This window comes from Paenibacillus abyssi (assembly GCF_014640295.1).
GTDB lineage: Bacteria > Bacillota > Bacilli > Paenibacillales > Paenibacillaceae > Paenibacillus_D > Paenibacillus_D abyssi.
Window position 1 is genome coordinate 230,687 of the sequence record NZ_BMGR01000005.1, and the last position, 57,671, is coordinate 288,357.

Here is a 57,671-nt window from a genome sequence, read left to right on the forward strand (position 1 = left end):
AATAAACTACAATCTCAATCTTTCCAACCCTCTCCCCTCGAATTAAGGTACAGTTTATTGAACTGTATCTTGTCTTTCAAGTCTCACTGTAACCTCCACATGGGCCGTATGCGGGAACAGGATATCCCGGGATTATATGCAAGATTCCGCAAAATCCTTGATCTTAGACCCTTAGCGAGCCACGGAACCCCCTAGCAGCATAGTAGGATTCTGCCCCATTGTGGTATACAAAGACCGTGTCGTAGCGGCGGTCGCAAAAGAGAGCCCCGCCGAGCCTACGAATACGGGCAGGCGTTTGAACCCAACTTGATGTTTTCATATCGAAATTTCCAAGTTGCTGCAGTTCCCGGTATTGTTCTTCTTTTAATAGCTCAATCCCCATGTCAGCCGCCATATCAATTACATTATTATCCGGTTTATGTTGTTTCCTTGACTCCAACGCTTCACGGTCGTAACAAACGCTTCTGCGACCTTTAGGACTTTCCGCCGAACAATCATAGAAAATGTATTCGCCCGTTTTATTATCATAACCAACAACATCCGGTTCGCCGCCGGTTCTTTCCATTTCATTGAGCGACCACAGTTTTGCGATATTCGCTTCTAGCCTGGCTTGTAATTCGGCCCATTCAAGACCTTTGTGGCGGTTCAAGTTTTTCTCAAAGCGGGCTTTCAATGTTCGGAGCAGTTCTTCGCGTTGTTCAGATGACAATTCCTTTGACATGTTCGTTTCCCTCCATTCAATGATTTAAAAAGTTACATCAATCAAAAGGCTTTCTGGTGTCTCCTCCAAGTGATATACCTTATATCGATTATTAGCTGGTCGTCCAGTTTGTTCATATGTTATATCCGCCCGCCCTATACGGTTTAGAATTTGGTCTAGCCTAGATACTGTGTCCTCTACACGACCATCTTCTGAGCAGCAAACCAGATCAATGTCCGAATACTCATCTACACTTTTTGTTCCATCCGATCCTTCCAACCAAACAGCTAAGATATAATCTTCGCCTCTAAGGTCGGATACAATCGCCTCAAGGATTTCGTCTCAGCTGATTCAATTCGTTGGTTAAAACCTTCCCTCTTTGATTAAGGATTTACACTATTCTACTTAAAGATAATCCAAATTCTTAATGGGATTAAAGATCTACGTTAGCTTTGCTAAGATATCCCCAAAACATACCTACAGATTAATCTTATAGACATTTGCTTCACCAAGAAAATCTTTTCTTGTCAATCCTTTTTCTCCAAGCAATATTCGATAATTTGTTATTGTGCCATCATGTGAAATAATGAATACTTTTTTATAACTGTCCCTGATCCAATCCAATAATTTCTTGGCGTACCCTTCAAAAAGTTCCTGTTTAATCCTGTTAATTCCTTCACCCCAACAATCCAATCCGAAGTCGAGTATTTCTGCACCTTTATAAAGATTTGCAATCTCCGTCATAGAATAGATGTGGTCACAAACCAGAAAGGGAAGCTCTCGATTTTGAGGAAACATTCTCGGTCCAACAAGTGGTGTAATGATGAAATCCAAATCATCCTTCAACATAATTGCTGTTTCAATCGTCCGCTTGGTAGGGCTTACTAACACGAGATCATCTGTATCAAAAGATAATTGATCACGTAGCTGATTGACCTGAAATCTCCCGTATTCTGTCAGTCCAGGGTGTAATGTGTTCAAACGATTGGGGTAATCGTTAAGATGTTCTCCATGACCATGCCGAACAAAAATAATTTCCATTGCAACAACCCCTACAAAATAAAAAACCAACTTCCATATTGAGGTATTCGTTAGAAGTCTTAAACTTTCCTGCTCCGTTACTTCAATAAAGATTACTATTTGAATCTTGGGCAACTACTGTCACATCTCAGTCATTACGCACCATCTATTTCCAATTTTCTAACATTGTCTTTTGTAATAGTTTTCGTTATACTACTACTCCTTGAAGCTCTTGATTTAACGTATGGTTCATAATTCTTTAAAAAGTAATAAGCATATTTTGATTTATAACATTTTGCACGATCAATGATATTCGGGCGCCATTTACTTGGATATGCTTAGCAACTTAGAACGCGTGGGAGACCACTGTAAAAACATCGCCCAATATATTCTCTATGGCGAATAGGACGGGGCGCTGCGGGGAAAATATTATTAAAAAAACAAGGGGGTGGGCGCGTGGTAACCCTTCCTGATGGGATCTCTTTACCCAGAATCGGTCAAGGTACGTGGTATATGGGGGATGAGCCGTCCAAGAAAAATGAAGAGCTTCGCACGTTAAGACGCGGTGTGGAGCTTGGATTGAACCTGATCGATTCGGCTGAAATGTATGGCGACGGCAGATCCGAGTCCTTGGTTGGAGAAGCGATCGAAGGGATACGAGATCAAGTGTTTCTGGTATCCAAAGTGTACCCGCACAACGCGGGACTGAATCGCATCGCCGGCAGCTGCGAACAAAGCTTGAAGCGGTTAAAGACAGACCGCCTCGACCTTTATCTTCTTCACTGGAGAGGAAGTATTCCTCTAAGCGAAACGGTAGAAGCGATGGAGCGGCTGGTCGAAGCGGGGAAAATTTTGCGATGGGGCGTCTCGAACCTGGACACGGACGATATGAAAGAACTGTTCGACGCGGCGCGAGGGACACATTGCATGGTCGATCAGGTGCTGTATCATCTTGGTTCCCGCGGCATAGAATACGACCTGCTTCCTTGGTTGAGAGAGCGGAAAATCCCGACGATGGCCTACAGTCCGCTCGCCCAGGCGGGCACTTTACGAAGAGGGTTGGTTGAGCATCCAGCGGTTAAGGAGATTGCCGATCGACATGGCGTGAAGCCGCTTCAGATTCTCTTGGCTTGGTGCATTAGAAGCGGTGACGTGATTGCCATTCCTAAGGCGTCGACAGCAGCGCATGTCGAAGAGAATGCGGAGGCAGAACGGATTAAGCTTACCGAGGAAGACTTGGGGATGTTGGATGAGGCGTTCCCCAAACCGACTAGAAAGGTTCCGCTCGACATTATTTAAGAAAGCTTTCACATGAAAGTTCCCGCAGGTTAGACTTGTTTGATGGATTCCCGAATTTCAAACCGCTGCTTTTCCGTCAGTTTCACCAACTGTAACACATCTCTCCATGTTCTCTCTTGTAGTACATGCGGCAAGATGAGCGGAGGAGCAGTGGCTTTTCTTTATTCCAGGGATTATCGATATATCCTGGTTTATGTATGTACGGATTTTTCCTTCTGTTGAACGCCCCCGCGGGCAAGCTTGCCCATAGCGAATAATCCTCAAGGAACGATGCTTTCGCATGTTCGCTTGCCTCAAGATCGAACAAGGTATCTCTCACATCCATCATTCTGGAGCCGACATTTCGAGATCTTCCCTTCCCGTCGTTGACATCCTCAATATGCCTGAATTCCAAACTTTAAAAGCTTCTTAGGCAAAATATCAATCCATACGCCGCTGCGGGCGACCTGGCCGAACAATCCGCTCGCCGCCACAGCGATAACGCGCCTCCCCGCTTTCCATTCGACCGCTCCATTTGTCTATGCGATGTTTTTCATCCCATAGAAGCCTTTTCGGCGATTTTATGCGCTCTATGCGATGTTTTTCATCCCATGGAGCGCGCTTCTCTCTCACGCGTAAAGGGCCGCATATCGGCCCGATTCCCCGCCGATTGCTGCCCCTCGTCATTTCCCAATATTTCCTGCCCGACCAAATGGTCACGGTTCTCAGTCTCGATTAAAGCCAAACCTCAGGTCCGATTAAGGCTTAATAAACACCGTCTTAATCGAAGTGAAAAATTCAATCGCCGCCTGCCCTTGCTCGCGGGAATGGGAGCTCGACTGCTTCATCCCGCCAAACGGAGCCTGGAGCTCCACGCCGGCCGTCTCGGAATTGACCCGCACAAGACCCGCTTCCATATCCCGCACAAAAGAGAGAATATTCCCGATATTTTGCGAGAAAATCGAGGCGCTCAGGCCAAAGTCCGAATCGTTCGCGATACGGATGGCTTCCTCGATCGAATCCACTGCGATCAGGGCAAGCACAGGACCGAAAATCTCCTCCCGCGCGATCGCCATATCGGGCGTCACTTGATCAAACACAGTCGGCTTCACGAAGAATCCGTCCGCCAGTTCCGCCTCCTCCGGCTGCTCACCGCCGATGAGCAGCGCGGCCCCTTCCTCCTTGCCGATTCTGATGTAGTCAAGCACAGTTCTCAATTGGTTCTCATTGGCGCAAGGGCCAAGCCACGTCTGTGCATCCAATCCGCTGCCGACCTTTAACTGGCCGATCCTGTCCAGCAGCTTCTCCTTGAACGCATCGTACACTTCCCGCATAATAATCACACGGCTGGTCGCAGTGCATTTCTGCCCTGTTGAACGAATGCCGCCACTGATCGTCGCTTCAACCGCCAAATCCAGGTCAGCGTCATTCGCGATAATGATCGGATTTTTCCCGCCCATCTCCAATTGGTATTTCGCGCCCCGCTCAAGCGCCGCGTGGCCGACGCGTTTGCCGACGCTATTGGAGCCGGTGAAGGTGATACCATTCACGTCCGGATGCTCGGCCAATCCCTGTCCGATGACAGAGCCTTTCCCGGATAACAGATTCACCACGCCCGCCGGGAAGCCCGCTTCCGCCAGACATTGCATGACCTTCACCGCTGTAACCGTCGTCTCGTTCGCCGGTTTGAGCACGACGGTATTACCGTATATGAGCGCTGGAGCCATCTTCCAAACCGGAATGGCGACAGGAAAGTTCCATGGGGCAATGACACCGACGACGCCGAGCGGCACCCGGGTGGAGTACATCAGCGCTTCGCTATCGGTAGACGGAATAACATCCCCGATCTTGCGCATCCCCTCGCCGGCGTAATACCGGAGAATTGCGATACCGCGAGCCGTCTCCCCCTTGGCCTCGCCCAGTGTCTTGCCCATTTCGCGCGTCATTGTCTCCGCGACTTCATCCAGCCGCCGCTCCAGCGCATCGGCGGCTTTGAACAGCAGTTCCCCTCTGACCGCTCCGGTCAACGATCTCCAGCCGGGCTGCGCGCTCTTGGCGGAGGCTACCGCAAGATTCAGATCCTCCGGGCCGGATGACGGCACATAGCCGACGATCTCGTTCCTGTTCGCCGGATTAATGCTTTTCACCGTTTCCCCCGATCGGGCGGGCGTCCATTCTCCGTTAATAAAGTTGAAATAGGTTGGTACATTCGTTTGAGTCATCGCTCCCATTATCATACAGCCTCCTTATCGGTATTCTTTTGGCGTGCGGCGGGCAACACCGGTGCGGATAGCCGCCTGGATTACCCGCTCCCGGGTCAATTCGACCACATTCTTATCGAATACACTGGGAATAATATAGTATTTGTTCCGCTTCTCATCCGTAATAACGGAAGCGACCGCCTCGGCGGCCGCAAGCTTCATGTCCTCATTGATTTCCCTTGCCCTGCAATCCAGCGCGCCCCTGAAGATACCTGGAAAACAAAGCACATTATTAATCTGGTTCGGATAATCGGAACGGCCTGTCGCCACGACAGCGGCGATGTCCTCGATGTCCTCCGGATGAATCTCCGGCGTCGGGTTGGCCAGCGCGAATACGATCGGATTAGGCGCCATCGCCAGCACATCGCTGCGCCTGAGCAATCCGCCCCGTGAGACGCCGATGAACACATCTGCGCCCGTCAGCGCGTCGTGCAAAGCGCCTCTGACTCTTCGCGGATTCGTGCGTGCCGCGAAGCTGCGCATCATCGAGCTGTCATACGCCTCGCCATCTGCAATGATCCCGTCCCGGTCGACGCCGATTAGTTCCTTCACACCCGCGGCAAGCAATATATTGCTGATCGCCATGCCGGCAGCTCCGATTCCGCAGACGACAACCTTCACCTCGCCGATCGGTTTGCCCGCCACCTTAAGAGCATTGGTCAATGCCGCCAGTGCGACGACGGCCGTCCCATGCTGATCATCATGAAATACCGGAATATCCAGCTCTTCTTTCAGGCGTCGTTCAATCTCGAAGCAGCGGGGCGAAGCGATATCCTCCAGATTAATGCCCCCGAAGGCCGGCGAAATCAGTTTCACAGTCTTGATGATCTCCTCCGTATCCTGGGAGTCCAGGCAGACCGGGAAGGCGTCGACCCCCGCAAATTGCTTAAACAGCATCGCCTTGCCTTCCATGACCGGCATAGCGGCACGGGAGCCGATGTTGCCCAAGCCCAGTACCGCCGAGCCATCCGAAATGACCGCCACCGTGTTGCGTTTGATCGTCAGCGAGAACGCTTTGTCCTCGTCCTCATGTATAGCGTTGCACACTCTGGCTACATCGGGCGTATATACCCGGGAGAGATCATCCCTGTTCTGGATCGTCACTTTGGGCACGATCTCGATCTTGCCGCCCAGATGCAGCAGGAAGGTCCGATCCGATATATTCACGATGGTCATCCCGGGAATCTGCCTGATCGCGTCGGTCATTCTGCCGATATCGCTTGCATCGATCACATTCACTGTCACGTCGCGTATGCTGATTTCATGGCTCATGTGAATCGTATCGATCGCGACAATATCGCCGCCCATCTCCGAGATGATCGCAGCCACCGCTCCGAATTTTACCTCGTTGCTGTTGAATTCCAGGCGGAGGATGACGCTCTTGCCTTCCAACCTCTTCGTTCCGGTCTCCTCCATAGAGCTGTTCCCTCCATCCGTTAGATATTTAACTTCATAATTACCGTCATATCGCCACCGTATTATCGCCGTTATCGCCATATTTGGTCTCCTGATGTCCTACCAGATGTGCTGAATCACATAAATCCAGAAGCTGACAGACACCACGCTGAATAAAGTGGATAAAAAAGCGGTCTGTGCCGTAAAGTCCGGCTCGCTCCCGAATTCCACCGCCAGCAGCACGCCCGCCAATGAAGCCGGAACCGTACAAGTCAAAAGCAGCGCCTGCGCCAGAATGCCTTCCATACCGAGAAGAAGCAGAATGATGAGGCCAAGCAGCGGAGCGGCGCACAGCTTCAGTACGATGGATACCGCTATATCGCGGTTGCCCAAGCTCCACTTGATCTGTCCCAGCTGCACTCCCAGTGTCAGCAGAGCAAACGCCAGGAACCCCTGCGCCATATACTGTATCGGAGTCAGCAGCGCCCCGGGAATCGCCGTATTCGAGGCATTCAGGACGAATCCGGTTGCCATACAGTACAGGGAAGGATAAGCAGCCATCGTCTTCACGAGACGGCTCCACTTCATCCGCCCCGATACATTGTATAAGCCGAATGTATTCAGGAGGAACGTCTGGGTCATCATCACGATCATTTGTACGGAAAGCGCGAAGGCATCCTGCATGAATACGAGCTGGTTCAGAGGAATGCCGTAGTTCCCGTTATTATCCAGCATAACGCTGTTGCGCACAGCCCCTGCCACAGTGAACCGCAGCCTTCTGACCCGCACGTACAGTTCCACGATCAGCAGCAGCGCGGCATAGAAAATAACAAGAAACAGCAGCACATCCAGGACGGTGGCGGCTGTTACGTTGGATTCATAGGCCAGTATGAAACAGATCGCCGGAAAAAAGATATAAAATAACAGCTTCGTCATTGTTCTGATATCCAGCGGAAACAGCTTGTTCAGCAGCATTCCTGCGATGACCAGAACAGCGATGGGCAGCACCTGATTGATTATGATCGGTATCGCAAGCCCTCCCATCCCTCGTCCAGCCGGCAAGGACGGCACTCCGGAACCGGATGTTTGCCCCCGATCCGAACGCCATCTTATTCCGTCTATTCATTGACCGTCTCCCGTCCCTGTTGTTCATAAGTGCTGAACATACGATAAGGCACGGACAGGTCCTGCAGCAGGTTCGATTTGTCTTCGATCGCAAGCTCTACGGTAATATAGCCCTGATAACCATGCCCCAGCAGCATGTCGATGAACCGGCGGTTATCCGTCACGCCCTGGCCGAACTTGACAAACACTTCCTCCCCTTTGCGGGCCGTTTCCTTCACATGAATATGATGGATCCGATTATGGAGTCTGGCGGCAACCTCATCCAGCCCCAACCCGGACGCTTCAAAATGACCGGTGTCCGCGCAAACGCCCAGATTGGGTGAATCCAGTTCGGAGAAGATGTGCTCATAATCCTCGATAAATTCCAGGTTGTTGCTTGCATGATTTTCCAGGCAGATCAGAACGCCCCGTTCCTCCGAATACGGAACAACCTGCCTGAGCGCTGTCAGAACAGCTTCCATGCCGCCCTGTTGTCCTCTTGCTCCCCCTGTCGCCACAATGCGGTGGCAGCCAAGCTCCCTGGCCGCGTCGATCATACGCAGCTTATGGCACACATCCTTGCTGATCTCATGATGATTCGAGCCGCCGAATGAGGAGCCGTATACCGCAATCGGCTTTAATCCCGCTTCCGCGCATCTGAGCTGCAGACGGCGGATATTCAGCGGCGTCAGATCGGAAGGATACCAGCAGTTCAATTCGATGTGCCTGTATCCGATCTGCGGCATCAGCCTCATGCTGCTTACGAAATGATGATCGCCGAAGCCGTCGCAGGACAGGCTGGCGCATGCCAGTCCGATCATACGCATCCCCCTTCCGTATTGAATTGCATCCGTTTTGGGAGACACTGTTATCGCGTCCCGGGATGCATGCCGATGGCGGAAAACTTGCGGATTTGAGCGGTAATTCCGGTCTCCGTCGGCAGCCGCTCCATACTGGAAGCGCCATAAAAGCCATGCAGTCCCTCCGCCTTCGACAGGACATATTCCGCATCCTCGGGCTCGGATATGGGTCCTCCATGGCACAGTGTGATCACATCCGGATTCTCCTGCGATGCCGCTGCGATAATCGCCCCCACCTGCTCCGCCGCCTCGTCCAGGCTCATCGTCGTCCGGGCGCCGATCGATCCTTTGGAGGTCAGTCCCATATGAGCGACGATGATATCTGCGCCCGCTGCGGCCATCTGCCTGGCCTCCTCCACATTGAACACATACGGTGTCGTCAGCAGCTCCAGCTTGCTCGCTTGGGCGATCATCTTCACCTCCAGCTCGTAGCTCATGCCGGTCTCCTCCAGATTTTGCCGGAACAACCCGTCGCATAAGCCGACCGTCGGAAAATTCTGCACACCGGCAAAACCGATCTCCTTGATCTGCTTCAGGAACCGGTCCATGTTCCGGAAAGGATCGGTGCCGCATACGCCTGCAAGAACAGGCGTATGCTCCACGATCGTCAGTACCTCCGCGGCCATCTCCATAACAATCGCATTGGCGTCCCCGTAAGGCATGAGACCAGCGAGCGACCCTCTGCCGGCCATCCGGAATCTTCCCGAATTGTAGATGACGATCAGGTCGATACCGCCAGCTTCCTCGCATTTGGCGGAAATGCCGGTCCCTGCGCCGCCGCCGATTATCGGACGGCCTTCCTGAATTTTTGTTCTCAGCCTGTCCAGAATATCCACTCTTATCGTACTCACGTGGCTCCCCCTCCCTTCATCAGCTCCATTAACTTGCCGACGGCCCGGTCGGCAAATTCGGGATCGTTAATGGCAGCGTCCACTTCTTCAACCGGGATTTCGTCCTTCACATAAGTCTTGATCGCGCTGAACATCGCCTGGTCCGCTTCCGGCCACCAGAATTCGTTATTTTCGGTGCCGAGGATCGATACGCCCCGCAGCGGCAGCAAGAAAGCGGTCGGACCGCCGGCGCGGTTGGCTTTCTCCGCGAAGATCCGGCCCATCCGCTCATTCTCTTCCGGTGTCGTCCGCATAAGCGTGACGCCAGGGTTCCAGATGTAAAGCTTCCGGTCTGCGAAGGTATCCGGTACGGTAGCCCGCGGACCGAAGTTAACCATATCGACGCAGCCTGGCACGATCAGATGCGGTATACCGGCTTTCCCTGCCGCCTCCAACCGGTCCGGTCCCGCCGCAAATACGCCGCCGCACAGCTCATCCGCCCATTCCGTCGTTGTAATATCGAGCACGGCCGAGATCAGTCCATCCTCCACCAGCTGCTCCATCGTCCGGCCGCCGGTGCCTGTGCAGTGAAACACAAGCACCTCATAACCCGAATTTTCCAGAATATTTCGACATCTGTTTACGCACTCTGTCGTATTGCCGAACATCGTCACCGCAACAACCGGGCGGGTGCTCGCCGTCTCCTCTCTTTCCATCTCCACCATGCCGCATATCGCTCCGACCGCTTCCCGGTAGATAACCCGGCTGATCCGGTTCACGCCCGCTACATCGACGACGGAAGGAATAAGCGTAATATCCCGGGTATCGAGCATCATGCGGGTATCGCCGCTGGCCGCGGTAGAAACAAGCACCTTGGGCACCCCCAGCGGTAGGCTGCGCATCGCAGCACTGATGACCGAGCTGCCGCCTGTGCCGCCCATGCCAAAAATGCCGTCGAATTTCCCTTCATCGTAGAGCAGCCGTACCAGACGGGCAGCCCCTTCGCTCATCGCGGACATTGCCTTCCCCCTGTCTCCCGCTTCCCTCAGAGCGGTCAGCGAGGAACCTGCAGCTTCGGCGACCCGCTCCGCGCCGATATCGACCGTCCCCGATTTCGGGCTTCCGATGACGCTGAAATCCATCTTCAGCGTGCGGTGGCCCCTTCCTTCGATACAAGCGGCAACATAATCGTACTCTTCACCTTTCATGTCGTAAGCGCCAAGCAGCAGGATGACTTTCGAATCCATGAAAATAGCCTCCCGTTTCTTGAAAAATCAAAATGTCGGACCGATCCGCCAGATGCCGAAATCATGCTGTTTCATAATTTCCGACTTTGTCATCTTGCCGTTGCACACCCGGACAACCTCATCCATCAGCCTTTCCGATACAGACGCCAGCGTTTCTGTGCCTTCAATGATCGTGCCGGCGTTAAAATCGATATTATCCGACATCCGTTCATAGATCCCGGTATTCGTCGCGATCTTGATCACCGGCGCGATCGGGGAGCCGGTCGGCGTCCCGCGGCCCGTCGTGAACAGGACGAGCTGCGAGCCGCCGGCGACCATGCCCGTCATCTGCTCGATATCCTGGCCAGGCGTATCCATCCAGACAAGCCCTTTGCGGGAAGGCGCTTGCGCATAATCGATCAGCTCCTGCAGCGCGCTCGAACCGGACTTTGCAGACGCGCCGAGCGATTTCTCCTCCAGCGAGCTCAGACCGCCCTTAATATTGCCAGGGCTCGGATTCCCGGTGCGGATATCGATCCCCATTCCGAAGGCGCGCTTCTCCATCGCCCCGATCACCTCATACACGCGCTTGCGCACATGCTCGTTCACCGCCCGCTCGGCCAGCAGATGCTCGGCGCCGATCAGCTCGGTCGTTTCGGCCAGTATGGCGGTTCCCCCTTCAGTGACCAGCATATCGCTGAACCGGCCGACAGCCGGATTGGCCGACAGCCCGGAGCAAGCGTCCGAGCCGCCGCATTCGGTGCCCACGATCAGATCGGATAATGAGCATTCCACTCTCATCTCCGCGGACGCCTCCTGCACCATGCGCGCGGCCAGGCGGGCCGCCTGCGCGATCGCGCTGAGCGTGCCGCCCTCGTCCTGTATGGAGACGAGCTCGACAGGCTTGCCCGTTTTCTTTAATTCCGAGTAGACGCTTCGCGCCTGATGGGTCTCGCATCCGAGTCCCATGACGACAACGCCGTACACATTCGGATTCGCGCCCATCCCGTAGTAGGTGCGGAACGTCTGATCGTAATCCACGCCCACCTGTGCGCAGCCGTGCTGATGAATGAACGATACGGCACCCTGAACCAGATCTGCAGCCTGCTTGGCGGCCTGCGTCGCACAGGTAATCGTCGGCAGAATCAGCACATGGTTGCGAATCCCGACACTGCCATCGGGCCGCCGGTAAGCCATTATTTTGTGGTCACTCGTTGTCATTGCGGTCACCTCTTCCACGTTTGCCTTCCAGATTATGAACATGCACATGCTCCCCAGCACGAATATCGCATACCGCCGCTCCGATAACCTGGCCGTATTTACAAATATCTTCTCCCTGCAAAATGGAGCGGACCGCGAATTTGTGCCCGAATTCGATCCGCTGAGCGAGCAGCACCTGCTCCTGCCTGCCGTCCGCCTGAACGGTCACCGTAGCGCCGGAAGCCAGCTCCTCAAGCGCAGTCGCCACATTGTCGGTTGTGTTTAACCATATCGTTTTGTAAGCAGTCATACCAGGTTCACCTCTCGCCGAAGTAATTGTGGAATCAGACGCCATCGTAAGCGCTGCGGATAATGGCGCGGATGTCCTCAGGCGTCGTGAGACGCGGATTGATCAGGACATTGCCGCTTCGCATCGAATCCTCGACCATCTTGTCGAGCGCCTGTATATCCACGCCCAGATCCCGAATGTTCGCCGGAATGCGGAGACGCCGGTTCAGGTCTACAACGGCCTCTACCGCCATTTCCGCCGCCCGCTCCCGGGAGACCCCTGCGGTATTACAGCCGAGTGCTTCGGCAATATCGGCCATTGCCTCCACACATGCAGGGAGATTGAAGCGCATGACATACGGCAGCAGTGCAGCGTTGGCAACGCCATGCGCGATATTGAAGATGCCGCCCATCGTGTGCGAGATCGCGTGCACATTGCCCAGCCGCGACTGGGCAAAAGCGGCTCCGGCCATCATCGAGGCAACGAGTATCTGTTCCCGGCTGCACACATCGGTTCCGGCATAGTAGGCCTTGTCGATGTTAGCGGCGATCATCCGGATCGCCGCCAGTGCAAACGCCTGGCTGACCGGGCTGGCCGCCTTGGACGTATACGATTCAATTGCATGTGTAAGCGCATCCATTCCAGTGGCGGCAGTAATGGATTGCGGCAGCTTCAACGTCAGCAGCGGATCGAGTATCGCAAGCCTGGGGAAAAGATAAGGACTGATAACAGCCGCTTTGAACGACGTCTGCTTATTCGTTACAATCGTTGCCGCGGTCACTTCGCTTCCCGTTCCGGCCGTCGTCGGAATAGCGACCAGCGGAACACCGGAATTCGCGATTTTTCCGACGCCTTCATAATCCAGAATGTTCCCGGGGTTGCCGGCCATGACAGAGATGCCTTTCGCCGTATCGATGCTGCTGCCGCCGCCAAAGGCAATTATACAATCGCAGCCGTGTCCGCGCAGGCTATCCAGTCCGCTCATGATGCTTTCAGCGCTCGGATTGGGCTCCACTTTGTCATAGATCGCATATTCAATGTCCGTGTTTTGCAGGGAGGCCAGCATGTCGCCCAGCATATTCGCTTTTACAATGCCCGCATCCGTCACGATCAGCGCTTTGCGGATACCGTATGAAGACAGGAACTTGCCGGTACGGCTTGTTAATCCGGCGCCGCATTCCACTCGGGTCGGCATATAATATTGGTAGTCCACGTTGTTGCCTCCTCGCTCTTTGGCATATACATTCTGTAATAGGTCTGCCTGAGCCCAATAAAATGATGCCATGAAGCCGCTTTTCTTTCTCTCATGGCACTTTTCTCATACGGGCGGCTCGGCCTCCAATTGCTCATCTTTCTGAATTTCGTTAATTAACCGGCTCGTGGCATCGCCCATATGCGCTTCCATCGCTTTGACCGCCTGAAGAGGATTCCCTTCAGAGACCGCTTTATAAATGTTGTAATGATCGACGTAGGAGAAGCTCGTTTCTCCGGCGGCATCGATCACGCATTTGATCCAGGTCCGAAGCAGCGACTGCAGACTGGTCAATACCCCTTTAAGCGCTGTGTTCTTGGCCATCTCCGCCAGCTTCAAATGAAACGCGATATCGTGCTCGACAAAATTGTCCAGCGTGGAATGCTTCAACCGCTCCAGAATCTCGCCAAGCTGCTGCACTTCCTCCGGCGTTCTTCGCTCGGCCGCATATTTGACGATTGAAATCTCGATTTCCTTCCTTGCTTCAATAATATCCATCATGTGCTTCTCGCCAAGCAGCAGTCCCCATTCGATCGATTGGGTGAGAAGAGCCGAATCCAGCTTCTTCAGATAGGTGCCGTCACCCTGTCTCACTTCGACGATGCCAAGCACAGTCAACGCTTTAAGCGCTTCACGGATGGCCGAGCGGCCTACCTGCATCGCTTCCTGAAGCTTGCGCTCCGTCGGCAGCTTATCGCCGGGACGAATGCTCCCGGAGAAGATATAATCCAGCAATCTCTTCGTCAGTTCGACGACCAGAGAGTTTTTGGGGACCGGCTCGAATTGGTATTCCTTATTATTCAACATGGGCTTCATTCCTCTTAGTCAATTGGTCAACCTATAGAGGAATTCTAGAGAAACATTGGCATTTCGTCAAGCTGCTCTACACGGCCAGCCCGCGCTGCAGGAACGCTCTGCTGAGCATGGCGCATTCCAAAGGCGTCCGGTCCAAGCTCAGTCCATCGTTACCGTTTTGCTCCACCAGGATCCAGCCCTGATAGCCTGTATCCCGAACCCATTGAAAGACAGCCTCGTAGTCGCAATATCCCTCCCCGAGCGGCGTATTCAGATCCGTCCGTTCATTCCAATCCTTGAACTCCATGAACTTGATCCGCTCCTTATATTTTCTCAGAAACGCAATCGCCCTCTCCTGTGGAGGAAGCTCGATAAAGTCCTTGGTCGCATGGCCCAGATCCAGCATCATGAATACGCGGGCGGGGTCGACCTCCGCATGCACGCGTTCCAGGTCGGTGAAGGTTTCCCCTATGCCTCTCGTATGATTATGGTAGAACGTCCTGACTCCGTATCCGAGACTCATCTCGCCGATCCGGTCCAGCCACTCCCCCAATTCACGGTAGGCCTTCGGGCCGCCCTTGGGGTCGATGTACGCCAGAATCTCGCAGCCGTTGACGGCCAGGCATTCGCATACCTTCTTGTAATAATCGAAGTCCGGCTGGAAGTGGACGTCCACACTTGCAAGCTTCAACCCGTTCCTGTCCAGCATCGCCTTCAGCTGATGCGGCCGGTCCATGAAGCTGGCCAGGCTGCTGCTTGCAAATCCGGTAATTCCGTCATACCCCGCTTCCTTGACTTCCATAAGCCAAGGCTCGAATTGTTCACCGGCTGGATTGTTCCAGTTCAGCCCCATTGCCGCCACTTGAATATCCGTTTTCATAGCACCCTCCTACCACGGTAATGGATTGCCTTCATGGTCCATATAAATGTCTTCATTAATCTCCGTCCGGCTTTCGATGAGCGCAACAATATTGCGGGCGGACTGAATCGACTCGAAGGGAGCGTCCTTCATCCGCCCGATGTCACCGAAGAGATGGGTCCGCATCCAACCGGGATGAATGGCGAGCACTTTAAGCCCCTGGTCTTTCAAGTGGTTATGAATAATTTTGGACTGCATGTTCAGGGCGGACTTGGACATCGTATAGCCGAACTGGTTCATCCGGGTAACCAGCGAGACACTGCCTGCAACCGAGGAGATATTGACAAGCGTCTTGCTCCGGGCGTTCAGCAGAAGCTCGATCACCGATTGCGTCACCCGCAAAGGGCCGAGCGTGTTAATATCGAACAATTGTAGAATATCCTCTTCATACTGAGCTTCCAGGATCGTTCCGGAGCGGTCGCTGGCCAGCCCGGCGTTGTTGATGAGCAGATTCAGCGAATCCGTATCGGCCTGGATCGTCTCCGCAGCTTCGTCGGCAGATGCGCGGCTTGTCACATCCAGCGGCACAATCACCAGGTTGTCCTTTCCCCCACATTCCCGCTGCAGGCCCCCAAGCTCCGGCCAATGCGGCAGAAAGCTGCCGGCATAAACCTTGTACCCTTTCTCCAGCAGCACACGAACCAGTCCGAGCCCAAGCCCTCTGTCGGCGCCTGTTACATAAGCGTTTGCCCGTTCCATTACAAGGTCACCATCCTGTTGTCCCTGTGCGATTGAAGGATCGCCCGACTGACCCGGAGCACCGCCAATCCGTCTTCGGCCGTCATCTGCGGCTTCCGGTCATGCAAAACGCAATCGACGAAATGAAGGTTTTCTACATAATAGGACTGTCCATCCAGAGGATCGGCGAATGTCTCGGTATATTCTTCTTCCATATTTTTGGTCCTGTAGGTCAATCGGTCGAAATTCCAGGTGCCGGGTCCGCTGATCATGACCGTCCCATCCCTTCCGGCGATTCCCCTGCTGTTAAACTCCAGATAAGAAGACCAGCTCGCTTGAATGAACGCCGCCTGACCGTTCCTGAGCTTCAGCACGGCAAGGGTATTGTCGTCGTATCCGGGAAGATCGAGCCGGGAATTGGCCACATTGCCATAGACGCACTCCACCTCGCTCCCCGACAGCCAGCGGAAAATATCGATGTCGTGGGAGAGGGACTCGATCGTAAAGCCGCTCATCTGCTGCCGGTTCGTCCGCCATGTCCCGCCTTGACTCCCCATCCCCATCCGCTGGCTCCAGTAGTTCAGCACGTCGCCCAGCCGACCGGAATCCAGTACAGCCTTCAGTTTCCCATATGCTGTCCGATGTCTCATATTGAAGCCGACCATCGCCTTGCGGCCAAGCCGATGCGAAGCCTCGACGATCTGCTCGGCGTCTTCCTCGGCAATGGCAATCGGCTTCTCGATCATGACATGCTTGCCTTCCTCCATCGCTTCGATCGCGATATCCTTATGAAAGGAAGGCGGGGTCAATATATAGACCAGGTCCGCTTCCTTGATACCGGCTCTCCAGTCCGTGCACGCCACAGCCCCGCAGGAAGCCGCAAGCTCCGCAGCCCGCTGGTTATCCACATCGCAGGTGGAGATCACCTGCGCATCTCCGATGCGTTTCAGGCTTTCGACATGATGACGGGAAATCCCTCCACTTCCGATGATCGAGATCTTAACCATTGCACACGCCTCCCGTCAATTCTCAATCTCCCCAATGGACCGGTTCCAGCTTGCCGGAAGCAACGGAACGCATCAGGGCGTCCGTGACGATGTAGTTGGCGACCGAGTCCTTCACCGGAAAATGTGGGGCAGCGCCTTCTGTAATGCAGCAGTACAGATTGTCAAGCTGCAGCCCGTAGCTGCTCATGACATCGAACGAAAAGGTCTCGGAACGCATCGGTCTCGATTCATAAGCGCCGTCCATCTCCAGCACGATTTCCCGCTTCTGCGTCTTGGTGACGATAAGATGGGGAATAAGCAGCGTCCCCTTCGTGCCGCATACTTTGATTTCCTCCCTCCATACGGAGCGGTGATTGGTTTCGAACTGGGCGGTCACCCCGTTCTCATACAGAATCGTTCCCGTTTCGCCGACCTCCACATTGATATCCGGATTCGTCGATTCAATACAGAAGGCTGCCTTTGCTCTCGAACCGGAGAACAGATTGCATGCGTCCACGAGATAACAACCTTTGGCGGTCATGGAACCGCCGCCCTGACTGCGATTATTACGCCAGTTGCCCGGGTTGTCGCTGGCATAATCGCTGAATTGCGCATGAATGTAGCGGATATCGCCGATCGCGCCGGATGCCAGAAGCGCCTTGGCCCTGGCAATCTGCGGATGGCTGCGGTACATCAATCCCTCCACGACCAGCGTGCCGCTTGATTCCGCAAGCTCCATAATCTGCCTGGCTTGCTCCGAGTTCAGTGCTAGCGGCTTCTCGCAAAGAATATGCCGGATCCCATACTCGATGGCTTCCCGGATCAGCACCGGATGAACGGTCGGAAAGGCGACGATGATCAACAAATCCAGCTTATGGCCGGTGGCCATATCCTTCAAAGAGCCATAGCTGTTTGCAATGCCATATGTGCGGGCGAACTGCTCCGCTCTGACCGGATCAATGTCCGCACAGGCTGCCAGGACAGCGAACGAACTGTCCCGAATTGTGGCGGCATGTGTATTCGCATGACCTCCGCATCCAACGATGCCTACTGTAATCATTTTTCTAATCACCGCCTGTTTTCTATTCGAAACGTCACTTGTGTGCTTAACCTTTCAAGCCGGTTGTGGATACGCCTTCGATAATAAGCCGCTGGAAGAAGGTAAAGAAAACCAGGATCGGAATCAGTGACACGATGGACATAGCGAACATTGCTCCCCATTCCGACGCTCCCTGGTTATCGAGGAACATCCGCAGTCCCAACGCTACGGTAAATAGCTTCGGATTACTGATATAGATCAGCTGACTGAAGAAATCGTTCCACGTCCAGATGAAGGTGAAGATAGCGGCGGTCACAAGCGCTGGCTGCAGCAGCGGAAGAATAATGCGTACGAACGTCTGAATCGGATTGCAGCCGTCCATGATCGCCGCCTGATCCAACTCATGCGGAATGCCGCGGATGAATTGAACCATCAGGAAGATGAAGAAGGCATCGGTAGCCAGGAACTTGGGCACGATCAGCGGATAATACGTATTGATCCAATCGATGCTGTTAAAGATAATGTACTGCGGGATCAGGGTTACATGATAAGGCAGCATAATCGTCACCATCATGGCGGCGAAGAAGACCCGCTTGAATGTGAAATCCATCCGTGCGAACGCGAAGGCCGTCATCGAACAAGTGATGATATTGCCCAGAATAGCGAAGCCGACGACAATGAACGTATTCACATAAAAGGTGGAAAAGCTGATTCCCGACAGGCCGACCCATCCTTTGGCATAGTTGGATAACGTAAATCCGGTCGGCCAAAGCCCCAGCTTCTGAAAGATAATGGCATTGGGCTTGAAGGAGCTGCTCAACATCCATAACAGCGGATACATCAGGGCGGCCCCCATGAGTATGATCACCGATATGCGTAACCACTTCGTCACCGATGGTTGTATATTCACACGGGCTCCCTCCTAATTTTCATAATATACCCATTTCCTGGAGGTCCAGAATAAGAGCGCGGTAACAGCCGAGATCAGCAGAAGTAGCAGCCAGGCCATCGCGGACGCATAACCCATCTCAAAATGCTGGAACGCCTTCATATACAGATAAAGCGTATAGAACAGAATCGAATCCAGCGCCCCTCCTGATCCTCCCCCTATTACATAAGCGGGAGTAAACGCCTGGAAGGCGGCAATCATTTGCATCACGACATTAAAGAAGATAACGGGCGTAAGGAGCGGAAGGGTAATCTTGAACAAAATCTGCGCCTTGTTGGCACCGTCGATGGCAGAAGCCTCGTACAATTCCTTCGGGATTTGCCTCAGACCTGCGAGAAAAATGACCATGGGCGAACCGAATTGCCACAGCTTTAGAGCAATCAGTGTAAACAGCGCATATTGCGGATCCGAGATCCAGCTCTTGCCTACAATGCCGAACAGCTCGAGAAATTCATTGAACAGGCCGTCCCGGCCGAATACTTGACGCCATAATATCGCGATCGCGACGCTTCCCCCGAGCAGGGAAGGGATATAATAAACAGCACGATAGAGGGACAGGCCGCGGATGCCTTGATTCAGTATCATCGCAAACGACAGCGAGACGAGCAGTTGAAGCGGTACACCGACCGCCACGTACGTCAGTGTCACCTTGACCGCTTGAATGTACCTGGTATCTTCAAAAAGATTAGTGTAATTTGCCGCTGCCACCCATCCCGGAGAATCAAACATGTTATAGTCGGTGAAGGACAAGTACAAAGAGGCGATCATCGGAATCAGACCAAGCCCCGTAATACCGACGAACCATGGCAAAATGAACAGCCACGCGAATTTGTTTTTCTCCCAGAACATTTTAATTATAGATGGTCGCTTCATGTTGGTTTCCAATACGATTTGAGCCACATGACCAACTCCATTGCAGGTGATTGAAGGAAACAGAAGGATTATGACGAGCTCTCCCTCTGTTTTCTGTTTTAGTAAAACTTATTTGTTCATGATCCGCTCCGCTTCGGCGAAGAAATCATCCACGGCAGCCTCGGCGCTCTTGACGCCAAAATTAACTTCCTCATACGATTTACCGAGCTGTTCGAAAATTCCGGCAACGCCGGGAAGTCTCGAACTTTGAGGTTCTGTTGAGGCAATAACCGCCTGCATATTTTTCGTTGTTATTTCATCATACGGATTCATTTCCAGTTGTTTCAGAATTTCCGTATTTTGAACGATGCCGTGCTCGTTCATGTACAGCTGATTGAATTCCAGATCATTGAGCCACGTGTTGATCAGCTTGGCTACTGCTTCGGGATGTTCGCTTTGTGCGGAAATACCGAGAAATGCGCCTGTCAGCACTTCACCGAACGTTCCGTTGCCGCCTGGCAAACGAATAATCGTCAACTCGTCTTCCATGTAATTTTTGATCGTTTTCAGATGATTACCCGGTCTGCCGGACATGATGACGCGGTGGGTGGCGAGCATATCCTGCTCCCACTGCAAAGCGCCTTCTTCCGCTGTGATTTGGGCAGGAGGGACCAGCCCTTCATTCTTCATGCTTTGCCACAGTTCAAACCATTCGATCAGATCTTCTTTAGCAAATCCGAGGCCGCTGCCGTCTTCTGCAAACATGTTCTTGCCTTTAAGCCTCAGGAAGCTCTCCAGTAACAGATCGTCCTGGGCATCATCCTCGATCGGGAAAATTTCTCCTCCGTTTTCATTCTTGCCAAGCAGCGGCTTGATCTCTTTCATATAAGCAATGAATTCATCCCAGGTGGCATACTCCTCTTTCGGAAGCGGTGCGCCTTTCTCTTTCAACAGACCGATGTTCGTCGTTAAGGATATAGCCGCCAGGCCCTTCGTAATCATATACGTCTTACCTTTGTACTTCCCGAGCTCGATAATATTCGGCGGAACCTTGCTCACATCGATCGTACCGTCCGCGATATAATCGTCGAGCGCGAGCACCGCGCCCTTGTCCGCATACTCTGGCATTTGACCGACTGTCGTATACATCAGCACATCTGGCGCATTATTACCGGCGGTTTGCGTCGGGATTTTGCTCCAGTAATCATCCCATGAACCGGGTTCGCGGATCACCTTGATCCCCGGGTTTTTCTCTTCGAACATATCCATCATCTGATTATACTTTTCGTGGCGGGCTACACTGCCCCACCAGGGAAACCGAATTTCCACTATCTTACCGTTATCGGAACCCACAGATGTGTTGCCCGTACTGTTTTCACCGCCGGAACCGTTGCTTCCCGTTCCATTGTTCCCATTGTTACCGCTTACACAAGCCGACATGACAAGTGATAAGATAAGAATCAAAGCAACAAGTGATAATCTCCTCTTTTTCATTTGATCGACCCTCCTTGTAATTGGTTATACAAACCCCGGTTTCCCTACTGGGGAAACCGGGGGCGATGCACAGGCTAATCATGATTAGGCGAACCGGTTCAGCGTGTAATCCGGCTCCATGCCGAGCACCTTATACTTGGCTGCGCGCGCTTTCTGGTCGGCTTCCAGGATAGCGATGGCAAACTCGACAACCTCCTCGGCGCGATCACGCGGAATGACCAGCACTCCATCGTCATCCGCACAGATCACATCGCCTGGATTGACGGTCACACCGGCGCACTCCACAGGAACATTGATACCGCCGTTGGACATGCGGAAGGACACGTGGTGGAATGTACGCTTCGTGCAAAATACGTCGACTTCCTCCAGGTTGCATTCATAGGAGTCGCGGCATCCGCCGTCGACGACTGCGCCGGCCATGCCTTTTGCTTTGTAATGAAGCATATTATCGGAGCCGAGCACGCCGCCCGGATAACCGCCCATATCGATCACAAGCACCCGATCCGTCACATCCTCCTTATCGATCTGCCGACTGAAGGAATAGGCATCAGAACACCATTCACCATTTGCTTCGAAATACTCTTCGACAGTTTTACAAGGCTGGCCTTTACGCTGCGAAGGGACCAGCTTAGCGGTAAAAGCGAATCCTGCAAATGCGATGCCAGGTCGAAGCGGACGCATTTCCGTCGACATCGAGCCGACATTTACAAGACCGAGCGCATCCATTCCGTCGGAAAGATCTGCAAGTCTCAACTTCCGGATTTTAGCCAATAGTTCCTTGTCTGTCATTGTCGTAGCCATTTTCAATTACCTCCCAATAGTGTTTGTGAATTGTGATGCTATATAAGATGGGTGAAACCGTTGTCAAAGCGGTGCGCCTACTTTTCAGTCAGATAGACCACACCGTGTTCATTCTTGACCCGATGGATGTTCAGGCCGGGAATTTCCGCCAAAATAATTTCCGCCAGGAACAGCACCTCGGTGCCTTCTTCAAGATGACCGACATAATTGCCGTTTTTGTCCTGGGCTACAATATGCATATGGGGATCGCCATCGATCACATTGCCGGACAAGGAGCCCAGCTCTATGGGACCGCTGCCCTCCACAGTGATGAACCGGTCGTTGGATGTCGGTCCCATACTGGTCGGCAGATGGTAGACCAGCTTCTGCAGGGAACCTACAGCCCCGAATAGAACGGCATTGCGAATGCCTTCGGCCTTCAACCGGTCGCGAATACTTTCCAGCAAGAGATCCCCTCTGCCCAAATTAATAACGATGATTCTACCGGTGCCTTCACCATAAAATAATCCCTTCATATCCTTAGCCTCCCATTATAAAGTAATATTTTCTCCCGTTATCTCACTCATTCTTATCCCAACAACCAAGGTCTTTTCAGTAATTCTTGTAATTCGTTGATTCTGCTTTTGCTTAAACTTATACTTCATGATGAGTGCCTCTTTTCGTTTGTGGGTTTTGTTCTTTGCGGAAACGTTACCCAGTATACAAGAGGCGCTTTTTTTACTCAAAGCCTAAATTACTTCATTACAGGAATTGCTCCTCGTATATTTTGATTCCCGCTGATTCTAGCTCGAGCTCAGACTCCATCCGCCATCTACGACGATCGTCTGGCCGGTCATGAAGTTTCCGTCGCGGATAATCGCGATCGTCATATCCGCCACATCCTCCGGATAGGCAGGCCTCCCCAGAGGCGTTTTGTCGCTATATTTCTGGATATGCTCCTCTTGTCCGTCCACCCAGCGGGTAATAACGATGCCAGGCGCTATCGCATTGACCCGGACATCGGGAGCAAGAACGCGCGCGAACGACTTGGTAATGCTGATGCCTGCAGCCTTGGAGGCGGCATAAGCGATGGAACTCCCTGCTCCGTTAAACCCGGCAATCGAGGTGATATTGATAATACAGCCTTTATTCTTCCTGAGCTCGTCGGCACAAGCGCGGCTCGTATGAAACATGCCCTTGACGTTCACACCCAGCGCCCTGTCCCAGTAAGCATCAAGCAGTCCGTCGAGATCTTCAAGGGGAACAAAATCGGTTGTACCCGCATTGTTGACCAAAATGTCGATCCTGCCAAACCGTCCCAGACTTGCTTGAACCATACGCACAACCTGATCGTTATCGCTGACGTCGGCTTGTGCGATCCATCCGCTCCCGCCGCAATTCTCAACCTCTGCCAAGGTCGCTTCCGCTTCTTCCCTCGACCGGGAATAATTGATCACGACATTGGCTCCTTCTCTGGCAAGCCCGAGCGCAATCGCTTTCCCGATTCCGGTCGCAGATCCGGTAATTAACGCTGTCTTTGATCGGATTTGCATACGGTCCCTCCTTTACCGTGAAGTATAATGGCTTGTGTAAACGGGGTTAACGCTAACTTCCGTCGAGCATCAATCAACTTATCAATTTATTTATTTATCAATTGGTCAACCAATTTATCCGAATTATAGCGCCTAAATTAAAGCGCTGTCAATACTTTTTTTTTGAAAATACTGTTGACTTATTTTTGCATTAATTTAATCGCATTTGATACTCGGATGGACTCATCCCCGTAATATTTTTGAAGATTCGGCTGAAGTAGGCGGGATCGGAGTATCCGACCATCGATGCGACCTCTCTTACCATCAAATATTGAGAAGATTGCATAATTTTCTTGGCTATGTTCACCCGATATTGAATCAGATAATTGGCAAAGGTCTCCCCTGTATCGCGATTGAAGAGATAACTTAAATAAGGTCGGCTTAAATGCATGTCTTTGGCCAGCTGCGAAAAGGAAATCTCTTCATGATAATGCTCGTCCACATACTTCTGAATATAGCTTACATAAGAGGATTGATTTTTCTTGGCGGGACCGGATTCCGCCCGCTGTTCCATAAGTCTGCGTACATAGGCGATCAGCTCACGCTTGGTCTGATAATTCTGAGCCTCCAACAGCGCGGAGAAATCCTTCTCCCTCCTGCCCCCGGAAACGATCAGAGCGCTTATAAGACTGGCACAGAGCATTCTGACAAAATCGAAGGAAACCGCCTCTTCCCTTGCGGTGATAAAGGACGCGATATCCTCCCACACTCCCTTGGCTTCCTTCCACTCCTTGCGGCTGACGGCTTCGATCAGCACCTGCATATCCTTTAACGGATATTCCGTCACCCCCGAATAAGCCGTTTCCTGAATATCCTCGATGAAGTCGATACGCTTATACCCTTCGAATTCACTAAATTTCAGCACCTCTATCGACTCTTTGAACGAGCGCGAATACTCGGAAGGATGCGGATACCATCTGCCGATCGCCGCGTTCACTTCAATCTCCAGATAAGCATAGATCTGATGAATAATCTCGCTTGTAGCGCTGCGTGCGGCCTCCAGCAATTGCCCCGCATCCGGGCCGACGAATATGACCGTCATCCGGTCGTCATGAAAGGGCAGATGATAGCTTGGCTGCCAGCCGCTCAGCACCTCATGCACGATGTTTTTGACTGCAAACCGGTAGATTTTCCAATGCTTCTCGCATGTTATTTTCCCGTTATTCGACCGGAAAGCCTGCAGCGTCATGACGATACCGCCCTCGAGGAAGCCAGGGGGCACGCCGTAATAATCCAGATCCTTTACGAAGTAATCGTCAAAGCGCATAGGCAGCGTCAACACATCATATAAAAATTTTTCTTTTAGCGCTTCCATATTAGTGCGGATTTGTTGGCGGCTGCGAAGCTCAAATTCCTGCAGCATCTTCTTGGCCTTCAGCTCTTTGACGACCTCACCGACCATCGCCTCGATATCCGCATAGACGATCGGTTTTAAAATATAACGGGTGACGCCAAGATCCACCGCTTCCTTTGCGTATGAAAACAGATCGTACGCGCTGAGGACAAGAATCGGCAGTGACTCATCCCGCTTGCGGATTTGTCTGATCATATCAAGGCCGCTTATTCCGGACATCATAATATCCGTAATGATAATATCGGGCACATGGTCCACGAATACTTGATAGCCCGATTCACCGCTGTCCGCTGTCAGCAATTCTTCAATGCCCAACTGCTCCCAAGGCAGGAATTCGCGGAGCCCCTCAATGATTCGCTGCTCATCATCAACAATCAAGATTTTCATCAGCTCTCACCTGCGCTTTACTTGGTAGTCATATTCTCTCTTATTTTCGTTCCTATGTTAATGTAATAAGGTAAGGAAAGCATGGATTAAAGTAAGGCATTAGTCCGGTTGATGGTGACCTGTGTACTCCTCCACTTTCTTTATATCGTCAATTTTCGGAAGCTTGACGGTCACTCTAACTCCTGCAGGCTTTAAGTCGCCGATCTCTACACTGTAATCCGGACCGAAGAACAGTTGAATTCTCTCCCTCACATTGCGGATGCCATATCCGCCGGGCGGTTTATGATCTTTGTCCGAATTGCCGGCCTCCCCAAGCGGATTGCCGTTGTCTTCTATGCAAATAAACAGATTGTCTCCTTCCAGCTTGGTTCGGATCCATATTTCCAATGGATGACCGGGGTGATGAATCGCTTTGTTGAACCCGTGAATAAAGGCATTCTCAATGAAGGGCTGCAGTATTAATCGCGGAACGAGAAAAATTTTGTGAACGGGGGAAACGTCGATTCCGATCCTTACATCGTTCTTGTACCGCTCGCTTTGCAATTCGCAGTAGAGTGCTCCGTGTTCAATTTCTTCTCCAAGCAAAATGAAGGGATGTCCCCTGCTCAAGCTGATCCGGAATAGCCTTGACAGCTTGGCGATCATGCTGACGACTTCCTCCTGTTTGTTTTGAACGACCATCCACTGGATCGTATCCAGCGTATTATACAGAAAATGAGGATTGATTTGCGTCAGCAGCGCATTCAGTTCCGCTTTGGTCTTCTGCTTGTGCTCGGACTCCAGCCGCTGCAGCAGCATATCCAGCCGCTTCGTCATCCTTTGCAGGCCGACATGCATCTGTTGAATTTCCAAGATGGAATAGTTCGTGCGTTTTAGATCGAAGCTCCCCGTCTCCACCTGCTTGAAGGATTCAAGCAATCCGGACACAACATTCGTCATTTTCTTCGATAAATAATAAGAGATGATAAAGGAGAGCAGTATGCCAATGAGGCAGATGACAATTAGAACCTGTTTGACCGAGCTAAGATGGCTGAACAATTGTTCATGGGCAACGATCTCCATCACCCTCCATCCGACATAATTCGGCTTGGAAGAAATAACAAGGAACGAATCGCCCCTGATCTCCAGATCGTCCAATCCGCCGAAGATATCGTTCATTATTCTCGAATCGAAATCCGCTTCCTGCTGAATCATCAATGGATCGCTGACCGGCGCAACCAGCCCGCCTGCGCTATCGATCAGAAAGTGGGATCTTATCCCCGCTTGATCCAGCACGTAGGAGAAAAGATAGGATGACTTTACATTGATTTTTAGATAACCGGCGAACTCGTTCCTCTGATCTTTCAGTACACGGACATAGGCTAGGACCTCCGTATTTTTATCTATTATCGTAGGATCCTGATGCGCTTTCATCCAGAATCCGTTCATATCCCCGGAGTTGACACCGCTCCATCTGAAGTCGGAGAGCGGGGCGAACGGCTCGTCGCTGGACAGGTTTCGTCCCGTGTTCAGCTTATCCGTATAAATCCGGATACTGCTGAAGTTCGTGCTTGTGAATATAAAATGATTGATCACATCGGAAATATTCCGCCTGGCCCGCAAGTTCTCGAGCGAGTTGTCCTTGGTATAGGAAAGCGCATTCAATAATACTTGATGGGAGGCGATGTTTATTCCGGTTTCTTCGACGCTTCGCATCGACAGGGTAATTTGCTTGTTGACTTCATTAAGCAATTGTCGCCGCGCATCGCTTTCTTCATCAGCGATGATTCGAGACATAGAGGAGTAGACGACGAAGACAATCGCCAGCAGATAGAACAGATTGATGGCCAGGAATAGCAGCAGCAAAAGCGGTCTGATACGGAGCGTTACCATGGCAGCCTCCATTTAACTATCTTTCTAAGCACATTCAAGTACGCAAGCTTCATTACTCGCACCGGCACCCGTTATTCTCACCATAGCACAAACCAGCATGAAGATGAAGCAGGATAATGATACCTTTGTATCGTTCTTTTGCTTTCTCTTTGAAGCATTCACTTTCTTGGAATGCCATCTGGTCAGTGTGTTCACTAGACTTAATAGTTACGGAATATGTTTTGCTCTTTGCTCCTTCTGTATAACATCCCTCTTTAAATGGGTGGCCTTGCATACATACATGCCGGCATCCTTATTGAACAGGAATTCGCCTTCTTTCTACCGACTGCCCTGCGTAATGAGCGGATTGAGTTTGGCTACAAGCTCAATTTTAATCGTTTTTTGCGTATGCGAGGTTAACTTTTTCGGAATAGGCAGTATCGCCCGATGACCGTTCTGACTTGCATTCCGGCCTCTAACCGCAGCTTGCGGAATTTCGTCAGGGAGCTCGGATCGATTCCTGTATCTTCCGGCGCCATGCCCAGAAAGCACTTAAACGACAGGTCATACCGAGAACGCTCGACATTTGTATTATGTAATCAAGGAAAAAGGCGAGATCTATAATGCCTTGAAGACCTTCTTCCGCAAGCGGGAGGCGGCGGGTTGAATGACAAAAGCGATCGTTCCCTGACGGGAGCGATCGCTTTTATGCAATGACTATCGTTTCCCGGCAGCAATTTCTTTAATCGACCAACATTCCATACAACAAAAGACGGACGATATCGTTTGCAAGACTTTCCGGATCTTTTAATCCGTTCAACAGTTTCGTGAACGTAAGCCGTTCGATAACTCCGACTATGCTTTCTGCCACGATATCCATATCCAGATGGTCATGAAAAAATCCGTCTTTTTGCTCGGATATCAGGTTTTCTTTAATCAAAGCGACTAGCTGCTTCTTGATCTCTTCCGCCTCTGGGGCGACAATAAATCCAATGCGTGTCAGGTTAGGCTCCTCTTGTAAGAAACGAAATACAGTCGTTATTCCCACCGCGATTCTTTGATGGATCGTCTCTATTTCAGTTCCCGGCGCAAGGCGGCTCTTATGTGTGAGATCAAAAAGTTTGGTGCGAAACCGCTCGACTAATTCTTGTAATATGACTTCTTTGCTTTGAAAATACAGATAAAAGGCAGGTTGAGTCAGCCCTGCCCGTGAGACGATTGTGCTCACTTTTGTTTCATAATAGCCCTGATGAGCGAATTCATCAGCAGCAATTTTGAGCAATAAGGTTCGGCTTTCTTCACCTATTGCTCCCTTTTTTCTTCCTCTTTGTCCCATAGAAGAACATCCCCAAAATTAGTATCAAGCTCGCTAAACTTACACATGAGTTATTATGTTTAAAAACACTTGCTAAGTCAATTGATAAACTTCAAATATTGCAGCATCCGCTTCAGCATGACGGCGCTTTGAGCGCGGGTTGCATACTCTTTGGGGGCGAATCTCGTGTCCGCCGTGCCATGAATGATGTGAACCGCCAGCAATTGAGATGATGCTTCCTTGGCCCAATCCGCTATGCTGAAAGCATCGGCGAACCGCTCAAGCGTGAGCGCTTCCACCTGCGGAACTTTCCCGACGAACTTCAGCGCCCGCGCGATTATCGAAACCATCTGCTCGCGGGTAATAGGGGTATTCGGCCGAAAAGTTCCGTCTTTATACCCGCTGATCAAACCCGCTTTTTGGGCTGTTTCTACAGCACCCGCAAACCAATCCCCTGTCTTTACATCTGTAAACGGGTTTCCTGCCTTATCTTCGGCGAGGCCAAGCGAACGCACAAGCAAAGCCGCAAATTGGGCGCGGGTAATCTCGGTGTCAGGCGCGAACGTGTCGGCCGTTGATCCGTATACAATGTGCTTGTTGGCCAGCAATTCAATATCCGCCTGCGCCCAATGTCCCTTCAAGTCCGCGAACGTTTTATCAGATCGGATCACCGTATACGTGCTGTTATGCGGAGAGTAAATTGTTGCCATCGTCAGCCCCCCGCTATTCGAAAACACGGACGGGATAAAATGCAGTTCGTTGTTCGCATCGGCCCAAACCGCCGTTGACTTATCCGGATCCAATGCGGAATCTAAAGATAACGTCCGAACGACGAAGGTTCCATTGAAATTCGTTATTTCCCTGCCGTTTGAGTATAACGAGAAGTCGAACGGGTGCTCCAGCAGCTGCGCCGATCCTTGCCTATGTATGGAAGCATTCAGGGCGGCGCTTGACGGGTTGGATACTTTGGCAATGGCGACGGTAATGACCGCTTCCTTCGGCGTATCGTTCAGCACGCTAACCGGCAGACTGTAGCTTGCCTCTGCCACCTTGATTTGAACCACGGCGTCCGGTTGTATGCTTAACGCATCCAAGAGGGGCTCCACGGGCAAATCCACCAGGACTACAGGATCACTATTGTTGACTTCAAGAATAATCTTCGGTTCGGCAAAGAACGCGGCAGCCAATTGATCCGGTTCCAGCGTGATACGTATAACGGATTGGCCGTCGTCTGACGTCTCTTTTGTCGTTTTGACCTTCACGTCTACGCTATTGATCTTGATTGTCTCCGTCGTCGGAGTGTCCGTATTTACAACCGATGGGGGCGGAGACCAATCGCCGAAATGATCGGTCTCGCTTGCACCGGCCACTGTTATCGTTCGTATCACTTCTGCGGCAGAAATATTCGCAGGGTTTTGAACGTTATAGTGCAGCGTATAGGTGCCTGGAATCTGTGTATTTACGGAGCCGGTTACCGTAATTGAATTCGAAATATCCCCGTAATAGGCATCCATAGCCTGGGCTCCGGGGTCGGCGAAAGTTTCGCCTACCTTAATGCTCATGGCGGATAGGCCTGACAACGTAATGACCGGCGGTTTTGTAACTTTCACGTATACAGAGCGAATGACGGTTGTTGCTGCATGATTCGCTTGATCAGAAACGTTATAAAACAGGCGATACTCTCCTAATGTGCGGCTATCAACGGTTCCTGTAACGATGATCGAGGACGAGAGGTCCCCGTCGTGAAGGTCTTGAGCCGTTGCGCCGGGATCCGTAAAGGTGCTGTTAACTTCTATTGTCATGGGATTAGGGCCATTCAAATAAATCGCAGGCGCTTCTCCGTCATATACATACACGCTTCGGGTAACGGAAGCGGTGTTCCCTGCGTGATCGCTCACTTGATAGGAAACCGGATATGTTCCCGCTCTAGAGGTATTCACATTACCTGTTATCACAATCGATGATGCCGATATATTCCCATCGGTCGTATCCGTCGCTATCGCACCCGGCTCCACATAAGCCTGACCTGCAGGGACATCCATTGGATTACTGCCGATTAAGACTAACGAAGGCGCTGTGTTGTCGAGAACGAAGGGACCCGAAACCTGGTCGACCGTATTTCCTGCCCGATCTGTTGCACGAGTATGCAAATACCAGTTGCCGTCTCCGCTTGTTTGCGTTAGCGTATCTCCGCTTGTGAAAGACGTCCATCCGCTGGCGGGCACGGCCGTGGATTGCGTCCACACATATTGAGTAGAAGCGGAATCAACACCGCTTTCCGTATCGGAGACCGTAACCAGGGTTGCCGCCGTTTGGGCCGGCGCAGCGTTACCGTTCTCGCTGAATTGCACATCGGGCGCCGTGGAATCTCTAAGAACCGTAATCGTATACGTTTTGCCCGGCAAAAAATAAGGTTCTACGCGAACAGAAATGACCGTCGATGGCCCTGTCACATCTATGGTCTTTTCGACACCGCTGGATTGCAGCTCATTGTTGATAAACATGGTTCCATGAGAGGGATCGGCGAGCGTCGCCGTTACATGCACACTGGAAACTGTTGGGCCGATATAGGAATAGACATAGTCCGAGACTGAAGAGTGAAAGGCCGGATAGAACGCGCCTTCCTGCAAGGATAAACCGCCCAGGCTGGCGCTGCCCGGCACAGTCGTTTGACCGCTACTATTATTTCCAAAAGCGACAACGGTGCCGTCCGATTTGAGCGCCAGCGAATATTCCAAACCCGCGGCGATCGCCACCACACCGTTCAGACCCCCCGGCACGGTCGTTTGACCATAATTATTTCGTCCCCAAGCAACGACAGTCCCATCCTGTTTCAACGCGAGCGAATGTTCCAAACCCGCGGTTATCGCCACCACCCCGTTCAGACCCACCGGCATGTTCGTTTGACCGTAATAATTATCTCCCCAAACGGCGGCGGTCCCGTCCGATTTCAGCGCGAGCGAATGGTACCCTCCCGCAGCGATCGCTGCCACACCGTTCAGACCCCCCGGCACGGTTGTTTGACCAAAACTATTGTCTCCCCAAGCGGCGACGGTCCCGTTCGATTTTAACGCGAGCGAATGTTCCAAACCTGCGGCGATCGCCACCACACCGTTCAGCCCCCCCGGCACGATCGTTTGACCATAGATATTTTTCCCCCAAGCAACGACTGTCCCATCCTGGTTCAATGCGAGTGAATGGTACCCCCCAGCGGCGATCCTGTCCCCCTTAACGGGTAAAGAAAAGCCTGCCGGCACGGTCGTTCGACCGGTACTGTTATTTCCCCAAGCCACGACGGTCCCGTCCGATTTTAATGCAAGTGAATGGTGATATCCCGCGGATATCGCCATTACCTCGTTCAAACCAGCCGGCACGGTCGTTTGACCGAATCTATTTTCTCCCCAGGCCACGACAGTCCCATCCGATTTGATCGCCAGCGAAAAATCTCCTGCCCCGGATATCGCCGTCACCCCGTTCAGACCCGCCGGCACGGTCGCTTGACTGGAACCATTAGATCCCCAGGCAACGACGGTCCCGTCCGATTTTAATGCAAGCGAATGGTTCCCTCCCGCGGATATCGCCACCACACCGTTCAGACCAGCAGCCATGGTCGTTAGATTGAAATCATTAGATCCCCAGGCAACCACGGTGCCGTCCGATTTTAACGCCATCGAATGATTCCAGCCCGCTGATATTGCCACCACACCGTTCAGCCCCGCCGGCACGGTCGCTTTACCAGACACATTATTTCCCCAGGCTGCGACGGTTCCGTCCGATTTGAGGGCCAGCGAATGGTCCCAGCCCGCTGATATCGCCACCACGCCGTTCAGCTCCGCCGGGATGTCCGTTTGACCTTCAATATCGAGTCCCCAGGCCACGACGGTCCCGTCCGATTTGAGCGCCAGCGAATGGCTCCAACCCGCTGATATCGCCACCACGCCGTTCAGCTCTGCCGGGACGTCCGTTTGACCGTAATCATTATTTCCCCAAGCAACGACGGTGCCGTCCGGTTTCAATGCGAGTGAATGAGACCCTCCCCCGTCGACTTTCACCTCTGTTCGGTTCCCATTTCCCGGATGCGCCGCATGCGCGAAATTAGAATCAATGGGAAGCAGAGTACTGATCAACATAATAAGGAGTAAAGCAACATAAATTGATTTTGGCATTTTCATCGATTGCATCCTATCTATTCCCCTCTCCCAAAACGTTTTTTGCGACATGTTTTGATTCCGTCCACTCATTTTTACTTGTCGTATCATCCATCTAAGTAATATTACTATAAAGTAATATTATTTGATAGTATTATTATGGAATTATTTAATTTCGTCAATCTTCGCGATGGCTGCCCTGAATGGAAAAAATCAAAAAACCTTCAGAGATAAATCCTCTTAAGGTCTTTGTGCTCGTAGATTACGTAACCGATCTAGCCTTGTCGAAAGTAATGAGCTCTTCCCGAGAATAATGATTTATCCAGCATTCAACTTAGACATAATTTGATCGTAGACTGTAACAAGAACTCCTAGTTAATTCGTCGTAGTTGGTTAAAAAATGGGTACGAATCCGAGACCTTTCCAACGTCTTCATCTCCCTACGTTGCAAAATGGTTACTATACAAATAGGCGATGACGACTTTTCTGAATAGCAAAAAGAGAGCCTATTGGCTCCCTATTTAATGATCTTCGATTTTAGCTAGTTTAATCCTTAAAAGAACTACGACACGATTCGAACTCCTTACTTTGCAAAGCATTCTCGTTTCGACATCAACAGCAGAATCCAATTCTGTTTGTTCGCTAGCGGGAACTTGTCGGTGAACGGCACAAGGGAGCTGCCTACCTTCATCAGTCCGTTCCCCGCATCGACGTATGTGATGTAAGACAGTTGCAAGTTCGAAATGTTCAATAGCTCCGCAAGCTTCATCCGGTCGGTGCTGACTTGATTCAGCATGACAATGAATTCGCTGTTCGCGAGCATTGTGCGGGCGGTGTGGCTCTGCAACAGATCGTCAACGTTCTGCGTAATGCCCGTACAAAAAGCGCCATACTTTCGGACGCGCTTCCAGAGCGTGAACAGAGAGTTGGCGCTATATTCGTGCTGGAACAGCAGATAAATTTCGACGATGAAGATGAATGTGTTTTTGCCCTTGGCGCGATTTTGCGTAATCCGATTCAAAATGTTATCCAGCACGACCAGCATTCCAATCGGCAGTAGTTGCTTGCCCAAGTCGAGAATGTCGTAACAGATAAGTCGGTTATAAACATTGACGTTGGTCGGCTGGGCGAATGTATTCAGACTGCCGGACGTGAAAAGTTCAATCGCCAGCGCGATATCCTGAGCTTCTGGCTCTGCCTGTTTGAGCAGTTCGGCGCGAAATCCTGCAAGCAGCAAACTTTAATTGCTCATCGGCAGACTTTAAGTGTTCAGCGGCGAACTATTTTTGCTGTCTACAACCATCCCACACCAACAAAGCCACACTTTCCACATGAACGGTATGCGGGAACATATTAACCTAGGATGTGCCTTGATTGACGTGCTTTTCACATGGAGGCGAGAGGAGTCGAACCTCACTTTCTTCAAAACACTATAATAGCAGTGTTTACAAGGGTTTTTAGCTAACATTAAAATTGTTTGTCCATGTTTTGACTACGTGACAAAAATTACATTACGGAGCAAAGTGTTTTCTTTAATAACATCACACAATTGATTCTGTGCATCAAACGATAAAAAATGATACTATGTATGTTGGGTAAAGGACTTTGCTATAGCTTATATCGTTTCATTTTTATATGTTGCAACAGGAGGAGATCATATCAGTAACGAACAAAATTTTTGGCTTGATTTACCAAAGCCGTTTTTTATATTAGCACCAATGGAAGATGTCACAGATGTTGTATTTCGTCACGTCATTAGTGAAGCTGCGAAACCTGACGTGTTTTTCACGGAATTCACAAATACAGAAAGTTATTGTCACCCTGTAGGAAAAGACAGTATACGTGGTCGATTAACGTTCACAGAAGATGAGCAACCGATTGTCGCTCATATTTGGGGCAATAAACCTGCATTCTTTGAACAGATGAGTATTGATATGAAAAAACTTGGTTTTCGCGGTATCGATATAAACATGGGATGCCCAGTACAAAACGTCGCATCCAATGGAAAAGGTGCTGGATTAATACAACATCCTGAAATTGCAGCAGAAATTATTCAAGCAGCAAAAGCAGGTAGATTGCCGGTTAGTGTTAAAACAAGATTGGGTTACTTTGATATTGACGAGTGGCGCGATTGGTTAGGACATATATTGAAACAAGATATTGCGAATCTTTCCATTCACCTTCGTACAAAAAAAGAGATGAGTAAAGTAGCTGCACACTGGGAACTAATCCCTGAAATAAAAAAATTACGCGATGAAATTGCTCCAAATACGTTGTTAACTATTAATGGAGATATTCCTGACCGCGCAACAGGATTAAAATTAGTAGAACAATACGGCGTTGATGGTGTTATGATTGGCCGCGGCATTTTCACCAATCCATTTGCTTTTGAAAAAGAACCTAAAGAACATAGCGCGAAGGAGTTTCTCAATTTACTACTTTTACAGTTGGATCTTCACGATAAATATTCAAAAGAAAACGAATCACGTCCATTTAAACCACTTCTTCGCTTTTTCAAAATCTACGTTCGTGGGTTTAGAGGCGCAGGCGAACTAAGAAACCAATTAATGGATACCACGTCAACAGATGAAGTACGTCGTTTAGTAAAACCTTTTTTAGATCAAGTATTAGATTGAAGCATAGCCACCTGTGCATGTTCCTATAACTTGATTATCGAAAATAATGAGAGACCTTCCAAAAGTTCAATGAACTCTTGTAAGGTCTTAAATTTACCCTAACATTGCGACGTAGGAGGAAATGAAAGATGACGACGGCACCAGATAAAAATATCATCGTAACGAACCAGCCAACTAGAGAACAGCTTGAAAAGATTTACGATATTTTAGATGAATGCTTTTCAGTAGGCCGAGTTTTTTTCCAAGAAAGATTAGACCTCGATAGCACATATGATCCAGATACAACATGGTTTGCGATGGTCGACGGTGAGATTGCTGCTAATGTACAAATTTTCCCTCTTTCTATTAGAGTCGGTCAAGCGATCTTGAAAACTGGTGCAATGGGCAGCGTCGGTACAGATCCAAATTATCGCGGAATGGGACTTGCGCACAAAATTCTTAATGCACAAACAGACTACATGAAAGATACCAATTATGATATAAGTTTACTTCTGGCTAGTAAGCATGCGTTCTATGAAAAGGTTGGCTGGAGACTGATTCCCGAGACTGCTTACACAATTGAAAAGCGAGCAAGCTTTGAGCAGCAAAGCCGTTACGAAATCATTCCTTTTGAACCTCGTTATCTTAATGATATCCGTTTCATATATGAACAGTTCAATCAGAATCGCACCTATACCGTAGTCCGTAATGAAACATACTGGAATGATCTAATAAGCTGGCCGGAATGGAAAAAAGCAGACTGTCTGCTGCTCCGCAGCAATGAAAAAATTGTAGCTTACGGCATGATTGAAAAGAAGGATACTGAACAAGTATTTATCAACGAGTTAATGTATTTGAACGAGGCAGTGGACGGTGTTGAACACTTATTTCATGCCTTATGTCAGCTGCGCCCAAATGCAAAACAAATATTAGCGATGCTGCCGGAGGATCATAAGCTATATTCCTATTATCAACAGCATCAAGCACAATCCATTCCAATTCATTCGGCGATGTGGAAAATGATCAACCTAAATTCTACATTCCAAAAGCTTCAGCCTGAATTGGAACATCGTCTTAACGGTAATGACTTGATGGCAGATCAAGAACTGTATATAGCGCTTCAATGCGGAGAGGAACATATATACCTTGATTACAAGCAGAAGCGGCTTTCCATTTCCGATGTTAGTCATGCTGAATCCTATGTTCCGATAGAAGTGGATGAACGTAATCTGATGACTTATTTGATGTTCGGCTATAATGCGGCAGGCGCAACAAAGGATCGTGTTGAACAGGCTATCATTTTGCAAGCCCTATTCCCGAAACAGCAAGCCGTGTTTTATTTGACCGACAAATTTTAAGCCATTTTCATTTCGACCGATGCTGCTTAATCGTTATTCATTTTTGATCTTCCTAGCAAAACAGCACCATAGGCTGCATCCTTAATCGGCAAGATCAGCTTTGTTTGCGGGTAGCTTTGTGCAAGCTTCCGCTCCAATGCATCTTTTACAAAACGAGATTTTTGCAGCACACTTCCTGCAATGGCAATCGGACTGTCATATAACTCTAGTCGCTCAATAACAGGCACCACAAGCTCAAATAGACTGGCTGCACATTGCTCCGCCAGCTCTAGCGCCTGCGCATCCCCCTTCTCGCAGGCTGTCGTCATAATCGGTGCGAGCTGCGCAATATCTTTTTTCGTTGTATTGTTATGATAAACAAAGCCAATAATCTCTTTCACAGTGCTTAGCCCTAGCTGCTCGTATACGAGCGCCGGAATGATCGTATTCGTTATTCTTCCGTCCTCTGCTTGAACTAACACGGACAAGAGATCACGCCCAATGCAATAGCCGCTTCCCTCGTCATCAATCAGATGGCCAAAGCCTCCTGTGCGATGCTGCTTTCCCTTTTCATTCACCCCGAAGCAAATCGACCCTGTACCGGCAATGAGAATAATGCCTTGCATCGCATTTTGTGCTCCGTATAAGGCTGTTTCTTGATCACCGGTAATCGTTAAGGGCCCTATGTAACCATTGTCTCTCACATGCTTCTCCAAAAAATGAACTACTGACGGATTACTTACTCCTGCCGCTCCTATACAGATATGAGTAACTTCCTCTATATTGCTGCAGTAGAGCTTTGTTCGGTTAAAAATTTCCTCAAAGGAGGCAGCAATAGCATCAGCATCACCACCGTTATAATTAATTGGCCCTACAGTAAAGGTTAATAAAGCATCTTCCTGGTCATGGGCAATTGTGACTGCTGTCTTGGTGCCGCCTCCATCAATTCCAACGATATATGCCATACTCATGTCCCCCTAAAGCTGAATCGTAATGTTGGCAGTTGGAGTAAGCTCACCATTCAGGATTGGAATAAGTGATTTGAATGCATCTAATGTATACTCAAATGCTGCAATTCCGCAGAACTCACCTTCGATTAATGTTAAATCATAGGGTCGGCCCAATGCAATTGCCGTTACTTTACAGTCCGCTGTCAACAGCTTCTGTACAAGCGCAAGCTGGCCTTTGTTTTCACGCGCATTGAACAAGCCGATTACAACATGCTTGTAGCCTTTAGCCTTTTGCAGCGCTGCGTTAATTTGCTCCTCGCTCGGATCAATGTTGATAATCTCATACGCTGCATGAAAATGCTCACCCATATATTGCGGGAAGCTAAGATCTTGATTCACGCTGCTGGATGCAAGATCGGTGCGATAGGAATAGGAGCCCATAAATAATACCTGCTCATCATATGTCTGAATTGGCACAATCTCACCGTTAATGCGGCAGATCGTTTCCGTACGCATCAGATCATTCGCACGGCGATGTACATCGCAGCCAACGATCTCGTAATCCAGCTCCTCCATAGCCGCATATTGGGCTTTATAAGCTAAAATTTTTGTAACAGCTGCATCAATAACCGCTTCATCCAAATCACCGGTTGCTACAGCTTCTTCTATCAAATGAATCGCTTCTTTAACCGTTTCAGGCGTATGACTAATGAATACCAAATCAATACCTGCTTTAACGGCTCCTAACGCTCCCTTTGCAGTACCATAATAGCGTTTAATCGCATCCATTTCCAAACAATCCGATACAACTAACCCTTTATATCCTAGTTTCTCTTTTAATATCTCTGTAATAATCGTATAAGACATCGTTCCCGGCACGCCGGACTTTTCGATTTGCGGGAATAAAATATGTGCGCTCATAATGGCTTGAGCGCCTTGCTCAATCGCAGCCTTAAACGGCAGCAGTTCAAGCTGCTCTAATTCCTCAAGCGTTTTATCAATCGTAGGCAAGCCAATATGCGAATCGACATTTGTATCGCCATGACCCGGAAAATGCTTAAGCGAGGACATTACGCCTCCATCCTGCAATCCCTTCATCATTTGAATCCCATACTCTGATACCTTCTGGGCAGAATCCCCGTAAGAGCGAACGTTGATAACTGGGTTCAAGGCATTATTGTTAACGTCCATCACGGGCGCAAGATTGAAATTAATACCTAATGCTTTCAATTCTCTGGCAGTCATTCTGCCTGCTGCATACGCATTTTCAGGTCGGCCTGAAGAAGCAATTGCCATTGCCCCAGCAACATTTGTCGCGTCCTTGGGCATTCGAGTAACTCGACCGCCCTCTTGGTCAATCGTAATAAAGCCCGGGATGCCTGTATGTGTCGTGAACCATTGCTGCAACTCCGTTACAAGCCCGCCTAATTGATATTTATTTTCGATATTGTGTGAAAATAAAATAATATTGCCGACTTTATACTGCTCGATGACTTCCTTCAGCTCAGGAGATATCTCAGTTGACGGGAAGCCTGTTACGAACATTTGCCCGATCTTCTCGCGCAAGCTCATTTGTTCTATTGTTTTCATCAATTGCTCACCATCCGCTAACGATATAAATGATATTGCTGTTTCATTTCTGCAAATTGCTTGCTTTCCTCTGCAAACTGTTCAAGCAGCTGCTTTGCTTGAATATTTTCCGTACGATACATGCTGTCTCCGCCCAGCAAATCGATAAATGGGCGTGAGCCCTCCTTCACAGGAGGCAGGAATGAAAATTGCTCATATAAATCTCTTATCGTGAATAATAAGGTTACGCCAACTTCTAACGGCTTCATCACTTGGATGTCTGTTATATATATTTGTACCCCGCCACATAGCTCGCCAGCATGCTTAGATGACGCCGGCTTGAAATGAACAGGACGGAAATGCACGCCTGGAATTCGTTTGGCGTTCATCTCATCTGCCAATTGCTGCGCTTGAATGAAGGGAGCGCCAATCATTTCAAATGGGAACGATGTACCGCGTCCTTCGGAGCAGTTGGTACCTTCAAATAAGCATGTACCTGTATATAATAACGCTGTTTCATATCGCGGTATCCCAAGTGAAGGATGAACCCAAGTTAATTGTGTATCCGGGAAGGACATGCTCCGTTCCCAGCCCTCCAAACGAACGACATGAAGCGATGCATTCCAATTCATTTGATCATTTGCCATCATTGCTACTTCACCTGCAGTTAGGCCGTAACGAACAGCTAGCTCGTAATTCCCAACAAATGATTTGAAGTTAGGCTTTAAAATATTCCCTTCCACGTGTACCCCGTTAAGCGGATTCACACGGTCAAGAACAACAAATTCTATGCCTGCCTTAGCACAGTCTTCAAGTGCATACAGCATCGTGTATATAAATGTGTAATACCGTACACCAACATCTTGAATATCGTACACAACGATATCTACTTCACCCAGCATTTCCTTTGTTAAACGCTTGGAGTCTTTACGGTATAAGCTATAGACCGGAACATTCGTAAGAGGATCCATATACGTCTCTACTAATGCCCCTGCTTCCAAATCTCCACGGACACCATGCTCAGGTGAAAACATCGCAGTAAGATTAAAGTTTTCATGTAAAATTGCAATCGTTGATTCAAAATCTTTTGTAAGCCCTGTCGGTGTTGTAATTAATCCTACTCGCTTACCTTCAAACAAATGACGATACTTCGTAATCGAATCGATCCCATTTAACACCATTTAAAGTTGCCTCCTAGCTGATCTCTTGCTTTATAGTTCCCTCGCATCATTCAAACCTCCTGTGAACGTCCAGGATAGGGCCAAGAAATTTTGCCCATTACTACTGGCTGAGAAGCTCCAGTTACTAGTTGAATATTGTTTGGTAATCGCTTCATCGTATAATACGCTAGTACAGCAAAAGCAACTGCTTCTTTAGCATCACTATTGCCACCGATATCCTCCTGCGTCAGCACCTGCACCTTATAGGGTACAAATAATTGCTGCAAATCACGCAATAACGTTTTGTTATAGCTGCCACCGCCACCAACTAACAATTGCTGGGCTTGATACTGTGGTGCAATATACCGTTCATAGCTATCGACGATGCTCCATGCTGTTAGGTGTGTAGCTGTAGCAATAACATCTTCAGCTTTCCAGTTATTAGCCTCCATCCATTCAATAATTTGTGCAACGTATTGTTGACCAAATCGTTCTCTGCCTGTCGATTTCGGTAAAGGCATCGTATAATATTCATCTTGCTGCATCCATTTCAATAGCTCATCAATCACTTGACCGCTCGCAGCAATTCCACCGCCATCATCCATTGTCATTGGCCCGTATAATTGCGCTACAAGCCCATCGATAATCATATTTCCAGGACCAGTATCAAAAGCAAATACCTGTTCCGGCGAGGCATTTGCAGGAAGAACAGTCACATTTCCTATTCCTCCAATGTTTTGCAGCAGAAGTGTTTTCTCCGGATGGTTAAACAATAAATATTCAGTAAATGGTACTAACGGCGCTCCTTGTCCACCCATTGCCATGTCAGCGACTCGAAAGTCTGATACGCAAGGAATTGCTGTGCGATTCGCGATAACTGCACCATCGCCAATTTGAACCGTACAATGCAGGTTATAGCCGTCCATAATATTTTCTTTCGGTGCATGATAGATCGTTTGGCCATGTGATCCTACTGCAAATATTTGTGATGGCTCCAGCCCGCATTTCCCTATAACGGACAATGTGGCTTGGGCGTATAGTTCACCAAGCCACATATTCATTGCGCCAACTTTATCAATCGTAGCGTTCGCCCGATCAAAAAGCTCAAATATTGAGTTTCTAACTTGCATCGGAAAAGGAGTGTTCTCAAAAGCCAGTAATTCAATCTCTACTCCATGCTCTTTTTCCGGCATTGGAGAAAGTTTAATTACCGCTGCATCAATACCATCTACTGATGTACCAGACATCAAGCCAACTAAGTATGTTACATCGACTTTTGATTGTTTGTCCATTAACCTTTCACCGCTCCAACCGTTACCCCTTCAAGGAAGTATTTTTGTAAACTGAAGAACAAAATAAACATTGGAACTGCTGAAATGGTTGCACCTGCCATCATTGGCGCAAAGTAAGTTGTATTCGCAAAGCGGAAGTTTTTCAAGCCGACCTGAATCGTTTGCATATCCATCGTATTCGTTACTAGGAATGGCCAGAAGAAGTCATTCCATGCTGCCATGAACGTTAGGATCGCCAGTACTGCCATAACTGTTTTTGATAGAGGCAAAATGATATGCCAGAAGATTTTAGGTTGAGAACAACCTTCGATTTTAGCAGCCTCAATAATTTCAACTGGAATGGAAGACATGAACTGCTTAACCAAGAAAATGTTATATACCGTTACTATGCTTGGCATAATCAACGCTGTATATGTATTTTGTAATTCAAAAATATTTACGATCAATATATATAGTGGAACCTGTGTTACTTGGCCAGGAATCATCATAGAGCCTAGCAAAATAGCGAACAAAATGTTTCTCCCTTTAAATCTCATTTTTGCAAAAGCATATCCTGCAAGTGTAGCAAAAAATACGTTAGATACCGTAATACACGCTGCCACAATAAATGAGTTTATTAACCAATCCCATGAATGTGGGCTGAAGTTAAAGAAAAATGTATAGGATTCAAATGAAATCTTCGACGGGACAATAGAATAGCTCATTGCACCAGCTTCTACCGGATCACCGAACGAGGAAATGATCATAAAGTATATCGGGAAAATGGTAGCTGCGGCAAATAGGATAAGGAACGTAATAATTAGACCATTACGGACGAACAGATACCCTTTGCTTCTTATGTTATTGTTGAACAAACCCATAGTATCCTGCCCCTTTCCTAGTATTCTATTTCTTTACCCAAAAATTTAAATTGAAGGTATGCAATAAATGCGATAATCGCTGCTAGAAGTAATGATTGTGCTGCTGCCTCACCAAACTCAAAATATGTGAACGCATTGTTAAAGATTAACAAACCTACCATTGTTGTTGCATGGTCTGGTCCACCGCCTGTCATAAGATAAGCGTTTTGGAATACTTGGAAGGAACCAATGACACCTGTAACAAGTAGGAATAGCGTTGTTGGCTTAAGGAAAGGAACGACGATAAACCAAAGCTTTTGCAAGAAAGTCGCGCCGTCAATTTCAGCTGCTTCATAATAGCTGTTATCAATACCGAGTAATGCAGCTAGATAGATAATAATGGCTGTACCATGACTGGATAGCCATGACATTAATACAAGTGAAAACATGGCAGTTGCGCTGGAACCAAGCCAGTTTTGATTATCAATTCCAAAAAAACCCACAACCTGATTGGCAATACCTGATTTTAACGGATCGAAGATCCACAGCCATACAACAGCAAGCGCTACACCAGATGCTACAGCTGGCAAGTAATATACAGCTTTAAAGATTGTTTGTGTTCTTTTCTTGAAAGGTATAATCAAAATTGCAATTAAAAAGGATAGAAAAATATTAAATGGAACAGTTAGTAACGTATATACTAACGTGTTTTTCAATGCTTTCCAGAAAAGTTCATCTGAAAATGTGTTAACGAAGTTTTCCAGGCCGACATAAGTGGACCCTAATGGACGATATTCTTGTAAGCTGATCATAAAAGCATTAATTACTGGATATGCGGTAAATAAAGAAAACGCAATAAGTGCTACTGCGATAAACGCGTATCCCCAACCTGAGTCACTTTCGAGTTTTAATTTTCTTCTTTTTGTCAACGTTTGATTCATTGGGTCGCACCTCTCTTCTTCAAAAAAGTAAAAACTCTAGACCAAATTCAGAAGGAAAGCTGTACGCTCTAGCTGCGTACAGCTTTCACATGCCAATCTATGACAGACTAGTCAACTACAATACCATCTTCACCGAAGGATTTAATTGCAGCTGCTTTAACTGCATCATACATTTCTTGTGGAGTAATCTCATTTGCAAGTAATGCTTGTAGTTTAGGAACGATTACTTCCGTTTCAATTTTAATTGCTTCAGCAGCTAGATCAGTTGGGATATCTGTACGAGCTGGAACCGCTTTAGACATCATAACTTGGTCTGCTTTAACGTTATCTTCATTACGAGGATATTCTTCAAGCACTGCAGCATTACGTGCAGATTCTGTAATTGGTGTTAAGAACAGTTCATTACTGTAATTAGCCGCAATGGATCCAGAAGATAGGAAATTAATGGCTAAACCAATATTCCTAACATGCTCTTCAGAAGGCTCTTTTTTGCCACGAAGCGCAATGTAACCATCAACAACAGCAGTTGGAATGTAACCAGCACCGTTAAATGTAGGAACAGGAAGCGCAATGTATTCAGCTTCGATTGAATCCGCTACTGCAGAACCATCATTTGCTTTAATTTTTTCATTGTTTAGACGAGCGGAGTTTTCAAAGCTCGCTAGACCTTTACCAGTGATCATGGTTTGACCAGTTAAGAACATGTTCCAACGCTTACCTGCATCGATAGAGCTTAGTTCTTTAGGCATTGAACCATCATCGATCATTTGACGGATACCTTCAAGCAGACCTAAAAAGTTTTTGCTTGTGTAAGAGTACTTAAGGCTTTCATCAAAGTAGTCTGGCAAACCAGCAGATTTAGCCATAATACTAAGATAGTCCTTAGATGTAACACCAGATGTTGCGAAAACGAAACCATACTGAGTTATTTCACCTTTATCGTTTTTAACGACACCTTTACTAATTGCATCGCGGAATTGTTCATATGTCCAACCGTTTTGTTGAACATTTTTCCAGTCGATACCAGCATCCTCTAAGAACTGTTTGTTACCGCCGATAGAATGAATGGCCAAGTAGGCTGGCAAACCATATTGGGAATCGCCCAATTGGAAGTATTTCATTGCAACTTCATCATAATCTGCTTTAACTTCATCTGAAAGTACAGCATTAAGATCAAGTAGAACGTCTAGTGCAACATATTTAGAAATTGCTGTAGAACCAACCCAAGCGATATCTGGAGGAGAACCCGCATTTACTTGAGTATCAAGTTTTTGTGTCATATCTTCCCAGCTAGCTGGTTCGATTTTCAAAGTCAGGTGGGGATACAATTCATTAAATTCTTTTTCCATATCTGCAAAACGTGCCTGGTAGTTAGCCGATACTGGAGGCAATAATGCAGTAATCGTATCTTTTTGCAGTTCAGAACCACTGTTGCTGCTGCCTTGGTTTCCGGAATTTGTAGAATCTGGTGCGTTATTTCCGTTTCCTCCACAAGCGGATAATAGTGATAACATCATGATTACTGACAAAAATAGAGTTAATACACTTGATCTTTTTTTCATCGATAGTAGCCTCCTCAATTTTTAAAAGCATCAATCCAGTTATTCCATTTCTTTTCCACTTAAGCCAATGATGAGATTGCTTGTTTCAAGCGTCCTCCATTTGCGTTAAGTGTTTGTTCTGCTTCCTTTGCATCTAGCCCCGTCTTAATCATCATTATTGCCAGCTTACAATTCATAGATGCTTTTTCAAGTGTTGCTGCGGCGGTTGATGTATCTACACCAGTCGTATTCATAATAATACGGACTGAGCGATCTACCAGCTTAAAATTACTAGCTTTTAGATCAACCATTAAGTTGTTATACGTTTTTCCTAACTTGACCATTGTGCATGTTGTCAGCATATTAAGCACCAGCTTTTGAGCAGTCCCTGCCTTTAATCGAGTCGAGCCGCTAATGACCTCCGGCCCTACAACAGGTGAAATACAAACATCTACAATGGGTTCAAACTTTGAGCCTTTGTTGTTACAAACACCGATAGTGGCTGCCCCAAGCTCCTTTGCTTTCGTTAAAGCTGCAATAACATAGTTTGCACTGCCGCTTGCCGAAATCCCAATAAGTACATCTTTGTTTGTTACACCGATGCTTTCGATTAATGCGATCCCTTCATCAGCATCGTCTTCACAGCCTTCAACCGCACTACGCAAAGCAATATCACCACCAGCGATATAGCCCTGTACTAAGGAAGGATCTGTACCAAAAGTAGGAGGACATTCGGAAGCATCCAAAACGCCTAATCTTCCTGATGTGCCAGCTCCTATATAAAACATTCTTCCACCATTAGACAACCTATGGTATAGAACATCTACCGCCTTTGCAATCTGCGGAATTTCCTCAGCTATGGCTGCGGACACCAGAGCATCTTGTTGATTCATTAGCTGGACCATTTGTTCCGTCGTGCATTCATCTATCATTAATGTGTCTGGATTCACAGCCTCTGTTGTTAATCCCGCAAGGTAGTCATTCATAGCCGCCCTCCTTCTTGTTAGCTGAATTTCACATATAATTTACGATATGTGTTAGATTAATTAACATTAACTATTTTTATACTAATATATTGCCCTCGATTCGTCAATAGATTTTGAAATAAAATTTCATAACAGAATATTATTTTGTTTTTTTATTTCAATTCCTATACACTCTGTTATGTCACATTTATAAATCGCTTACAAGGAACTTTTTGATTTTTATTAAACGCTTACAGTACTATCGGTACAGCATTCCTGAAAAAAGAAATCGTTGTCTTATATGCTGATTTCCGATCCAACTGAAGCATGAAATTACACAATCACTAGATCCCATTGTTTGAGAGAATAGGATGTTAAGTATAAAAATAAGTGTATTAAACACAAAAAGAAAGCATTGATCTATGATCAATACTTTCTTCCAAACTCATTCCATCAGAGCCTAATATCTGAGTTTTTTCTTCAATATATTATGTGTTTTTGTTAAGTAAGTCTTTACTTCCTCATATTCTGCACTTGCGACACCAGCAAATAATATGTCGATGATCGTAAGCATAGCAATACGTGAGCCCATAGCACCACTGCGAATTGTTATTTCAGGTGTAGATATACTAAGAACAATATCCGCTCCCACTGCTAGCTCACTTTTATTGTACTTCGTAATCGCAATACATTTCGCTTTGTTCTTTTGAGCAATTATCAGTGCATCAATAATATCACTAGTTGCTCCAGAGTTAGAAATGAAAATGGCAACATCATCTTTCTCAAGTAAAGTTGCTGCTGTGAGCTGACTATGACCATCCGTATAGGCATGGCACATCTTATTAATTCGTGAGAACTTCTGTACCCCGTCCATACAAACTATTCCTGAGGCACCAATTCCAAAGAAAGCAATTCGCTTACTATGACATAGTAATTCTACAGCTCTTGCAATTTCTTTTCGGTCAATGACACTAAGCGTGTCCTCAATGGACTTGCAATTATTCAATGAAATATTTGAAATAATTGTCGAGAGATCATCGCCCGGCTGAATATCTGTATATTGAGCCTTCGGATCCTCATCACGAGAACCCAAAGAAGCTGATATACTCACAATAAAATTGCGGTATCCGCTGTAACCCATCGTCTTACAGAAACGAAGGACAGATGCATCACTTGTTTTACTCGATTGAGCCAATTCCTTAATCGATAAATGAGGGATTTCTTCCTTATTTTCTAAAATGTAATCTCCAACCAATCGTTCAACTGGAGTAAAACTTTCTCTCATTTCACGAATCTTAATTAATATGTTGTCATTTAGACTCATAATCTACCTACTCAAGATTTAATTAACACCTCGATAATATCATAAACAATTTAGACAACCTAATTCAATAGCAAAATACATTTTGGCAAACTTAAAATTAATATTCCAAGCTTCATTTGAAGCAGACAGCCTGGATTACTCGTTAGCATATAGCTTGCTTGCGTGTTGTTCGCATGCTCCATTTTATGCTCAAGGATGGAACCCGCCATCTCAGGCTGTACGACATTGTATATGCCGGCAGAGCCGCAGCAGCGATCAGATTCGACCATTTCAACATATTCAGCGTTAACTATTTGATTCATTAATATACGTGGTGCGCTTGAGCTTTTCATTACATTGCGCAGATGACACGAGTCCTGATACGTCACTTTAATTTTCTCAACTTGTAGAGAACTTTCTTTTTGTGCAAATTTCGGTATACGTCCCTTTTCTACAACCTATAATTACTGCACTTATTTCATCTAACGTCTTTGTATTCACGAACCCTCACTGGCTTAAGGGTGCCAGCCCGGGTCCGACGGACTTAGCCAGTGCAGGGTTGTCCGGCTGCTTCCACTTCCCTGAAATTCCTCTGCTGGACCAAGGGCCGAATGGCCCGATGCGTGAATATAGTGTTAGCAGAAGTTCTAATATTACCTATAGTTGGTGACTTGAATTGTCTCTAATCCTTCTGCTGACAGAATTCTATTAATCATCGTTCTGAATTGATCAACTGTCAATATTATTGCTTTATTCAATACATCATATATTGGTACTTCTTTTAAATTCTTTATTGTTGTAGAAAACAACAACATTTTCATGCAACCCATAAATTTATGTTCTGGAAACAATATTATCGGAATCTTCGACAAGCTAATTGCATTTAAGAAGTCTCCCATTAGATGCTTTGGATTCTGTTGATTCTCAATTTCTATTCCGAATAAATGCATTGGACGCATATTTATGTATTCAACGGTTTCTGGAGGTTCTATATTATGATCTCTTACATTCATATTGGAAATTTCCCGCAATCCAGTTTCAAGTTCTCTTATAAAATCAAGACTATGAATTAGTTGAAACAGTTCAATATCGTTCGCAAGTCTAAATACACCCAAACTAATTATCCTAGAACGATTCTTAATAACTGTTGGTGTTATTGCAATATCAATCCTTGGTGAATATATTGAGATTGCATTATCTTCAGTTCGATACGTCAAATCAGCTAAGTTATACTCCGTGATTGGTTCACTTAAGCAAGATAGCCAGTTTTTATTGAAATCAATAGCATCGTAGTTCAGATTATTATCTTCTGTGTATTTCTTATAACTGACAATTGACGTTCATATTCTGACTTGATTCTCAAATATGCTCCTGGATCATTTCGATGAAGATTTATTATCTTTCTTTCAAAATATCTATTCAGTTTAATAGAGACATCTCTTTGAAAATCATCTGTCAGTGTCATCAAAAACCAACTCTCTAATATTAGAATTTTTTCTAACGTCTTCCACTTCACTGAAATCCCTCTGATGCTTGAATATGGTGTTATCCAAAGTACTCGACTTCTCGATTAGTCTATAGAATTTCACTTTTTGTTAGCTCTAATAACTAACAGAGCTTCCCTCAAATAATCTGCAACATCTCTTCTATTAAGCAATTCATAACTATCTCTATCTAAAAGCAACTCATAATCTAATGCGCCACAAAGCATGTTAATTCGCCCATAGCCAGGTGCCATTGGAATAGCATTACTCTTGCCCGGTGCCGCGTGTTTAGCCATATTCATTCTAAATAATTCAACCAACCGGTAAACAGGTTCTAATTGACTCCAACAATATTCAACTTCATCCCTAAAAGACTGGTCATCTCGATATTTCTCCAACTGTTTCCTTCGAGCATCTAAAGTTATATTCATATCATCTTCATTATCAGCAAGTGATTTTAGTTTTAAATCAATTCCACCATTTTTAAAAAGTTTAGAAAAATCAAACTTTCTGTCTCGCCATAAACGTAGAACTTCATATAATGCGAAAATCCACATTTGAGAGAATGCTCCTACAGTCATTGCTTCAAAAGATGGAGTTCTCTCCTTCTCAATATACGTTTCTAATAATTCATACTCGAATTGAGTCATGTTGGGGTCAATAATACCTATATTCATTGCCTGCATTCCAAGAAATAAATCATCTCTATAAAATGGGAGAGATCTTAGATCATTGGCTATTATTGAAAAATCAATATCTTTAATTGGAAAATAATCTCCACCATGCCTTATAATCACTTCTTTCATTAATTAACCTCCTATTAAATTTATGCTTTAGCTTGTCAATTGTAGATTTCTCGAGTATTTCGAATAACGTCTTTGTATTCACGAACCCTCACTGGCTTAAGACGCGCCAGCGGCGGGTCGTCAGACTTAGCCAGTGCAGGGTTGTCCGGCTGCAAAAAAAAGCCGCCAGTGAATGGCGTGCTTCATATTTGTTGTTTGGCGGGGCCTTGGAGGATTGCACACGATGTAATTATAAAAATGGTAGAGAACTCAAAATAAAGTTCGATAAAACCCTGCTTAATCAAATTAACATTTGGAAATTTCATAAGTAGTTAACCTTTTTTATATAAGCAATGATTTTATCTAAACCTTTGGTAAGATCATCTATCATTGTAGAATTGGGCTGCGGGATAATACTTTGCTTTAATAAATGTTTAACTTCAAAGTTATTATAAATGTATCTAGCAAGTTCATCCTTGTGCTTTATAGTACCACTTTCTGCTGCTACTCCATTAAGTCCTCTATTTTCTAGTATGCGTCCAGCCCCTTCAGAATTCGAGTACACATCCCAATCTGTTACAAAAGAAGAACCTGTTATCTTAGATGCAGGATGCTTCTCTCTTTGTGAGTAAAAGTTTTTCATAAGTTCAGGATGAGTATAATTCTCCAGTTCTCTCCCTGCTAAAATCCAAATATTTGGAATTATATCAAGTTCATGTTCAATGTTCATTTCATTGTCAACAACCGAATCCTTTAGTAGGTAGTGCGTTTTATTCTGTCTATTCAACTCTTTTGCAATTCTAATAAATCGCTTGTACTTCTGAGAGCCTATATTTGTACGATCAGAATCGATCATGACAAAAGGATTCGGGTTTACTTTGAGCACTTTTAACAATGTATCTTCTTCAATATCGGTAATTGAAATTATATCTTCTTCAAATGAGTAATGAGAGATTGTACTACCGCCTGTCATTAGTAGTGAGTAATGAAGACCCTCCAGTAAATATGAGTTCAGCTTACCCTGACTAACAAGATATTCACTATAAGTTTTAATCCAAGTTCGTAGCCAAAAAACTTCAGACGGCCCCTCCACCCAAATAACACAATTACTTAACAAAACATCACCTGGAATAACTCCTAATTCATTGCAAATCTCCCGGGCAATTCTAGCCCCTGAAGGATCCGAACCTACATGTTTAAAAAAACCACTATATGAACATACTCCATCAGTTTTTTGAGCGCGATACAAATAATCTTCTTCAGTCGCTGTTTCTATCGCAATGGGTGAATGGGTGGAAATAATAAACTGAGCATTTCCTATTTGTTTTATAACCTTCATCACTTCTCTTACGAGACCAGGTTGTAGATGACTTTCAATTTCATCAATGATTATTAGTAACTTTCTGTTACGAACAAGTTCCATTAACAAGATATACAACATCGTATACCCTGTCCCGACTTCTCTAGAGGACAATTCCATATTTCCACTAAACGTGAAGATAAGTTCTTTTTGATTAACATTTGATGATACCGCAACTGGTGAATCCAGATGAAGCTGCTTTTCAATATACTGCTTAACTTTATCTTTTGCTGTTCTTTTCTCAGAAAGGTGTTCTGTCTCATTCAGCCAGTTTACAAGTTCATACCCACTAACAGTCAGACTGTCATCACCAGCTCGATCAAAAGCCCGAATAGGATCAAACACAAGTATACTTCCTTGCAATATGCTATATAAAGCATTGCATATCTTTTCAACTTCTTCATCGTTAATCCCGAAGTTGCTTAAAAATTCTGGATTGAACGTTATATCAAGAGATTGATTTGTTGTATTTGTCACTTCATGAGATCGGATTCCATCTATACCCACACAAATATTTCCTAAATACAACTTGCCGCTTTTATGAATTTGAATGATCATTTCTGTTTCTTTAAACTTTACCAATTTATTCAATTTAGGGTCTTGATACTGTGTCAGTGCTGTATTTTCAATAGTAAACCCTATAACGATAGGCTTGTTCGTATCTAAGTTATAATAATCATTATCTGTTATCTTCTCCGCAGCAAATCTCATTGTATTTTTGACCTGTCCATCCAAACCGTATTGAAAAATGCGAACAATCCTTCCCAATAGTGACTTTCCCGAATTATTAGGTCCAACAATAAAGGTTGCGTGATTTTGCTCTGCTAATAAAAGAACTTGTTTATTCTTTAATCCTCTATAATGTTCAATGGTAATTTTCTTGATAAAATACGACATTATTCAACATCCCACCAACGATGAATTGTGTCATGCACATTATATTCTTCAAGCTTTCTTTTCCATACCGAACTAAACTCAACATCACTTGAATTAGGCTCAGGATGAGGAGGAGTGATAATAACCTTCGTAGGTATAGTGACACATTCACCAGCAACCAAACACTCCCCATTCTGGAAAAATGGAATCATGCCAGACAGTGTGTTTAAATGATCAGGGAGTACTTGATTTATAAAAGATTGATCATTAGGATTAGTCACCCGTAAAACAAAAAAATTTGAACACTGGGATACAATCGTCTCACAAAGATCAGATGGTCTCTGACTAATTATAAGCTGATTTATTCCATATTTCCGTCCTTCTTTTGCAATTCTACCCAAATACTTTTTCGGGAGTCGTGTCGTAGCGTTTGATTCTTTGGGTATGTAATTATGAGCCTCTTCGAATACAAGATATAATGGTAGTCTCTTTGGGCTAGGATCCCATAACTTATACTCAAAGCATATACGAGATATGACCCCGATAATGATTGGCATAACTTCTGAAGGTAGTGTCGATAAATCAAATATAGTTAGTTGCGTTGTCTCTCCTCTAGATGGGACGGACAATAAACTCTCCATAAATGCATAGAATGCGGTAGATACGTCATAGTTCTCTGAGAACAAAAATTGATATCGTCGATCAGAATATACACTTTGTAATTTTTCAATTACTTGATCAAGTTCTCCGTAATAGTTTTTATCTTGATGAACCTTGTCGTTCTTACCGTCCCTAAGAACATTAGTATTGCCTGAACTAGGTAAAAATTCACCAGTTTCTATGTCAATAGCAGGCTCATTATCTGAACTCCAAATAGTTTTCTTATTTAACTTTAGCAAAGTGGGTAATAATTCATCTATAAAAGAGTAATATAGCGGAGCATTAATGTTAACTTTTTTAATCTCTCCAACTGTCAAATTCACCTTATTATGTTCTTGCTCTTTTAAAGATACTATGACTTCCTTTAGGATACGGATACCATTGCTATTCTTGTTTGGATCCACTTCACCTAGAAAAACAGATTGAAATTCATCGAAATTTAACAGCCAATACGGAATGTAAAGATTCTTAGACTCTATCTTATTTACTTTAAAGCCGCCAACATTATTTGGAAAAGCATTGCCGTACTCATCATGCGGGTCAAAAAACACAACATGACTATATGGATGATTTTTTAGAATATTTTGCATGATACTTGCTACAGTTGATGATTTCCCTGACCCTGTTGAGCCCAATATCACAGAATGTTTCCCTAGAAACTTATCTATATGAATAGATACTTCCTCTTCTTGTACTCCAGAAGCTTTTCCAATAGTTATTCCTGCACCTTCATCTAATGCAAAAAGCTGCATCTTCTCCTCAGGAGATAACAAATGACACTTTGCATTAAACTTTGGATAATGTCCCGCTCCACGCATAAACTTTAATTTGTTTTTTTCACTTAAAGCTTGATAACCAATTACTTTTGCAACTGCAAGAGCTTTGTTTCTTGGTTCAAAACTCATTTGGATACTATTCGGATCTTGCTCAAATGATGAAACCAACTTAATTTCTTCAAATATGCCAAAATGTATTACATTATGAGTTGACGGTCCACCAATTAGAAATATGTCTCCAACTGTTCCTACATTGAGCTTGATATTTTTTCCTGCTTCTAGAACTTTTTCTTGTTCCAAGTTATCTCTTAGCACATCTTGATATATTTCTATGGTCACACTCATTCCTGTAATAGAAACAATTTGACCAAAAGGCTTACCTTTCATTAATATATCCATATTATTCACGCTCCTCCAACATTCAAGTTAGTGCTACAAGGAATTCGATTAATAATTACTGGATCCTTATCATAGGTGGAAATCTCCATACCCCAAATGACCTGTTTATGACTATTTTAAATATCATGTGAGATTATGATTAAAGCGCAATAACACCTCTCAAACCTTGCAAAAACAGACTTGTAAAAAGGCCTTATCCATTGCTTTCCGTGGCTACTTCATCTCTTGAACTCGCAGTCATGATCGTTACGCCTTCACCAAGTGTAGATTCATTACTATTTACAACCGGTGATTCACCAAATTTGCCCGAATAACAGCAGTCCAAAATGATTATTTTATATTTACATCTTGATTTATTTGCACATCACCTCTTTCCATATAAATATATTAGTCATTCAAGATTATCTCCGATTCATCAATTATATTCGAAATAATTCGCCAAATAATTTCAATTCCCTTCCATTTCCTGAAAATTTTCTCCTCATAAAGAAGGCCCAAACGCTGACTAGCTTAGGCTCTAACACTCTTAATTTAATAGGTGAATTCAGCTCTTAACTACTACTTCCTTACTAGTAACACACAGCACTCCACATGTGCCGATGTTTTATGTAGATTTGGAATCGTGGTCTTGTAGACATGTTGTCTACAAGATTACCGTCAATAATCACCACTTTTTTGATGTCTACGATCGGTCTACTAAACTGCCTATAAAAAGGCAAAAACCCGCTCCAGGAGCGGGTTTTCAGTATGGAGGCGATGGGAGTCGAACTCCTGTCCCAATAATTGAAAACTCCTGATTCGCTAGGGATCTCCAATTAATCTATTAATTTCGTCAACAATCAGTCAACTCTATCATTTTTAATCTTCTGTTTCATATATTCATCCCATCTGTACTACTCCCCAAACCCGCTCCACCACTGCAATCTCAGCCTTCTGTACCATTCCACACCAACAGAGCCACAGATTCTACGTGAACGGTATGTGGAAACATATCCACCGGCTGAACCTCTACCGTCCGGTACCCGCCGTCCTCCAGCACCCGCAAGTCCCTTGCAAGTGTCGAGGGGTTGCATGACACATAGACCACCCGCTCCGGGCGCATCTTCAGGATCGTGTCGAGCAGCGCCTGATCGCAGCCCTTGCGCGGCGGGTCGACGACGATGACGTCGGGCACGATGCCTTCCTCGCGCCAGCGCGGGATGACGACCTCGGCCAGCCCCGCTTCGAACGAAGCATTATCGATGCCGTTCAATACGGCATTGCGCTTCGCATCTTCAATTGCCTCGGGAACGATCTCCACGCCATACACTTGTCCGGCCTGCCGCGCCAGAAACAACGAGATCGTGCCGATACCGCAATACGCGTCGATAACGGTCTCTTTACCGGTCAATCCGGCATACTCCACAGCTTTGCGGTACAATGCCACAGTCTGCGCAGGATTCACCTGATAGAACGAACGCGCAGAGATCGCGAAGCGAATGCCGTCCAGCTCATCATAGATGACTTCATTGCCCCACAGCACTTTGGTCTCATCACCGAAGATAACGTTTGTTTTCTTCATATTTATATTCTGCACGATACTCTTCACATTCGGCAGAGCGGCACGGATGCCTTCCACCCAGCGCTCAACCTGCGGGATCTTCTTGCCATTCGTGACGAGAACGACCATCGTCTCATCGCTGACGAAGCCGATCCGCACGACAACGTGGCGCAGCAGGCCGCCACCGCTCTCTTCATCGTAAGCCGTGACGCCAAGCTCGCTGCCGATCCGCTTCACGATCCGCACCGCTTCATCATTGCGTTCATGCTGGATCAGGCAGGCATCCATGTCGATGATCCGGTGCGAACCGCGCGCATAGAATCCGCCTACTAATCTGCTGCCTTCCGCCGGCGTCCCATCCACATATCCGCCATCTGCACCGCCATCCAACGCGGCCATCGCCATGCCGATCGGCACCTGCGCCTTATTGCGGTAACGCCAAGGCTCGTCCATCCCCAAGGTGTCGTGTACAATGACTCCCGGCCCGGCTTCGCTGCCACTCAAGCCATCTGCACTCCGCCCCTCAGCCAACACTTCCCCGGCTCCATCGCTCTTGCCGCCGGTCACTTTAAGCTTCCCGATCCGCTCGAGGTTATCGATGACATGCTGCCGCTTCCAGCGCAGCTGTGCGGCATAATCCATATGCTGCAGCTGGCAGCCGCCGCACTGCTTGTAGATCTCGCACGGCGCGGCTACGCGGTCCGGGCTCGTCGTGATCATCTCCAGCAGCTTGGCATAACCGTACTGCTTCTTCACCTTCAGCACCTTCGCCAACACCCGCTCGCCCGGCAGCGCGCCCTGTATAAAAAGGGTAAAGCCGTCCACACGGCCTACCCCTTCTCCGTCGTGTGTCAAACCGATGATGTCGGTTGTGACGATATCATTTTTACTCACTGGTATGCTCATATGAACGCTCCGATATCAATTTTGCACCATGCTGCAAGTTTTACTATTTCGCTTTATTTTCACTCAATCCGCTTACTCGTACTCTATTTCCTGTTATCTTACCTGACCGCTTGCGCGCAGTCCGCTCTTTCCTTCTTTGTCTATCACGAAAGCTCCACTTCCATATCCCCGAAAACTCCGTCCCTCTGCCTCATTAATGATAAGAAGAAGCCCCCGACTCATCCACGAAGATCGGCAGATGTGACGGCAGCACCTTGAACGCGCACGGCAGCGTGCCGCCGTATTCGCCGTCCAGATTCAATTGCACATAACCCGGTGTCGTGATCTTCAGCTCGTTCGTCTGAAAATGCAGGATATGCGGGTCGTTCAGATGCTCGCCGCGCAGCGCCATCGAGGCGATCCGGATAAACTCCGGAAGATTGCATTTCTTCAACACAACGACATCGAACAATCCGTCCTGCAGGCTCGCTTCCGGTGCCAGCTTCTCGAAGCCGCCTACGGAGTTGCTGTTGCAGATGAGGAACAGCATGACCTCTTCGTGGATCTCCTCGATTCCGTTAGCCTGAATGCGCAGCTCGGTAGGCCGCAGCCGCGTCATTTTCTCCAGGCCCTTCATATAGTAGGCCAGTTGGCCGATCATCGTCTTCAGTTTGCTAGGCACCTCATACGTCAATTCGGTCAAGGAACCGCCGCCGGCAATATTCACAAAATACCGGTTGTTCGCCTTGCCTATATCAATCGTGCGCGTATACTGCTGGATGATCAGATCGCACGCATATTCCCAATGCTTCGGGATGCCCAGCGCCCGGGCAAAATCATTGGTCGTTCCCAGCGGCAGGATGCCCAGCGGCGGCCGATGTTCGCGCTCCGCCATTCCGTTGATAACCTCATACAACGTGCCGTCTCCTCCCGCAGCGATGATCATGTCGAAGCTCCGCTCAACCGCGTCGGCAGCAGCCAATGTCGCATCGCCTTCTCCGGATGTCGCATGACAGCTTGTTTCGATGCCGCCCAGCTCTAGCCGCTGCAGAATATCCGGCAGTCGCCGTTTCATCTCTTCTCTTCCCGAAGTCGGGTTATAAATCAATCTTGCCCGTTTAATGGCCATTTCATCGCTACCCCCCACACATATGAGCTCTTTATTCCACCATTAACCCTTCCAGCCACTCCGCAATCTGCCGCTCCATCCATCGCGAAGCGAATGCATTCGGCAGAATGGCCCTGCCGTTATATCGATAATCCTGACCGACCAGCCGCTCTGGAATGACTGTCCCTGTAAAATATCCCACGCTCAAGAACAGCGGCACCACAATCACCGCCTGCTCCGGATGCTTACGCTGCATCGCGCGCATGACGCAGGCCGCTTGATTCGGCAGCAGCATCGCCGACTCCGCCCGCGCGAATCCGCCCAAGCTGCGCACGCGTTCAGCGAGCAGCCGCATGCCGCTGCGCCAGCGCCCGTAGAATACCGCTTCCTTGCTGCCGTGCGCCACGAGCAGGATCGACTCCCTCTCCGGCGCAGCAGACAAATCCTTAATATTGTGCAGCAGCAGCTGCGCAATCTCCGGATCATCATCGATCGGCTGACCCATATGAATACTGGCTTGCCGAATCGTGAACCGCTCGAGGTCGCCCTCCCGCTGCTCTGACACCGGCGCAAGCCCGAATGCCTGACCGATATCGTCAATATGCGTACTGCCGGAAGACACAAACAGCGGAAGCACGTAGATGTCCGTTACGCCTTCCGCCTCTAATTGGTCAATACCATCTTGAATAAGCCGCCCCTCGACAATCTCGAGAAACGAGGATACGATCGGTA

The 57,671-nt window shown here is 47.5% G+C and carries 48 protein-coding genes and 3 pseudogenes (2 of these 51 running past the window's edge); 5 read left to right on the forward strand and 46 right to left on the reverse strand.

All coding sequences use genetic code 11. From position 1 onward, the window contains the following. A protein-coding gene (locus IEW11_RS09565) for a recombinase family protein (protein ID WP_188530835.1) crosses the window boundary here: on the forward strand, positions 1–46 show its 3' end. Its footprint begins 1,496 nt before the window's first position; 46 of the gene's 1,542 nt are visible here — the last part of the coding sequence; its start codon lies off the left edge, out of view; it ends in the stop codon at positions 44–46. A 117-nt stretch (positions 47–163) separates the two neighbouring features. Here the strand turns inward: IEW11_RS09565 and IEW11_RS09570 are convergent, their stop codons facing one another. Further along, positions 164–721 carry a DUF4256 domain-containing protein gene (locus IEW11_RS09570; protein ID WP_188530836.1) on the reverse strand — a complete coding sequence of 186 codons (558 nt, stop codon included), beginning with the start codon at positions 719–721 and terminating at the stop codon, positions 164–166. A 456-nt stretch (positions 722–1,177) separates the two neighbouring features. After that, a complete protein-coding gene (locus tag IEW11_RS09575) occupies positions 1,178–1,741 on the reverse strand; it encodes a phosphoglycerate mutase family protein (protein ID WP_188530837.1) in 564 nt (187 codons plus the stop codon). Positions 1,742–2,048: 307 nt separating this feature from the next. Here IEW11_RS09575 and IEW11_RS09580 point away from each other — a divergent pair, with 307 nt between their 5' ends. Both IEW11_RS09580 and IEW11_RS09585 read left to right on the forward strand, forming a co-directional pair. Next, a complete protein-coding gene (locus IEW11_RS09580) occupies positions 2,049–2,126 on the forward strand; it encodes a PhoU domain-containing protein (RefSeq protein ID WP_268237377.1) in 78 nt (25 codons plus the stop codon). A 50-nt stretch (positions 2,127–2,176) separates the two neighbouring features. After that, on the forward strand, positions 2,177–3,019 hold the full coding sequence (locus IEW11_RS09585; RefSeq protein ID WP_229725087.1) for an aldo/keto reductase: 843 nt from the start codon (positions 2,177–2,179) through the stop codon (positions 3,017–3,019). Between the two features lie 737 nt (positions 3,020–3,756). On the opposite strand, the gene gucD is transcribed toward IEW11_RS09585, so the two are convergent. The 27 genes and pseudogenes from gucD to IEW11_RS09715 all read right to left on the reverse strand — a co-directional run bounded on the left by gucD (position 3,757) and on the right by IEW11_RS09715 (position 33,791). Beyond that, on the reverse strand, positions 3,757–5,220 hold the full coding sequence (gene gucD / locus IEW11_RS09590; protein ID WP_188530916.1) for an alpha-ketoglutaric semialdehyde dehydrogenase GucD: 1,464 nt from the start codon (positions 5,218–5,220) through the stop codon (positions 3,757–3,759). Between the two features lie 24 nt (positions 5,221–5,244). After that, on the reverse strand, positions 5,245–6,675 hold the full coding sequence (locus IEW11_RS09595) for an NAD-dependent malic enzyme (RefSeq protein WP_188530917.1): 1,431 nt from the start codon (positions 6,673–6,675) through the stop codon (positions 5,245–5,247). A 99-nt stretch (positions 6,676–6,774) separates the two neighbouring features. After that, positions 6,775–7,716 (reverse strand): AEC family transporter, encoded by a 942-nt coding sequence (locus tag IEW11_RS09600; RefSeq protein WP_188530838.1) that lies wholly within the window; start codon positions 7,714–7,716, stop codon positions 6,775–6,777. Positions 7,717–7,772: 56 nt separating this feature from the next. After that, entirely contained in the window at positions 7,773–8,579 is an 807-nt protein-coding gene (locus IEW11_RS09605) for a sugar phosphate isomerase/epimerase family protein (RefSeq protein WP_188530839.1), read from the reverse strand. A 47-nt stretch (positions 8,580–8,626) separates the two neighbouring features. Next, positions 8,627–9,469 (reverse strand): phosphoenolpyruvate hydrolase family protein, encoded by an 843-nt coding sequence (locus IEW11_RS09610; protein WP_229725089.1) that lies wholly within the window; start codon positions 9,467–9,469, stop codon positions 8,627–8,629. Next, entirely contained in the window at positions 9,466–10,695 is a 1,230-nt protein-coding gene (locus tag IEW11_RS09615; protein WP_188530840.1) for a Tm-1-like ATP-binding domain-containing protein, read from the reverse strand. The genes IEW11_RS09610 and IEW11_RS09615 overlap by 4 nt, the downstream gene beginning before the upstream one ends. A gap of 27 nt (positions 10,696–10,722) precedes the next feature. Continuing rightward, complete coding sequence (locus IEW11_RS09620; RefSeq protein ID WP_188530841.1) at positions 10,723–11,895, reverse strand: UxaA family hydrolase; 1,173 nt, start codon at positions 11,893–11,895, stop codon at positions 10,723–10,725. After that, positions 11,882–12,184 carry a UxaA family hydrolase gene (locus IEW11_RS09625; protein WP_188530842.1) on the reverse strand — a complete coding sequence of 101 codons (303 nt, stop codon included), beginning with the start codon at positions 12,182–12,184 and terminating at the stop codon, positions 11,882–11,884. The genes IEW11_RS09620 and IEW11_RS09625 overlap by 14 nt, the downstream gene beginning before the upstream one ends. A 34-nt stretch (positions 12,185–12,218) precedes the next feature. Next, positions 12,219–13,376, reverse strand: coding sequence for an iron-containing alcohol dehydrogenase (locus IEW11_RS09630; RefSeq protein ID WP_229725091.1), 1,158 nt, complete (start codon positions 13,374–13,376; stop codon positions 12,219–12,221). Positions 13,377–13,481: 105 nt separating this feature from the next. After that, the gene (locus IEW11_RS09635; protein WP_188530844.1) at positions 13,482–14,222 is read right to left on the reverse strand and encodes a FadR/GntR family transcriptional regulator; all 741 of its coding nucleotides are present in this window, start codon (positions 14,220–14,222) and stop codon (positions 13,482–13,484) included. 76 nt (positions 14,223–14,298) lie between these two features. Beyond that, on the reverse strand, positions 14,299–15,090 hold the full coding sequence (locus tag IEW11_RS09640) for a sugar phosphate isomerase/epimerase family protein (protein ID WP_188530845.1): 792 nt from the start codon (positions 15,088–15,090) through the stop codon (positions 14,299–14,301). 9 nt (positions 15,091–15,099) lie between these two features. Further along, complete coding sequence (locus tag IEW11_RS09645) at positions 15,100–15,828, reverse strand: SDR family NAD(P)-dependent oxidoreductase (RefSeq protein ID WP_188530846.1); 729 nt, start codon at positions 15,826–15,828, stop codon at positions 15,100–15,102. Further along, positions 15,828–16,814, reverse strand: a complete 987-nt coding sequence (locus IEW11_RS09650; RefSeq protein ID WP_188530847.1) for a Gfo/Idh/MocA family protein — start codon at positions 16,812–16,814, stop codon at positions 15,828–15,830. The genes IEW11_RS09645 and IEW11_RS09650 overlap by 1 nt, the downstream gene beginning before the upstream one ends. A gap of 22 nt (positions 16,815–16,836) precedes the next feature. Continuing rightward, a complete protein-coding gene (locus IEW11_RS09655) occupies positions 16,837–17,853 on the reverse strand; it encodes a Gfo/Idh/MocA family protein (protein WP_188530848.1) in 1,017 nt (338 codons plus the stop codon). 46 nt (positions 17,854–17,899) lie between these two features. After that, positions 17,900–18,742, reverse strand: a complete 843-nt coding sequence (locus tag IEW11_RS09660) for a carbohydrate ABC transporter permease (protein WP_229725093.1) — start codon at positions 18,740–18,742, stop codon at positions 17,900–17,902. Between the two features lie 12 nt (positions 18,743–18,754). Continuing rightward, positions 18,755–19,654, reverse strand: a complete 900-nt coding sequence (locus IEW11_RS09665; RefSeq protein WP_188530920.1) for a carbohydrate ABC transporter permease — start codon at positions 19,652–19,654, stop codon at positions 18,755–18,757. 108 nt (positions 19,655–19,762) lie between these two features. Beyond that, positions 19,763–21,127 (reverse strand): ABC transporter substrate-binding protein, encoded by a 1,365-nt coding sequence (locus IEW11_RS09670; RefSeq protein ID WP_188530849.1) that lies wholly within the window; start codon positions 21,125–21,127, stop codon positions 19,763–19,765. Positions 21,128–21,211: 84 nt separating this feature from the next. Beyond that, positions 21,212–21,928, reverse strand: coding sequence for an RraA family protein (locus tag IEW11_RS09675; protein ID WP_188530850.1), 717 nt, complete (start codon positions 21,926–21,928; stop codon positions 21,212–21,214). Between the two features lie 77 nt (positions 21,929–22,005). After that, complete coding sequence (locus IEW11_RS09680) at positions 22,006–22,443, reverse strand: PPC domain-containing DNA-binding protein (RefSeq protein WP_188530851.1); 438 nt, start codon at positions 22,441–22,443, stop codon at positions 22,006–22,008. Between the two features lie 267 nt (positions 22,444–22,710). Further along, a complete protein-coding gene (locus tag IEW11_RS09685) occupies positions 22,711–23,460 on the reverse strand; it encodes an SDR family NAD(P)-dependent oxidoreductase (RefSeq protein ID WP_188530852.1) in 750 nt (249 codons plus the stop codon). Between the two features lie 190 nt (positions 23,461–23,650). Beyond that, positions 23,651–25,240 carry a response regulator gene (locus tag IEW11_RS09690; RefSeq protein ID WP_188530853.1) on the reverse strand — a complete coding sequence of 530 codons (1,590 nt, stop codon included), beginning with the start codon at positions 25,238–25,240 and terminating at the stop codon, positions 23,651–23,653. Between the two features lie 99 nt (positions 25,241–25,339). After that, entirely contained in the window at positions 25,340–27,112 is a 1,773-nt protein-coding gene (locus IEW11_RS09695; protein ID WP_188530854.1) for a cache domain-containing sensor histidine kinase, read from the reverse strand. A 124-nt stretch (positions 27,113–27,236) separates the two neighbouring features. Then, a pseudogene (locus IEW11_RS24860) lies at positions 27,237–27,567 on the reverse strand (IS5/IS1182 family transposase); the annotation flags it as partial. After that, a pseudogene (locus tag IEW11_RS25330) lies at positions 27,565–27,675 on the reverse strand (transposase); the annotation flags it as partial. The pseudogenes IEW11_RS24860 and IEW11_RS25330, both read right to left, overlap by 3 nt. 158 nt (positions 27,676–27,833) lie before the next feature. After that, positions 27,834–28,427 carry a TetR/AcrR family transcriptional regulator gene (locus tag IEW11_RS09705; RefSeq protein WP_188530856.1) on the reverse strand — a complete coding sequence of 198 codons (594 nt, stop codon included), beginning with the start codon at positions 28,425–28,427 and terminating at the stop codon, positions 27,834–27,836. A 77-nt stretch (positions 28,428–28,504) separates the two neighbouring features. Then, entirely contained in the window at positions 28,505–32,578 is a 4,074-nt protein-coding gene (locus tag IEW11_RS09710) for an RCC1 domain-containing protein (RefSeq protein WP_188530857.1), read from the reverse strand. Positions 32,579–33,137: 559 nt separating this feature from the next. Then, positions 33,138–33,791 (reverse strand): TraG/VirB4 family ATPase, encoded by a 654-nt coding sequence (locus IEW11_RS09715; RefSeq protein ID WP_444544000.1) that lies wholly within the window; start codon positions 33,789–33,791, stop codon positions 33,138–33,140. Positions 33,792–34,272: 481 nt separating this feature from the next. Here IEW11_RS09715 and IEW11_RS09720 point away from each other — a divergent pair, with 481 nt between their 5' ends. Together IEW11_RS09720 and IEW11_RS09725 are read left to right on the forward strand one after the other, a co-directional pair. Next, positions 34,273–35,190: a tRNA dihydrouridine synthase gene (locus tag IEW11_RS09720; RefSeq protein WP_188530858.1), complete on the forward strand. Its 918-nt coding sequence runs from the start codon at positions 34,273–34,275 to the stop codon at positions 35,188–35,190. A 128-nt stretch (positions 35,191–35,318) separates the two neighbouring features. After that, entirely contained in the window at positions 35,319–36,527 is a 1,209-nt protein-coding gene (locus IEW11_RS09725; RefSeq protein ID WP_188530859.1) for a GNAT family N-acetyltransferase, read from the forward strand. Between the two features lie 26 nt (positions 36,528–36,553). Here IEW11_RS09725 and IEW11_RS09730 read toward each other — a convergent pair whose 3' ends face one another. The 17 genes and pseudogenes from IEW11_RS09730 to IEW11_RS09810 form a co-directional block, all read right to left on the reverse strand. Further along, entirely contained in the window at positions 36,554–37,471 is a 918-nt protein-coding gene (locus tag IEW11_RS09730; RefSeq protein WP_188530860.1) for an N-acetylglucosamine kinase, read from the reverse strand. Between the two features lie 12 nt (positions 37,472–37,483). Further along, complete coding sequence (locus IEW11_RS09735) at positions 37,484–39,046, reverse strand: glycoside hydrolase family 3 protein (protein ID WP_229725095.1); 1,563 nt, start codon at positions 39,044–39,046, stop codon at positions 37,484–37,486. A gap of 17 nt (positions 39,047–39,063) precedes the next feature. Further along, the gene (locus IEW11_RS09740; protein WP_188530862.1) at positions 39,064–40,206 is read right to left on the reverse strand and encodes an exo-beta-N-acetylmuramidase NamZ family protein; all 1,143 of its coding nucleotides are present in this window, start codon (positions 40,204–40,206) and stop codon (positions 39,064–39,066) included. Between the two features lie 50 nt (positions 40,207–40,256). Beyond that, entirely contained in the window at positions 40,257–41,477 is a 1,221-nt protein-coding gene (locus IEW11_RS09745) for an anhydro-N-acetylmuramic acid kinase (RefSeq protein ID WP_188530863.1), read from the reverse strand. After that, positions 41,477–42,337: a carbohydrate ABC transporter permease gene (locus tag IEW11_RS09750; RefSeq protein ID WP_188530864.1), complete on the reverse strand. Its 861-nt coding sequence runs from the start codon at positions 42,335–42,337 to the stop codon at positions 41,477–41,479. The genes IEW11_RS09745 and IEW11_RS09750 overlap by 1 nt, the downstream gene beginning before the upstream one ends. 17 nt (positions 42,338–42,354) lie before the next feature. Beyond that, a complete protein-coding gene (locus tag IEW11_RS09755) occupies positions 42,355–43,257 on the reverse strand; it encodes a carbohydrate ABC transporter permease (RefSeq protein WP_188530865.1) in 903 nt (300 codons plus the stop codon). A gap of 107 nt (positions 43,258–43,364) precedes the next feature. After that, positions 43,365–44,819 (reverse strand): ABC transporter substrate-binding protein, encoded by a 1,455-nt coding sequence (locus IEW11_RS09760; protein WP_188530866.1) that lies wholly within the window; start codon positions 44,817–44,819, stop codon positions 43,365–43,367. A 59-nt stretch (positions 44,820–44,878) separates the two neighbouring features. Beyond that, entirely contained in the window at positions 44,879–45,784 is a 906-nt protein-coding gene (gene murQ / locus IEW11_RS09765) for an N-acetylmuramic acid 6-phosphate etherase (protein WP_188530867.1), read from the reverse strand. Between the two features lie 439 nt (positions 45,785–46,223). Continuing rightward, entirely contained in the window at positions 46,224–47,087 is an 864-nt protein-coding gene (locus IEW11_RS09770) for a MurR/RpiR family transcriptional regulator (RefSeq protein ID WP_188530868.1), read from the reverse strand. Between the two features lie 101 nt (positions 47,088–47,188). After that, positions 47,189–47,521 (reverse strand): annotated as a pseudogene (locus IEW11_RS09775) ((Fe-S)-binding protein); the annotation flags it as partial. 198 nt (positions 47,522–47,719) lie between these two features. Continuing rightward, positions 47,720–48,283 (reverse strand): hypothetical protein, encoded by a 564-nt coding sequence (locus tag IEW11_RS09780; protein WP_229725097.1) that lies wholly within the window; start codon positions 48,281–48,283, stop codon positions 47,720–47,722. A gap of 368 nt (positions 48,284–48,651) precedes the next feature. Next, positions 48,652–49,356, reverse strand: a complete 705-nt coding sequence (locus IEW11_RS09785; RefSeq protein ID WP_188530869.1) for a hypothetical protein — start codon at positions 49,354–49,356, stop codon at positions 48,652–48,654. Positions 49,357–49,657: 301 nt separating this feature from the next. Further along, a complete protein-coding gene (locus tag IEW11_RS09790) occupies positions 49,658–51,592 on the reverse strand; it encodes an ATP-dependent nuclease (protein WP_188530870.1) in 1,935 nt (644 codons plus the stop codon). Then, positions 51,592–53,406 (reverse strand): ATP-binding protein, encoded by a 1,815-nt coding sequence (locus IEW11_RS09795; RefSeq protein WP_188530871.1) that lies wholly within the window; start codon positions 53,404–53,406, stop codon positions 51,592–51,594. Before IEW11_RS09795 ends, IEW11_RS09790 begins: the two co-directional genes overlap by 1 nt. 925 nt (positions 53,407–54,331) lie before the next feature. Further along, on the reverse strand, positions 54,332–55,852 hold the full coding sequence (gene rlmD / locus IEW11_RS09800) for a 23S rRNA (uracil(1939)-C(5))-methyltransferase RlmD (protein WP_188530872.1): 1,521 nt from the start codon (positions 55,850–55,852) through the stop codon (positions 54,332–54,334). A 193-nt stretch (positions 55,853–56,045) separates the two neighbouring features. Beyond that, positions 56,046–56,960: a diacylglycerol kinase gene (locus tag IEW11_RS09805; protein WP_188530873.1), complete on the reverse strand. Its 915-nt coding sequence runs from the start codon at positions 56,958–56,960 to the stop codon at positions 56,046–56,048. Between the two features lie 31 nt (positions 56,961–56,991). Next, positions 56,992–57,671: the 3' portion of a sirohydrochlorin chelatase gene (locus tag IEW11_RS09810; RefSeq protein WP_188530874.1), read on the reverse strand. The gene runs 100 nt beyond the window's last position; the window shows 680 of its 780 coding nt (coding positions 101–780); the start codon falls outside the window, past its right edge; its stop codon occupies positions 56,992–56,994.

Excerpts from the sequence above, each read along its gene's own strand:
- IEW11_RS09570 (WP_188530836.1), bottom strand. The coding sequence starts at position 721 with ATGTCAAAGGAATTGTCATCTGAACAACGCGAAGAACTGCTCCGAACA.
- IEW11_RS09575 (WP_188530837.1), bottom strand. The coding sequence starts at position 1,741 with ATGGAAATTATTTTTGTTCGGCATGGTCATGGAGAACATCTTAACGAT.
- gucD (WP_188530916.1), bottom strand. The coding sequence starts at position 5,220 with ATGACTCAAACGAATGTACCAACCTATTTCAACTTTATTAACGGAGAA.
- IEW11_RS09595 (WP_188530917.1), bottom strand. The coding sequence starts at position 6,675 with ATGGAGGAGACCGGAACGAAGAGGTTGGAAGGCAAGAGCGTCATCCTC.
- IEW11_RS09605 (WP_188530839.1), bottom strand. The coding sequence starts at position 8,579 with ATGATCGGACTGGCATGCGCCAGCCTGTCCTGCGACGGCTTCGGCGAT.
- IEW11_RS09615 (WP_188530840.1), bottom strand. The coding sequence starts at position 10,695 with ATGGATTCGAAAGTCATCCTGCTGCTTGGCGCTTACGACATGAAAGGT.
- IEW11_RS09620 (WP_188530841.1), bottom strand. The coding sequence starts at position 11,895 with ATGACAACGAGTGACCACAAAATAATGGCTTACCGGCGGCCCGATGGC.
- IEW11_RS09625 (WP_188530842.1), bottom strand. The coding sequence starts at position 12,184 with ATGACTGCTTACAAAACGATATGGTTAAACACAACCGACAATGTGGCG.
- IEW11_RS09635 (WP_188530844.1), bottom strand. The coding sequence starts at position 14,222 with ATGTTGAATAATAAGGAATACCAATTCGAGCCGGTCCCCAAAAACTCT.
- IEW11_RS09640 (WP_188530845.1), bottom strand. The coding sequence starts at position 15,090 with ATGAAAACGGATATTCAAGTGGCGGCAATGGGGCTGAACTGGAACAAT.
- IEW11_RS09645 (WP_188530846.1), bottom strand. The coding sequence starts at position 15,828 with ATGGAACGGGCAAACGCTTATGTAACAGGCGCCGACAGAGGGCTTGGG.
- IEW11_RS09650 (WP_188530847.1), bottom strand. The coding sequence starts at position 16,814 with ATGGTTAAGATCTCGATCATCGGAAGTGGAGGGATTTCCCGTCATCAT.
- IEW11_RS09655 (WP_188530848.1), bottom strand. The coding sequence starts at position 17,853 with ATGATTACAGTAGGCATCGTTGGATGCGGAGGTCATGCGAATACACAT.
- IEW11_RS09665 (WP_188530920.1), bottom strand. The coding sequence starts at position 19,654 with ATGAAGCGACCATCTATAATTAAAATGTTCTGGGAGAAAAACAAATTC.
- IEW11_RS09670 (WP_188530849.1), bottom strand. The coding sequence starts at position 21,127 with ATGAAAAAGAGGAGATTATCACTTGTTGCTTTGATTCTTATCTTATCA.
- IEW11_RS09675 (WP_188530850.1), bottom strand. The coding sequence starts at position 21,928 with ATGGCTACGACAATGACAGACAAGGAACTATTGGCTAAAATCCGGAAG.
- IEW11_RS09680 (WP_188530851.1), bottom strand. The coding sequence starts at position 22,443 with ATGAAGGGATTATTTTATGGTGAAGGCACCGGTAGAATCATCGTTATT.
- IEW11_RS09685 (WP_188530852.1), bottom strand. The coding sequence starts at position 23,460 with ATGCAAATCCGATCAAAGACAGCGTTAATTACCGGATCTGCGACCGGA.
- IEW11_RS09690 (WP_188530853.1), bottom strand. The coding sequence starts at position 25,240 with ATGAAAATCTTGATTGTTGATGATGAGCAGCGAATCATTGAGGGGCTC.
- IEW11_RS09695 (WP_188530854.1), bottom strand. The coding sequence starts at position 27,112 with ATGGTAACGCTCCGTATCAGACCGCTTTTGCTGCTGCTATTCCTGGCC.
- IEW11_RS09705 (WP_188530856.1), bottom strand. The coding sequence starts at position 28,427 with ATGGGACAAAGAGGAAGAAAAAAGGGAGCAATAGGTGAAGAAAGCCGA.
- IEW11_RS09710 (WP_188530857.1), bottom strand. The coding sequence starts at position 32,578 with ATGAAAATGCCAAAATCAATTTATGTTGCTTTACTCCTTATTATGTTG.
- IEW11_RS09720 (WP_188530858.1), top strand. The coding sequence starts at position 34,273 with ATGGAAGATGTCACAGATGTTGTATTTCGTCACGTCATTAGTGAAGCT.
- IEW11_RS09725 (WP_188530859.1), top strand. The coding sequence starts at position 35,319 with ATGACGACGGCACCAGATAAAAATATCATCGTAACGAACCAGCCAACT.
- IEW11_RS09730 (WP_188530860.1), bottom strand. The coding sequence starts at position 37,471 with ATGGCATATATCGTTGGAATTGATGGAGGCGGCACCAAGACAGCAGTC.
- IEW11_RS09735 (WP_229725095.1), bottom strand. The coding sequence starts at position 39,046 with ATGAAAACAATAGAACAAATGAGCTTGCGCGAGAAGATCGGGCAAATG.
- IEW11_RS09740 (WP_188530862.1), bottom strand. The coding sequence starts at position 40,206 with ATGGTGTTAAATGGGATCGATTCGATTACGAAGTATCGTCATTTGTTT.
- IEW11_RS09745 (WP_188530863.1), bottom strand. The coding sequence starts at position 41,477 with ATGGACAAACAATCAAAAGTCGATGTAACATACTTAGTTGGCTTGATG.
- IEW11_RS09750 (WP_188530864.1), bottom strand. The coding sequence starts at position 42,337 with ATGGGTTTGTTCAACAATAACATAAGAAGCAAAGGGTATCTGTTCGTC.
- IEW11_RS09755 (WP_188530865.1), bottom strand. The coding sequence starts at position 43,257 with ATGAATCAAACGTTGACAAAAAGAAGAAAATTAAAACTCGAAAGTGAC.
- IEW11_RS09760 (WP_188530866.1), bottom strand. The coding sequence starts at position 44,819 with ATGAAAAAAAGATCAAGTGTATTAACTCTATTTTTGTCAGTAATCATG.
- murQ (WP_188530867.1), bottom strand. The coding sequence starts at position 45,784 with ATGAATGACTACCTTGCGGGATTAACAACAGAGGCTGTGAATCCAGAC.
- IEW11_RS09770 (WP_188530868.1), bottom strand. The coding sequence starts at position 47,087 with ATGAGTCTAAATGACAACATATTAATTAAGATTCGTGAAATGAGAGAA.
- IEW11_RS09785 (WP_188530869.1), bottom strand. The coding sequence starts at position 49,356 with ATGAAAGAAGTGATTATAAGGCATGGTGGAGATTATTTTCCAATTAAA.
- IEW11_RS09790 (WP_188530870.1), bottom strand. The coding sequence starts at position 51,592 with ATGTCGTATTTTATCAAGAAAATTACCATTGAACATTATAGAGGATTA.
- IEW11_RS09795 (WP_188530871.1), bottom strand. The coding sequence starts at position 53,406 with ATGGATATATTAATGAAAGGTAAGCCTTTTGGTCAAATTGTTTCTATT.
- rlmD (WP_188530872.1), bottom strand. The coding sequence starts at position 55,852 with ATGAGCATACCAGTGAGTAAAAATGATATCGTCACAACCGACATCATC.
- IEW11_RS09805 (WP_188530873.1), bottom strand. The coding sequence starts at position 56,960 with ATGGCCATTAAACGGGCAAGATTGATTTATAACCCGACTTCGGGAAGA.